The organism is Wolbachia endosymbiont (group B) of Ennomos erosarius (assembly GCF_964026905.1).
GTDB lineage: Bacteria > Pseudomonadota > Alphaproteobacteria > Rickettsiales > Anaplasmataceae > Wolbachia.
This window is the reverse complement of sequence record NZ_OZ034708.1, coordinates 403,700-461,370: the sequence shown is the minus strand read 5'-3', so window position 1 is coordinate 461,370 and position 57,671 is coordinate 403,700. Positions and strand designations below refer to the sequence as shown.

General features: G+C 35.6%; 42 protein-coding genes, 1 rRNA gene, 1 other RNA gene and 11 pseudogenes (2 of these 55 running past the window's edge). 28 read left to right on the top strand and 27 right to left on the bottom strand.

Going from position 1 to position 57,671, the window contains the following annotated elements; all coding sequences use genetic code 11:
* Window positions 1–517: the end of a ribonucleoside-diphosphate reductase subunit alpha gene (locus tag AAGD95_RS02330; RefSeq protein ID WP_341818730.1), read on the top strand. It extends 1,268 nt beyond the left edge of the window; 517 of the gene's 1,785 nt are visible here — the last part of the coding sequence; its start codon lies beyond the left edge, outside the window; the stop codon is at window positions 515–517.
* Window positions 518–1,074: 557 nt separating this feature from the next.
* Here the strand turns inward: AAGD95_RS02330 and AAGD95_RS02325 are convergent.
* The gene (locus AAGD95_RS02325) at window positions 1,075–1,959 is read right to left on the bottom strand and encodes an IS982 family transposase (protein ID WP_410542090.1); all 885 of its coding nucleotides are present in this window, start codon (window positions 1,957–1,959) and stop codon (window positions 1,075–1,077) included.
* Between the two features lie 17 nt (window positions 1,960–1,976).
* Between AAGD95_RS02325 and AAGD95_RS02320 the strand changes: the two are divergent.
* The 3 genes and pseudogenes from AAGD95_RS02320 to AAGD95_RS02310 form a co-directional block, all read left to right on the top strand.
* Window positions 1,977–2,177, top strand: a pseudogene (locus AAGD95_RS02320) (IS4 family transposase); the annotation flags it as partial.
* Window positions 2,178–2,289: 112 nt separating this feature from the next.
* Window positions 2,290–3,141, top strand: a complete 852-nt coding sequence (locus AAGD95_RS02315; RefSeq protein WP_410542088.1) for an IS982 family transposase — start codon at window positions 2,290–2,292, stop codon at window positions 3,139–3,141.
* Window positions 3,142–3,158: 17 nt separating this feature from the next.
* Window positions 3,159–3,866 (top strand): annotated as a pseudogene (locus tag AAGD95_RS02310) (IS4 family transposase); the annotation flags it as partial.
* Between the two features lie 9 nt (window positions 3,867–3,875).
* On the opposite strand, the gene AAGD95_RS02305 reads toward AAGD95_RS02310, so the two are convergent.
* Window positions 3,876–6,692 carry a WPE palindromic element domain-containing protein gene (locus AAGD95_RS02305; RefSeq protein WP_341818807.1) on the bottom strand — a complete coding sequence of 939 codons (2,817 nt, stop codon included), beginning with the start codon at window positions 6,690–6,692 and terminating at the stop codon, window positions 3,876–3,878.
* Between the two features lie 99 nt (window positions 6,693–6,791).
* On the opposite strand from AAGD95_RS02305, the gene AAGD95_RS02300 reads away from it, so the two are divergent.
* On the top strand, window positions 6,792–10,001 hold the full coding sequence (locus tag AAGD95_RS02300) for an AIR synthase-related protein (protein WP_341818728.1): 3,210 nt from the start codon (window positions 6,792–6,794) through the stop codon (window positions 9,999–10,001).
* Between the two features lie 787 nt (window positions 10,002–10,788).
* Here the strand turns inward: AAGD95_RS02300 and AAGD95_RS02295 are convergent.
* A pseudogene (locus AAGD95_RS02295) lies at window positions 10,789–11,639 on the bottom strand (IS982 family transposase).
* A 15-nt stretch (window positions 11,640–11,654) separates the two neighbouring features.
* On the opposite strand from AAGD95_RS02295, the gene AAGD95_RS02290 reads away from it, so the two are divergent.
* On the top strand, window positions 11,655–11,945 hold the full coding sequence (locus tag AAGD95_RS02290) for a hypothetical protein (protein WP_341818727.1): 291 nt from the start codon (window positions 11,655–11,657) through the stop codon (window positions 11,943–11,945).
* A 157-nt stretch (window positions 11,946–12,102) separates the two neighbouring features.
* Window positions 12,103–12,452, top strand: an RNA gene (rnpB, locus tag AAGD95_RS02285) — RNase P RNA component class A.
* Window positions 12,453–12,502: 50 nt separating this feature from the next.
* Here the strand turns inward: rnpB and AAGD95_RS02280 are convergent.
* Window positions 12,503–13,273 (bottom strand): response regulator transcription factor, encoded by a 771-nt coding sequence (locus AAGD95_RS02280; RefSeq protein WP_265034386.1) that lies wholly within the window; start codon window positions 13,271–13,273, stop codon window positions 12,503–12,505.
* A gap of 325 nt (window positions 13,274–13,598) precedes the next feature.
* Here AAGD95_RS02280 and AAGD95_RS02275 point away from each other — a divergent pair, with 325 nt between their 5' ends.
* The 4 genes from AAGD95_RS02275 to AAGD95_RS02260 are packed head-to-tail and all read left to right on the top strand — an operon-like array spanning window position 13,599 to window position 17,032.
* Window positions 13,599–14,582 carry an NAD(P)H-dependent glycerol-3-phosphate dehydrogenase gene (locus AAGD95_RS02275; protein ID WP_341818726.1) on the top strand — a complete coding sequence of 328 codons (984 nt, stop codon included), beginning with the start codon at window positions 13,599–13,601 and terminating at the stop codon, window positions 14,580–14,582.
* Window positions 14,583–14,601: 19 nt separating this feature from the next.
* Window positions 14,602–15,084, top strand: a complete 483-nt coding sequence (locus AAGD95_RS02270; RefSeq protein WP_265026323.1) for a phosphatidylglycerophosphatase A — start codon at window positions 14,602–14,604, stop codon at window positions 15,082–15,084.
* Window positions 15,074–15,853, top strand: coding sequence for a GNAT family N-acetyltransferase (locus tag AAGD95_RS02265; protein ID WP_265026324.1), 780 nt, complete (start codon window positions 15,074–15,076; stop codon window positions 15,851–15,853). The genes AAGD95_RS02270 and AAGD95_RS02265 overlap by 11 nt, the downstream gene beginning before the upstream one ends.
* A gap of 42 nt (window positions 15,854–15,895) precedes the next feature.
* Window positions 15,896–17,032 carry a hypothetical protein gene (locus AAGD95_RS02260; RefSeq protein WP_341818725.1) on the top strand — a complete coding sequence of 379 codons (1,137 nt, stop codon included), beginning with the start codon at window positions 15,896–15,898 and terminating at the stop codon, window positions 17,030–17,032.
* 43 nt (window positions 17,033–17,075) lie between these two features.
* Here AAGD95_RS02260 and AAGD95_RS02255 read toward each other — a convergent pair.
* Together AAGD95_RS02255 and AAGD95_RS02250 are read right to left on the bottom strand one after the other, a co-directional pair.
* Window positions 17,076–17,926: pseudogene (locus AAGD95_RS02255) on the bottom strand (IS982 family transposase).
* Between the two features lie 83 nt (window positions 17,927–18,009).
* Complete coding sequence (locus tag AAGD95_RS02250; protein ID WP_341818724.1) at window positions 18,010–18,612, bottom strand: IS110 family transposase; 603 nt, start codon at window positions 18,610–18,612, stop codon at window positions 18,010–18,012.
* A gap of 625 nt (window positions 18,613–19,237) precedes the next feature.
* Here AAGD95_RS02250 and gyrB point away from each other — a divergent pair.
* On the top strand, window positions 19,238–21,625 hold the full coding sequence (gyrB, locus tag AAGD95_RS02245; RefSeq protein ID WP_341818723.1) for a DNA topoisomerase (ATP-hydrolyzing) subunit B: 2,388 nt from the start codon (window positions 19,238–19,240) through the stop codon (window positions 21,623–21,625).
* A 396-nt stretch (window positions 21,626–22,021) separates the two neighbouring features.
* On the opposite strand, the pseudogene AAGD95_RS02235 reads toward gyrB, so the two are convergent.
* Window positions 22,022–22,237: pseudogene (locus tag AAGD95_RS02235) on the bottom strand (transposase); the annotation flags it as partial.
* Between the two features lie 102 nt (window positions 22,238–22,339).
* Here AAGD95_RS02235 and AAGD95_RS02230 point away from each other — a divergent pair.
* Window positions 22,340–23,191, top strand: a complete 852-nt coding sequence (locus AAGD95_RS02230; protein ID WP_410542089.1) for an IS982 family transposase — start codon at window positions 22,340–22,342, stop codon at window positions 23,189–23,191.
* Between the two features lie 5 nt (window positions 23,192–23,196).
* Here AAGD95_RS02230 and AAGD95_RS02225 read toward each other — a convergent pair.
* From AAGD95_RS02225 to AAGD95_RS02180, 10 genes and pseudogenes are all read right to left on the bottom strand, one after another.
* Window positions 23,197–23,655 (bottom strand): annotated as a pseudogene (locus AAGD95_RS02225) (transposase); the annotation flags it as partial.
* A 180-nt stretch (window positions 23,656–23,835) separates the two neighbouring features.
* The gene (locus AAGD95_RS02220) at window positions 23,836–26,610 is read right to left on the bottom strand and encodes a hypothetical protein (RefSeq protein WP_341818722.1); all 2,775 of its coding nucleotides are present in this window, start codon (window positions 26,608–26,610) and stop codon (window positions 23,836–23,838) included.
* 734 nt (window positions 26,611–27,344) lie between these two features.
* Window positions 27,345–28,196, bottom strand: coding sequence for an IS982 family transposase (locus tag AAGD95_RS02215; RefSeq protein ID WP_410542088.1), 852 nt, complete (start codon window positions 28,194–28,196; stop codon window positions 27,345–27,347).
* 403 nt (window positions 28,197–28,599) lie between these two features.
* Window positions 28,600–30,033, bottom strand: coding sequence for a hypothetical protein (locus AAGD95_RS02210; protein ID WP_410542087.1), 1,434 nt, complete (start codon window positions 30,031–30,033; stop codon window positions 28,600–28,602).
* Between the two features lie 180 nt (window positions 30,034–30,213).
* Window positions 30,214–31,098: an IS982 family transposase gene (locus AAGD95_RS02205; RefSeq protein ID WP_410542086.1), complete on the bottom strand. Its 885-nt coding sequence runs from the start codon at window positions 31,096–31,098 to the stop codon at window positions 30,214–30,216.
* A complete protein-coding gene (locus AAGD95_RS02200; protein WP_341818720.1) occupies window positions 31,091–32,062 on the bottom strand; it encodes a mannose-1-phosphate guanylyltransferase in 972 nt (323 codons plus the stop codon). Before AAGD95_RS02200 ends, AAGD95_RS02205 begins: the two co-directional genes overlap by 8 nt.
* A gap of 115 nt (window positions 32,063–32,177) precedes the next feature.
* On the bottom strand, window positions 32,178–33,446 hold the full coding sequence (locus tag AAGD95_RS02195; RefSeq protein ID WP_341818719.1) for a hypothetical protein: 1,269 nt from the start codon (window positions 33,444–33,446) through the stop codon (window positions 32,178–32,180).
* 76 nt (window positions 33,447–33,522) lie between these two features.
* A complete protein-coding gene (sdhD, locus tag AAGD95_RS02190) occupies window positions 33,523–33,879 on the bottom strand; it encodes a succinate dehydrogenase, hydrophobic membrane anchor protein (RefSeq protein WP_341818718.1) in 357 nt (118 codons plus the stop codon).
* Entirely contained in the window at window positions 33,876–34,253 is a 378-nt protein-coding gene (gene sdhC / locus AAGD95_RS02185) for a succinate dehydrogenase, cytochrome b556 subunit (RefSeq protein WP_010963112.1), read from the bottom strand. The genes sdhD and sdhC overlap by 4 nt, the downstream gene beginning before the upstream one ends.
* A 100-nt stretch (window positions 34,254–34,353) precedes the next feature.
* Window positions 34,354–35,857: ribosomal RNA gene (locus tag AAGD95_RS02180) — 16S ribosomal RNA — on the bottom strand.
* A gap of 153 nt (window positions 35,858–36,010) precedes the next feature.
* Here AAGD95_RS02180 and AAGD95_RS02175 point away from each other — a divergent pair.
* Window positions 36,011–36,625 (top strand): hypothetical protein, encoded by a 615-nt coding sequence (locus AAGD95_RS02175; protein ID WP_341818717.1) that lies wholly within the window; start codon window positions 36,011–36,013, stop codon window positions 36,623–36,625.
* Window positions 36,626–37,090: 465 nt separating this feature from the next.
* Window positions 37,091–37,297 (top strand): annotated as a pseudogene (locus AAGD95_RS02170) (IS982 family transposase); the annotation flags it as partial.
* A 20-nt stretch (window positions 37,298–37,317) separates the two neighbouring features.
* Here the strand turns inward: AAGD95_RS02170 and AAGD95_RS02165 are convergent.
* A pseudogene (locus AAGD95_RS02165) lies at window positions 37,318–37,533 on the bottom strand (transposase); the annotation flags it as partial.
* A 102-nt stretch (window positions 37,534–37,635) separates the two neighbouring features.
* Between AAGD95_RS02165 and AAGD95_RS02160 the strand changes: the two are divergent.
* The gene (locus AAGD95_RS02160; RefSeq protein ID WP_410542088.1) at window positions 37,636–38,487 is read left to right on the top strand and encodes an IS982 family transposase; all 852 of its coding nucleotides are present in this window, start codon (window positions 37,636–37,638) and stop codon (window positions 38,485–38,487) included.
* Between the two features lie 155 nt (window positions 38,488–38,642).
* Here the strand turns inward: AAGD95_RS02160 and AAGD95_RS02155 are convergent, their stop codons facing one another.
* From AAGD95_RS02155 to AAGD95_RS02145, 3 genes are all read right to left on the bottom strand, one after another.
* Window positions 38,643–39,257: an RlmE family RNA methyltransferase gene (locus tag AAGD95_RS02155; protein WP_341818716.1), complete on the bottom strand. Its 615-nt coding sequence runs from the start codon at window positions 39,255–39,257 to the stop codon at window positions 38,643–38,645.
* A gap of 76 nt (window positions 39,258–39,333) precedes the next feature.
* Window positions 39,334–39,909: a DUF2497 domain-containing protein gene (locus AAGD95_RS02150; RefSeq protein WP_341818715.1), complete on the bottom strand. Its 576-nt coding sequence runs from the start codon at window positions 39,907–39,909 to the stop codon at window positions 39,334–39,336.
* Between the two features lie 19 nt (window positions 39,910–39,928).
* Window positions 39,929–41,164: a TolC family protein gene (locus AAGD95_RS02145; RefSeq protein WP_341818714.1), complete on the bottom strand. Its 1,236-nt coding sequence runs from the start codon at window positions 41,162–41,164 to the stop codon at window positions 39,929–39,931.
* 132 nt (window positions 41,165–41,296) lie between these two features.
* On the opposite strand from AAGD95_RS02145, the gene rplM reads away from it, so the two are divergent.
* The 3 genes from rplM (at window position 41,297) to AAGD95_RS02130 (ending at window position 42,679) form a co-directional block, all read left to right on the top strand.
* Window positions 41,297–41,755: a 50S ribosomal protein L13 gene (gene rplM / locus AAGD95_RS02140; protein ID WP_341818713.1), complete on the top strand. Its 459-nt coding sequence runs from the start codon at window positions 41,297–41,299 to the stop codon at window positions 41,753–41,755.
* Between the two features lie 10 nt (window positions 41,756–41,765).
* Complete coding sequence (gene rpsI / locus AAGD95_RS02135) at window positions 41,766–42,221, top strand: 30S ribosomal protein S9 (RefSeq protein ID WP_341818712.1); 456 nt, start codon at window positions 41,766–41,768, stop codon at window positions 42,219–42,221.
* A gap of 146 nt (window positions 42,222–42,367) precedes the next feature.
* Window positions 42,368–42,679, top strand: coding sequence for an HU family DNA-binding protein (locus AAGD95_RS02130; RefSeq protein ID WP_264688310.1), 312 nt, complete (start codon window positions 42,368–42,370; stop codon window positions 42,677–42,679).
* On the opposite strand, the gene AAGD95_RS02125 is transcribed toward AAGD95_RS02130, so the two are convergent.
* A complete protein-coding gene (locus tag AAGD95_RS02125) occupies window positions 42,672–43,379 on the bottom strand; it encodes a pyridoxine 5'-phosphate synthase (protein WP_341818711.1) in 708 nt (235 codons plus the stop codon). The two genes, AAGD95_RS02130 and AAGD95_RS02125, sit on opposite strands and share 8 nt — an antisense overlap.
* 262 nt (window positions 43,380–43,641) lie before the next feature.
* On the opposite strand from AAGD95_RS02125, the gene odhB reads away from it, so the two are divergent.
* From odhB to AAGD95_RS06450, 5 genes and pseudogenes are all read left to right on the top strand, one after another.
* Complete coding sequence (gene odhB, locus AAGD95_RS02120; RefSeq protein WP_341818710.1) at window positions 43,642–44,814, top strand: 2-oxoglutarate dehydrogenase complex dihydrolipoyllysine-residue succinyltransferase; 1,173 nt, start codon at window positions 43,642–43,644, stop codon at window positions 44,812–44,814.
* Between the two features lie 137 nt (window positions 44,815–44,951).
* On the top strand, window positions 44,952–45,302 hold the full coding sequence (locus AAGD95_RS02115; RefSeq protein ID WP_341818709.1) for a hypothetical protein: 351 nt from the start codon (window positions 44,952–44,954) through the stop codon (window positions 45,300–45,302).
* A gap of 375 nt (window positions 45,303–45,677) precedes the next feature.
* Window positions 45,678–46,529 (top strand): IS982 family transposase, encoded by an 852-nt coding sequence (locus AAGD95_RS02110; protein WP_410542088.1) that lies wholly within the window; start codon window positions 45,678–45,680, stop codon window positions 46,527–46,529.
* A 297-nt stretch (window positions 46,530–46,826) separates the two neighbouring features.
* Window positions 46,827–49,487 (top strand): preprotein translocase subunit SecA, encoded by a 2,661-nt coding sequence (secA, locus tag AAGD95_RS02105; RefSeq protein ID WP_341818708.1) that lies wholly within the window; start codon window positions 46,827–46,829, stop codon window positions 49,485–49,487.
* 359 nt (window positions 49,488–49,846) lie between these two features.
* Window positions 49,847–50,260 (top strand): annotated as a pseudogene (locus tag AAGD95_RS06450) (transposase); the annotation flags it as partial.
* A gap of 14 nt (window positions 50,261–50,274) precedes the next feature.
* On the opposite strand, the gene AAGD95_RS02095 reads toward AAGD95_RS06450, so the two are convergent.
* The 3 genes from AAGD95_RS02095 to AAGD95_RS02085 form a co-directional block, all read right to left on the bottom strand.
* Window positions 50,275–51,126 (bottom strand): IS982 family transposase, encoded by an 852-nt coding sequence (locus AAGD95_RS02095; protein WP_410542088.1) that lies wholly within the window; start codon window positions 51,124–51,126, stop codon window positions 50,275–50,277.
* A 399-nt stretch (window positions 51,127–51,525) separates the two neighbouring features.
* Window positions 51,526–51,936: a DUF1284 domain-containing protein gene (locus tag AAGD95_RS02090; protein ID WP_341818707.1), complete on the bottom strand. Its 411-nt coding sequence runs from the start codon at window positions 51,934–51,936 to the stop codon at window positions 51,526–51,528.
* The gene (locus tag AAGD95_RS02085; RefSeq protein WP_341818706.1) at window positions 51,933–52,460 is read right to left on the bottom strand and encodes a biotin transporter BioY; all 528 of its coding nucleotides are present in this window, start codon (window positions 52,458–52,460) and stop codon (window positions 51,933–51,935) included. Before AAGD95_RS02085 ends, AAGD95_RS02090 begins: the two co-directional genes overlap by 4 nt.
* An 85-nt stretch (window positions 52,461–52,545) precedes the next feature.
* On the opposite strand from AAGD95_RS02085, the gene AAGD95_RS02080 reads away from it, so the two are divergent.
* Both AAGD95_RS02080 and dapF read left to right on the top strand, forming a co-directional pair.
* Window positions 52,546–53,133: a nitroreductase family protein gene (locus tag AAGD95_RS02080; RefSeq protein WP_341818888.1), complete on the top strand. Its 588-nt coding sequence runs from the start codon at window positions 52,546–52,548 to the stop codon at window positions 53,131–53,133.
* Entirely contained in the window at window positions 53,114–53,902 is a 789-nt protein-coding gene (gene dapF, locus AAGD95_RS02075) for a diaminopimelate epimerase (RefSeq protein ID WP_341818705.1), read from the top strand. The genes AAGD95_RS02080 and dapF overlap by 20 nt, the downstream gene beginning before the upstream one ends.
* A 225-nt stretch (window positions 53,903–54,127) precedes the next feature.
* Here the strand turns inward: dapF and AAGD95_RS02070 are convergent.
* A pseudogene (locus tag AAGD95_RS02070) lies at window positions 54,128–54,978 on the bottom strand (IS982 family transposase).
* Between the two features lie 15 nt (window positions 54,979–54,993).
* Between AAGD95_RS02070 and AAGD95_RS02065 the strand changes: the two are divergent.
* On the top strand, window positions 54,994–55,125 hold the full coding sequence (locus AAGD95_RS02065) for a hypothetical protein (RefSeq protein ID WP_341818450.1): 132 nt from the start codon (window positions 54,994–54,996) through the stop codon (window positions 55,123–55,125).
* Window positions 55,082–55,825, top strand: a pseudogene (locus AAGD95_RS02060) (IS982 family transposase); the annotation flags it as partial. The gene AAGD95_RS02065 and the pseudogene AAGD95_RS02060, both read left to right, overlap by 44 nt.
* Before the next feature lie 43 nt (window positions 55,826–55,868).
* Here AAGD95_RS02060 and AAGD95_RS02055 read toward each other — a convergent pair.
* Window positions 55,869–57,671, bottom strand: partial view of a heme lyase CcmF/NrfE family subunit gene (locus tag AAGD95_RS02055; RefSeq protein WP_341818703.1) — the 3' portion only. It continues 225 nt past the right edge of the window; the window shows 1,803 of its 2,028 coding nt (coding positions 226–2,028); its start codon lies beyond the right edge, outside the window; its stop codon occupies window positions 55,869–55,871.

Sequence of the window (57,671 nt, the reverse complement as noted above, 5' to 3'; positions counted from 1 at the left end):
GATCTCCATTATTGCAGGCAATACCTCTCCTGGAATAGAACCATATGCAGCAAACGTATTCATACAAAAGACACTTACAGGCTCATTTGTAGTGCGAAATAAATTCTTGCAAAAACTATTAGCAGAAAAAAATCAAGACAATGATAAAGTATGGTCTTCAATTTCAACAAATGAGGGTTCCGTTCAGCATTTAGATTTTCTTAGTGAGCATGAAAAATTGAAATTTAAAACAGCGTACGAGCTTGACCAAAGATGGATTATAGAACATGCAAGTGATAGAACTTCGTATATTTGCCAGTCTCAATCAGTAAATCTGTTCTTACCTGCCAACGTACATAAACGTTACTTGCACAAAATACACATGCTTGCTTGGAAAAAAGGATTGAAGAGCTTATATTACTGCAGATCACAATCAATGCAGAGAGCTGACAAGGTTTCGCATGACATATTCAAAAAAAGTGAAATATTGCAACAAAAAACAGATATTGACTACGATGAATGTTTGTCATGCCAATAGTGACCTTATTCAGAAAAAGTAGAGAGAAAGTTAAGACGTTTTTGGAGTAAAATAAAACGTTTTTTCAAAATATGGCAAATAGAAGAGAATAGAAACAAAAACTTGCTTGACACCCTCCGCCAGCCCCCTTATCATGAAACTGAAGGTATTCAGTTATCTTCATCTGTGAAGATTAAACAGCAAGAAAACAACGTAGTTGGCGTCTTATTTTTAATTTTTTGCACTATGTGCACCTTATGTCTTCACAATATTTCTAGGTTTTTACCTATATAAGCTGAAACGCGCTTATAAGTCGTTTAAGACAGTATAGTACGCCAATTTGCAGGATTAAAGAGTGACAACTAGCTAACACGGGATTTCTTTTGCCTTTTTTTCTGTTTAGTAAATTTCTTAAACATTTAAACTAAGGTGAGTTGCATTTAAAAGCAGCTAAATTGCAGTGTTTAAGACTTTAAAAAACGCCAATACTGAAAATAGACAATGACTAGGGCTTCTTTTGCCTTTTTTTTTATTTGGTAAATTTCTTAATGTTTATAGCTAAAAACGCGAATTCTGGATTAAGGAAGGAAGAAAGTATAGGAAATAGAAGGCTTTTTGGATTTGATGGAATAGGAAATGAGAGTAGAAAAGATATGAACCAAAAAATTAACAGGGGATCTATGGCGAGTGTGTTCAATTTCTAGTCTATTTTTTAGGTAACCAAAAACAGTCTCAATGATAGACCTTTTTCTCAATAAAATCTTCTCATTTAGCGAAATCAATGCATTTTTCATACCTTTTTTCACCTTGGTAACAAGTTTCAAACCTCGGTCAAACAGCTTCTGAAAAAGCTCTTTTGCAATATAACCTTTGTCACCAAACAAAAGGCCGGTTAATTTTTCCGTCAGATTTGGCACAGGTATCCTATCATCAACATTGCCTTTTGTTAGCGTAAGTGCATGAATTTCACCATTTTCATTGATTACCATATGTAATTTGAAACCAAAAAACCAGCCGTAAGTACTCTTGCTTAATTTTGCAATTCCAGCAAAAACTTTGTTTTTGGATATTCTTTTTGCATGACAAACTGCAATGGGAGTTGTGTCTATATATGAAATTCCAGTGTTTTCTGACTGTCCACAAAGCCAATGCAACAACATTGCTAAATGCCACAAAACCCTAGGCTTTAGAGCAACAAACCTGGTATATGAAGGCAACTTTGGAAACTCTGATTTGTAGAGCAACGTTAGGTAATGTAGATAGAAAGTTTTGAAATTTTTACACGGAGATTGTTGATATAGCAGGATTATTGTCATGATTTCGGAGTGCTCAATTTCCGTTGTTCTTGTGGGTTTTTTACCATTTGGCAGTAGTTTACCTGCAAAATTTTTCTCTATATCTCTGCAAAAATCATCGACCAAACAAAACAGTTTGTTATATCTTCCATGGTTAACCTCATCTATTAATCCAGAATTCGCGTTTAAAGAAAACAAATAATATTATAGATCCGACCCAAACCGAGGTTATAACTGTATGTGACAGAGAAGCAGATATACATGATTTTTTTGAACTTGCACATAATCTTAACTCAGCAATTTTAGTAAGAGCTCGTCACAACAGAAATGTAAATAAAAAATTTATGCATACCAGGAATAAGCAAAAATTATGGTCATTTATCCAAGGCCTTTCTTACGCGAATTCTGGATTAAAGGAGAATAGAAAAGGCAAGAAAACAGGGTAAACTCAGCAGTTATAAAAAAACAGATGAGGTTAACCATGGAAGATATAACAAACTGTTTTGTTTGGTCGATGATTTTTGCAGAGATATAGAGAAAAATTTTGCAGGTAAACTACTGCCAAATGGTAAAAAACCCACAAGAACAACGGAAATTGAGCACTCCGAAATCATGACAATAATCCTGCTATATCAACAATCTCCGTGTAAAAATTTCAAAACTTTCTATCTACATTACCTAACGTTGCTCTACAAATCAGAGTTTCCAAAGTTGCCTTCATATACCAGGTTTGTTGCTCTAAAGCCTAGGGTTTTGTGGCATTTAGCAATGTTGTTGCATTGGCTTTGTGGACAGTCAGAAAACACTGGAATTTCATATATAGACACAACTCCCATTGCAGTTTGTCATGCAAAAAGAATATCCAAAAACAAAGTTTTTGCTGGAATTGCAAAATTAAGCAAGAGTACTTACGGCTGGTTTTTTGGTTTCAAATTACATATGGTAATCAATGAAAATGGTGAAATTCATTCACTTACGCTAACAAAAGGCAATGTTGATGATAGGATACCTGTGCCAAATCTGACGGAAAAATTAACCGGCCTTTTGTTTGGTGACAAAGGTTATATTGCAAAAGAGCTTTTTCAGAAGCTGTTTGACCGAGGTTTGAAACTTGTTACCAAGGTGAAAAAAGGTATGAAAAATGCATTGATTTCGCTAAATGAGAAGATTTTACTGAGAAAAAGGTCTATCATTGAGACTGTTTTTGGTTACCTAAAAAATAGACTAGAAATTGAACACACTCGCCATAGATCCCCTGTTAATTTTTTGGTTCATATCTTTTCTACTCTCATTTCCTATTCCATCAAATCCAAAAAGCCTTCTATTTCCTATACTTTCTTCCTTCCTTAATCCAGAATTCGCGTTCTTGCACTGGAAAAGTAGAAGTTGAAATCCCTGCTAGAGATAATAAGCAAAAAAGGACAGCATTTCTAGAAATTAGATTCGGAAAATTTATGATGAGTCCACATGAAAGCCATATAAAATGTAAAGAAGGTCACATAAAATATAAACCGACAGCATTATTCAGTCTACAACTTCACGCAATTCATGTTGTTGAAAGAAATTCTCCTCCAGGAGCAAGTCCGCTAGAGTGGATGCTTTTAACAAATCTTTCGGTCAGTACTTTTGAAGAAGCTGTTGAAAAAGTTAGTTGGTATTGTTTGAGATGGAAAATAGAGATATTGCATAAGATTTTAAAATCTGGTCTCAAAGTTGAGGAATGTAGGCTTGGAACAGCAGAAAGATTAATGAGGTATTTAACAGTCATGAGCATTATTGCTTGGAGAATTTTCTTTATTACATCAATTGCAAGAACTAACCCAACATTACCATGTACTGGCTTATTAGCTGAGGAAGAATGGAAAGTTTTATATGTTAAAATACACAAAAAACCATGTCCAAGTATAGCCCCTACTATAAAAGAAGCCGTTTCGTGGATTGCTCAACTTGGAGGTTATTTAGCAAGAAAAAGCGACCAAAAACCAGGACCAATTACTCTTTGGAAAGGATGGAGACGTCTCTTTGATCTAGCAGAAGGATGGAGACTTGCTCATGAACCCCATATTTGTGGGTAATAGTAAGATTTACAACCACTCCCCTACCCTTTCTAGCTGTTTATAGCTGTTAAATCTCAGGAATTTATCAAAATATGGAGAGGCAATAAAGGGTGTGGAATTACTTAAATAATTAGATAAAAAACCAGGCAGATCATTTTTTAATTCTTGCATTTTGTATCTATAATTTTGTATAGAAATAACTTTTATTTTATCATAATCAAGTTTCCAATAAGCAAGTTCTGAGACTTCCCTTCCGGTCACATACTCTACCGCTAAAGCTTGCAAAATTAATTGCGGAAAAAACCCCGACATAACTTCTTCATTGGAAGGTGGTGAACCAAGTTTATAGTCTATAATTGCTACTTGCCCACTTGGTAGATACTCAACTCTATCACATCTTGCTGTCAGTAAGATTTCTTGAGGGATAAGATCTCTATTTGTCATCCAAGCAGTTTCATACTGATCACAAGAACCAGCGTCACGCGCTGGAATATGGAATATCGGACAGGAAAAGCTCTTTTCTAGCTCAATATGGTTGCTTCGAGTCTCATCAAATTCGACAAAAGATTGAATCACCCTCTGTAGTCTTACCCACCACATATTTAAAAAATTAAACTGACTAGTCGAGAATGCTTCTCGTGCAATGCTCATCAGCGATTTTTTGTTGCGTAAATATCTTGCAAGAATGTTGTGTACCATAGTACCAAATTCCAATATCGATGGCTTAAAATTCAAGTCTCTTAATTGTTTAAGGCCCAGTATATATTCAACGTAAAATGAATAAGGATTACGAATTAGCTTTTCTATTGCACTGCAAGACATCACCTGCATTTTTTCTTTTCTAACTTCGGTTTGAGGTTTTGGCATAGGTTGAGTACATGGAACAGTACATTCAGGCGTATTTAATACCCTCAGCCAATCACGATACGGCTGTTTCCCCTCCTTAAGCAGAATTTCCAAACGCTGCAATAGAATTGGTTTTCTATGGCTTAGCGATCTTGTAATATAAACCTTACTTGCACAAAACAAATTGTGTAAAGTATAAAAAAAATACCCCTGCTCTTCTTGCGCAGAAGGAAGGTTAAATTTTTCTCTCGTAAGTGCATTCAAAAGCGGACTTTGAAAGCTTGGCGCTTCATTAAACCCAGCGAGTATTACAACTTTGTTGTGATATAAGCTGAATTTATTTAAGTCATTTGCTACAGAGAAAAACTCCTTCTCTAAAAATAAAGTCAGAATTTGGCTATATAACTCTAAGGAGCACTTAATTTCTACACCCTCACATGCATTCAAGAAGCTATAGGTAAAATTACCTATTTCACCATTTAGCTCTGAAAAATTTATACCAGATAGCATATTAACACACTGCAAATGAGTTGCCACCACATCAGAAATAGGGCAATTTATAATGTTAAGCAAAGGATTAAATACAACCTCTAACTTACTGATAATAATTAATATATCTTCTTTATGTTTTAGCTTTTTATGGGCATTGATAGCATTTATAATATCGCTCAGGCCATTTGTACTAAAGTTGCGTAATACCTCTATTTCAAATTCAGATAAAATCCGAGTGTACTCTTCTTGAGTGTAACCAAAAGTCACTAGCCTATGTTTAAGGAGCGAAAGTAATGACACACTGCTCCAATTTGAGGTCAAAACTTCGATACTATAAAGTAGGAGCGTTATATAAGGATAATTTTCCGGTATGGCACTGTGTTGCCTTGATAAACATGCTATACGAGTTGCAAGTAATTTATCAAAGACGACCAAAGAAACGTTTTCATAACCTTCATTCTCTATAATTAATGATGTCACTTGTGCTTCTTCCTCTCTGGAATCACAAGTGATGACTTCAATATTGCCAACATGTCCACTACTAACTTTGCTTAGATCGGCAGTTGTATCAAAGACGTAATCTAGATATTCCTCAGGACTTCCTGTTATCCCAGCCCTTTCTGCTGTCATCCCAGTGCTTGACACTGGGATCCAGTTTTCATTATACAGCCACCTGGTGCGCTCATTTAAAGTTAAGTTTTCTGGATCCCAGTGTCGGAGCACTGGGATGACACCAGAACACGCTTCTGGCAGAAAACTCACATCCCTTCTATCCACATTTAAATAATCGAGCAGATCTTTCAAACAATATTGATAGTGTTTTTTATCAAGCGATTTCCAGTCTTTCTCTTTAATTTTCAAATTCAAGTTAGGCAAAATTATTTTTCCAAATGGCAGATCATATATAGCCTTGATCAACGACTTATCCTTTCCAATTCCAACAAAGATTATATGTTGGTCTTTTTGTAAAGAGATTATCATATTGTTTATGTAATCACTCTTATGTTTTAATATATCTACTACTTCTAAATCTTTTAAAGTTTTACTCCAAGTCTCAGTGAGTAAGCTTATGAAATTCTCTATTTTTTTTGAATGTTCATTAAATTGATCATAATCCGTTGTTTGGGTAGATTGAATTTTATCAAGCAGTGATGGCAGGCTATAAGCTAAATCAATTGGAAAATTATCATTATTTTTTCTATTCCACTCTAATATGAATTGAATGAGTAGCAGTGTCCTTTTTGTTGGCTTGATAACTTTAACCCTATCAAGATTTAATATTAAATCTTCCTCATCAATATTCTCTAGCGAAACTATCTCTGGCAAAATTATGCATTTTTTAGCATTATGATTCTTGAATGCACTCAGCAACGCTATCACATCCCTCTTGCAAGGAAGTATAATTTTTACTTCAGGAATTTTTTCTCTTTCATATTCAGAAAATATGTGCTGAACCAGCACATCAAAAAGAGATTCATCCACATTAACGGTAAAAACTCTTCCCACTAACAGTAACAATTAATACAATATTTTATTGTATAGAAATTATTCAAAATATAAACGTGCTTGTATGCTATTATATATTATAATTTTTTATAACATTACATGGCAAACATTAGAATAGAAGTTTTAAATAAATGCGAGCAAATTGGCCGCAGATGGTTAGTCAACGTTTACTCGATTTACATACGCAAAGGATTACCATCCAAATTATATGAAGAAATTTGCGGGCTATTTTATAATAAAGTCATACAAGATTGCCGTTATTATTCCTACAACGAAAACCTTGAAGAAGTTCAATATGATTTCATAGAACCACAAGCTGAGTGGGGCTTGGAAATAAGCTTTTTACCTGGCATGACCGATAATGTAGGCAACACAGTGAAACAAATTGTTAGAGAATATTTAATAAACAAGAACTACATTGATGAAAATGTTTGTATAAAAGCAAGAAGTTCAAAATTGATTCTAGGGCAAGGAAATTTGCCAACTGAAGATGATATAAAACAAGAATTCAACCCTATCACTGAGTATTGCATTCTTGTTTATAAAGAAAACAGCAATTGCCGTTGGAAGTATTATGGTAAATCGAATGCCTCACCTGGTGTCATCCAGTACTTGGATCCAGAAAATTTCAAGCAATTGTATAATGAAAACTGGATTCCAGTGTCAAGCACTGGAATGACAGAGGGGGAAACAGGAATGACAGAAGGGAGAGCTGGAGATACCCACACCGTTGTCATTCCAGCGCGTGACCAGGAAAAAAAAGAATGGATCCCAGTGCCCAGATACTGGGATCCAGGAAACTTCAAGCAATTGTATAATGAAAACTGGATTCCAGTGTCAAGCACTGGAATGACAAAAGAAGGGGCTGGGATGACAAAAGAGAGTACTGGGATGACATCAAGTAGTAATGGGGTTAAGTCTGTTGACCTCAATGTAAGTGACCAAGAGCTTGAAAAGATCAGCAAAGATGGAATCGATGGCAATGGTACTTTAGGGCTCTCTCTGGCAGCAATGAAAGCTATAAAGGATTACTTTAAAAAACTTAATAGAAATCCATATGATATTGAACTTGAGTCCCTAGCACAAACTTGGTCCGAACATTGTAAACACAATATTTTTTGCTCTCCTATTGATGAAATAAAAGACGGTCTATATGCTCATTATATTAAGCGTGCAACGCGTGAGATAAATTCTGACATATGCGTGTCAGTTTTCTCCGACAACGCAGGGGGAATAATTTTTGATGACGATTACTTGATTGTAGATAAAGTTGAAACTCACAATAGCCCTTCAGCTCTTGATCCATTTGGTGGAGCAATGACCGGAGTGCTTGGAGTTAATCGTGATATAGTGGGTTTCGGGAAAGGCGCGGAACCTATAATGAATACCTATTACTTTTGCTTTGCCAAAGAAGCAAAAGGCAAATTTTATAGGGATAAAGAGCGCACTGATGAGATCTTACCGCCGAAATATATAATGAAAGAAGTGATTCATGGCGTTAATGTTGCTGGTAATTGCTCTGGTATTCCAACACAACTTGGGTCGGTATATTTTGACGATAGATTTTGTGGGAAGCCGCTGGTCTTTGTTGGAAGTGTCGGAATTATTCCGCGCAGTATAAATAATGCACCTTCACACATAAAAGGACCTAAAAACGGCGATAAGATTGTAATTATTGGTGGAAGAGTTGGAAGAGATGGAATTCACGGTGCGACATTTTCTTCAGAGGCATTGTCGGGAAACAGCCCTTCAACAATCGTACAAATTGGTGACCCCATAACACAAAAAAAACTATCCAATGCCGTCATAAAAGCAAGAGATCTTGGTCTTTATAATGCAATAACGGATAACGGAGCAGGTGGTCTATCATCTTCTATTGGTGAAATGGGAAAAGACGGATTTGAAGTTGATTTGAGCAAGGTTCTCCTTAAAAAGGATGGTATGGCTCCGTGGGAAATATGGATATCAGAATCACAAGAGAGAATGACCTTAGCAGTGCCAGAAGAAAATCTTCCTTCATTTAGGCAAATCATGAAAAAACATGATGTGGAGGTTTGTGTGATTGGAGAGTTCAGTGATAGCAAGAGGGCTAAGGTTCAACTCTCTTCTGCTCCACCAATAATGGACATCGAAACTGAATTTCTGCATGATGGTAATCCCAAAGTGCATTCACAGACAAAGCCGTGGTCTAAGGGGCTTCTAGCGCCATGCACTGGAATGACAACAAATCCAGCATCTTTAGAAGTCGAGCTAAAAGAAATGCTGAGCAGACCAAACATATGCAGCAAAGAGTTTATAGTGGTGCAATATGACCATGAAGTTCAAGGATCGTCAGTGCTAAAACCATTGCAGGGCAAGGGAAGAGTGTGCAGTGAAGCTATTGTTTCAAGGCCAATCTTTTCTTCAAACAAAGGTGTTGTGAAATCACAGGGGTTTGGCTCGAGTTATGGAGAAATTGACACCTACCACATGGCAGCATGTGCAATTGACACCGCGATACGCAACTATGTAGCCGCAGGAGGAAATATAAATCATCTAGCGTTGCTCGACAATTTTTGCTGGTGTGATGCTTATAATCCAGAAAGGCTGTGGCAACTAAAGAGAGCTGCAGAGGCTTGTTACGACTTTGCAACTGCATTTAAAACACCATTCATATCCGGAAAAGATAGTATGTTTAACGACTTTAAGGGATATGACGAAAATGGCGAGAAAGTGATGATATCTGCACCACCTTCATTACTCATCTCAGCAATTGGAGTTATAGAGAATATTGAAAGTGCGGTATCGCTTGATGTGAAAATGCCGGGGGACTTGATATATGTGCTTGGTACAACCCACGATGAGCTTGGTAGATCTGAATATCAGTTATATAGTGGAATAGGTAATGACAACGTACCAAAAGTTGATGCACAAAGTGCTAGAAAGTTGTATGAATGTTACAACCAGACAATAAAAGATGTCATAATTGCCTCTGCAATTGCACCAAACTTGGGCGGATTAATTATTGCTCTGGCAAAATCGCTAATTGCAGGAGACCTTGGTGCTGAAATCGATCTTTCACTAGTGCCAATAGGAAAAATACAAAATACAGACATAATAAACAAGATAATAATGTTTTCTGAATCGCAAAGTAGAATTTTGGTTACTATTGCACCACAAAGCCAGAAGAGGTTTGAAGAATTGTTTAAAGGTGCGGTTTATTCATGTATTGGCAAAGTAACAGAGAAAAAAGTGCTAAACATAAAGGATGTTTTAAAAGTAGATCTGAAAGATTTGGGAAATAGTTATTATATAGCTAAAGTGACTTAGGTTTACAGACAATTTGATAAACGACAAACTCGTCATCCCGCTGCTTGTTAGCGGGATCTAGAGATACCGCGGTGGTATGATGTAGGGAAACCTTAGCTATAGCATGTCAGTTTAAAATATTTTTCTTATTATGCTAAATAACTCTTTTACTATATGTAATGTTTATTTAGAATGAATGTATGTTATTAATTTTGGGTAGGTAATTATGTCTATTTTATCGATACTCTTGCTTATCAGTCTTTCTTTACTCAACACTTCAAATAAATTGATGGTATGTGCTGCCTTATTTGTGGGAGCTGCTTTAGTTGTAAATTCAATGGTTGAATTTTATGGCAGAAGCAAAGCTACATACAACTTAATAGTGTGTACAGCGCTATGTTGTGTTTTTAAATGGCAAAGTTTTAATTTGATGATATTGATTTCATATACTGCAATTTTAGTCTCTCTTCTCTCAAGCATAATTATTTTTGAAAAATTGAAGTCCAAGTTGAATTTTCATATGGCAAATTTCATTACTTTAATTATAGCATTAGTTGTTGATAGTGCCGTTGTATGTGTTGGATTACTATACAAATTTTCTGCAGGTAAATGCTTATCAATATATATTAGAGATTTAATTTTTAAGTTTTCTTATGTGTCAGTATTGAGCATCTGCTTGTTTATAGGAATGTATTTATTTTGCTTGGCGAACAAGAAGTATTTTAAGATTTCCACATAACCTGTTTTCTGATATAGCTAAACTGACTTTGGGTCCTGGGTTGGTGGTCCTAATAACGCGAATTCTGGATTAAGGAAGGAAGAAAGTATAGGAAATAGAAGGCTTTTTGGATTTGATGGAATAGGAAATGAGAGTAGAAAAGATATGAACCAAAAAATTAACAGGGGATCTATGGCGAGTGTGTTCAATTTCTAGTCTATTTTTTAGGTAACCAAAAACAGTCTCAATGATAGACCTTTTTCTCAGTAAAATCTTCTCATTTAGCGAAATCAATGCATTTTTCATACCTTTTTTCACCTTGGTAACAAGTTTCAAACCTCGGTCAAACAGCTTCTGAAAAAGCTCTTTTGCAATATAACCTTTGTCACCAAACAAAAGGCCGGTTAATTTTTCCGTCAGATTTGGCACAGGTATCCTATCATCAACATTGCCTTTTGTTAGCGTAAGTGAATGAATTTCACCATTTTCATTGATTACCATATGTAATTTGAAACCAAAAAACCAGCCGTAAGTACTCTTGCTTAATTTTGCAATTCCAGCAAAAACTTTGTTTTGGATATTCTTTTTGCATGACAAACTGCAATGGGAGTTGTGTCTATATATGAAATTCCAGTGTTTTCTGACTGTCCACAAAGCCAATGCAACAACATTGCTAAATGCCACAAAACCCTAGGCTTTAGAGCAACAAACCTGGTATATGAAGGCAACTTTGGAAACTCTGATTTGTAGAGCAACGTTAGGTAATGTAGATAGAAAGTTTTGAAATTTTTACACGGAGATTGTTGATATAGCAGGATTATTGTCATGATTTCGGAGTGCTCAATTTCCGTTGTTCTTGTGGGTTTTTTACCATTTGGCAGTAGTTTACCTGCAAAATTTTTCTCTATATCTCTGCAAAAATCATCGACCAAACAAAACAGTTTGTTATATCTTCCATGGTTAACCTCATCTGTTTTTTTATAACTGCTGAGTTTACCCTGTTTTCTTGCCTTTTCTATTCTCCTTTAATCCAGAATTCGCGTGTTAAGGGTCGTAATGCTCCTCCTGTGTTAGAACTAACTGATTTGGGTTATAGAAGGCGATCATCTTCAAGTAGCGATGAAGAAATTTTTACCACTGGTGACAGAATGCGAACTATGGATCGATCTCAAACAGTGCTAGACAGTATATCAGTAGAAAATAGTAGTCGATCAAGAAGTAGCTCATCGTCTTCAGCAAGCTCTTGACTGACTGAAGCGGAGTCTAAGAGTGAAAGAAGCTTATCTTGGGATAGCGATGATGTGCCGGAATATCACCTTTAGCTATTTGTCTGAATGTTTTTAATATGTAAACTGTTAGGAAATTTTCTTTTGCTTTTGTGATTTTCATGTTAAAGTATAATTCCTGGGTGAAATAAGTAGCTGCTGTTATGTGATAAACATAGCAGAGGAAAGTCCGGGCTCCAAGGAAAAATAGTGACGGGTAATGCCCGCCGGAGGTAACTCCAGTTATAGGGCTACAGAAAATTACCGCCTAAAATATTCTTAGGTAAGGGTGAAAAGGTGTGGTAAGAGCACACCATGGCAATGGTAACATTGGTAGTCGAGTAACCAACACTAGGAGCAAGATTAAATAGAAGTAGATTTTATGTTTTCCTCATATCTACTCGGGTAAATCGCATGAGGTAAATGGTAACATTTACTCCAGATAAATAGCTACATAAACAGAACTCGGCTTATATTTCACCTAGGCGTCACATGATACGTGCGATATAAGCCATGCTATATTTAAATGTGTAGGCATTTCATGCGTTGTCCTTCACTTGTTCTGCTTGATAGCCATCACTACTTTCGCCTACATTAACATTAGAATATTCTTCATCATCAACATACTCTTTCAGAACATACCCTCGGCCCCAAACGGTTTCTATGTGGCTTTTTCCATCATTTGCACTTTCAAGTTTCTTACGTAATTTGCACATAAAAACATCAACTATCTTGTTATCTGAAGGTTCATCCAAGCCATTGTAAAGATGATTTAAGAACATTTCTTTTGTTAGTACTGTTCCTTTACGCAGTGCTAGCAATTCTATCATAGAATACTCTTTATTAGTAAGGTGAACCGTTTTACCTTTCACCTCAACAATCCTGTGATCAAAATTGATATTTATATTACCAATCTTTATCACCGATTCAGGATGGCCTTTAGTACGACGCACTATGGCCTTAATTCGAGCTAATAACTCGCTTTTATGAAATGGCTTGGTTAAGTAATCATCGGCACCATACCCGAGTCCTTTAGCTTTGTGATTGACAGCGGATATACATGAAAGTATTAAGACAGGAACTTTGATTTTTGCACTTCTTAGTCTTAACAATATATCATATCCGTCAATATCACCAGGCAAGTGTATATCTAAAATAACTAGGTCATAGTAATCTCCGTTTGAGGAAACCATGTTATTGTTATAATCTTGTGCAGAAGTAACAACGTCACAGAAGTGTCCATCAGAAGTTAAGGCGTTAACCACAGTCTTTGCACTTACTTGATCATCTTCAATTAATAATATACGCATATTTTACACCCCATAAATAATTTATAATTTTAGTAATATATATAACTAAGGAAAGTAATAAATCAAATTTTTATTAACAAATGATCAAAATTACACTTATTAATTAATAGTAAATATATTGTTCCAAAGTTATATAAATAGATCTAAAATATAATAGACATACCATGATAGTAATAGTATTTTTAGTAAATATTGAATTAAAGTTACTATTATTAAAAGAATACTTCGGTTAATAAATATTTAACTATTCTATATGCCTGTGTTATATTTTTAATTTACTTATCCTACTATTTTAAAGTATAAGTAATACTTTCAGGAATATTGTGTGGCAATATCAATTTTAGGTGCTGGTGCATGGGGTACAGCAATCGCAATTTCATTAGGTAGTAAGAAAGATGTGATTTTGTGGACTCGCAATGAAACTACATTTGAATCAATCAACGGGAAAAGAGAAAGTGACAAGCTACCCGGTTGTCGAATTTCTGATAATGTGTCAGTAAAACTGGCTATTGAAGACACAATCAATGCTTCAGTAACAATCCTCGCTGTTCCCACTCAGTCTCTGAGGGAGGTATGTCAGCAATTGCATAATTGTAATCTGAAAAAAGATGTAGCAATAATTTTAGCTTGTAAGGGAATAGAAAAGTCTACATTAAAATTACCTAGTGAAATAGTAAATGAAGTTTTACCTAACAATCCTATTGCTATTTTTTCAGGCCCTAGTTTTGCTATAGAAGTTGCAAAAAAATTGCCCTATTCAATGGTTCTTGCGTGCCGAAATAACATATTGGGTTCAAAGCTAATATCAGAACTACAGCAAGAAAATGTTAAATTACGCCTTAGTAGTGATGTTATAGGGATACAGGTTTGTGCAGCGTTAAAGAACGTTTTTGCTATAGCGTGTGGGATTGTTCTAGGTAGTAAACTTGGGTTTAATGCTCATGCAGCATTGATTACGAAAAGTATGAGCGAAATTAAGGCTTTATACTCAGCAAAAGCTGGTAACGGTAATGTGGATATAAATACACTACTTGGGCCGGCATGTCTGGGTGACCTAATTATGACATGCACATCCTTGAATTCAAGAAACCTATCTTTTGGGTTTAAAATAGGTAATAGTGACAATGGCTTTAATGTTCAGCAGATTTTGTCAGAAGGCAAGTCAGTGATTGAAGGTTTTAGCACTGCTGAGCCCATATTTAATTTAGCAGGAAAGCTAAAGATAAAAATGCCTATATGTGAAGCGGTCTATAGATTATTGTATGAAAGCGCCTCTATAGAGGATACTATTTCTGTTCTTGTAAATTAGTTTTGTACTTTGGTGTATTGTGAAATTTTTATATAAATTGATATCAACATGGTGGCTGTCTGGCACAGTAAAAAAAATGCCAGGTACCGTAGGCAGCTTAGCTTCTTATCCAATTGTTCCTGTAATACTGAGTGACAGAATTTTAGGTGCAGCAATTATTTTTTTTTTATTTTTGATTGGACTATGGTCTATAGGCAATTATATAAAACACTACGAGACTTCATGTGATCCAAAAGAGGTAGTAATTGACGAAGTAGTTGGTCAATTGCTGACAATACTTTTAGTTTCGATATTGTTAAGCCAAGAGATGAATTGCTCTTCATTGTTGTTGTGCTTTTTTTCTTTTAGGTTTTTTGATATAATAAAAACGTGGCCTATAAATTTGATCGATAAAAATACCAAAGGTCCTTTAGGTGTTATGCTAGATGACATTATAGCTGCAATTTTAGCCTGTGTTCTTATAGGAGCCTTTTATTGTTTATTGTTGATGTATGCAGGATAAAAAAATTTATTATTCAAGCTTAATTGTTCAAAATCTAAAGGATTATATACTGTACACAGCGAATTTATCTGAGTGGGAAGTACACGATGAATTTGATAACGTTACATTTACAATAAATGGTACCAGGGAGTCATTATTTAATTTTGTGTTCTGTGGAGATCAATGTACCGAGCTTTCTATACAAAAAACTCTAGATTATCTCAGAACAAGAGATATAGAAGCAACATGGGTAATAAATTCACATATGAAAGTAAGAGATATTTTAGAAAAGTGTGAAATAAAACACGTTAGCACACCAAAAAAAGCTTTACTTAATATGAAAAATTACTTTTTACCTGCTGATGTTATTCCAAACTTGAGGTTAAATGCTGTAAATGGTAGCGACCTCTTAGAACAGTTAGATTTACACACTTCTAAAATTTTTTATCATGGCGTTGGAATTGTCAGCACATTTTTTCGCGGATTATCAAATTATGATGATAAAAACTCAAGATTAAGATTTTTTCTTGTAACACTAAATAGTGAAATTATTGGGACATGCGGTCTTTATGTTCAAGACAGCGTAGCTGGTTTTTATAGTGATGGAGTTTTACCAATTTACAGGAATCGTGGAATAGGTACCCAAATGGTTTTAGAAAGAATAAAGATAGCTAAGCAGCTTGAATGCAAATATATAGTAGCACATTGTATGAAATCTTCTGTGAACCTTTATAAGAGATTGGGCTTTCAAATGTTAGGCAATCTTTACTTATATACCTCTTCAGCATAATTCTGAGCGGTTACAAATTTTTACATTTGTTTTAAAAGTGCTATGTTTTTTTTGTATGAAGTGGTTTTAATATTGATTCTAATATTATTCTTTCTCTCTTATTCTAAATTAAAAATTAGTAATAAGATTAAGAACTTACAGCATCAAAATGTTATCATAAATAATTTAATTGATACTGTGAATGATGGGTTTTATATTTGGGATGCAAAAAAGCGTATAGAAAAGTTCTCTCCCAACTTACTAATTTTGCTTAATACTGTTTTTTACTCGTTTAATGAGTTTGTGAATTTTTTTGAGCAATCAGAAAGCTTAATTAAAAATTTTGTTGAGGCAAAGGAAATAAATAAATCTTTTACTCTAGATTTAAAGTCAAAGGACAGTGAGGTTTATTGCATATGTTACGGCAGAAGCATAATAGATGATTCTACCAATGTGATAGGTGTGCTGTTATGGATAAGGAATGTCTCAGACTATAAGATAAAAGCTAACGGACTTGAGTTAGAAAATAGTAAGCTTACACAAGAAGTGGAGAGCTATAAAAATGTTTTCAACTCTTTACCATTTCCAATACTAAAATATAACAAGAATAGAAAGGTGGAATTTTATAATTTGTTTTATGATAAGTATGTAGATGGTTCTAAGAAATTTGCTATTACCAGTAGCACTCATAGCACAAAACCAGGAAGGCATGTCGTAACTTACAAGAACGAACCTAAGGTTTTCGATTTTGTTAAAATTCCAATACAAGGTTCTGGTAGCATAGTAATGTATGGGAAAGATGTTAGTGATGCAGAGAAATTATATACTGAATTAAACAGTTATTTAGCTACACAGAAAAATTTGCTTGAGAGGTTGTCGGTTGCTATAGTAATATATAGTAAGAATCAAAGGCTAAAATTTTATAATAATGCTTTCATAAAAACCTTTCAATTTGACCCAAAATTTTTGGCATCTTACCCAACTTATCATGAAGTTATGCTTTACCTCTTCGAATCTAAAAAGCTTTTAGAAAAAGAGGATTTTCAAACTATTAGTAACCAAAGACATGAGTTATTCAAAAAATTATTTGAATCGTATGATGATAAGATGCATTTCACGAATGGAAAAGCGTTCAGGGTATTAACAATACCCTACGCTTCGGAAGGTTTACTGTTCTCTTACGAAGAATGCAAAAGATAATACTTAAACTCCTTCTCTCTCTACTAGGAACGCGAATTCTGGATTAAGGAAGGAAGAAAGTATAGGAAATAGAAGGCTTTTTGGATTTGATGGAATAGGAAATGAGAGTAGAAAAGATATGAACCAAAAAATTAACAGGGGATCTATGGCGAGTGTGTTCAATTTCTAGTCTATTTTTTAGGTAACCAAAAACAGTCTCAATGATAGACCTTTTTCTCAGTAAAATCTTCTCATTTAGCGAAATCAATGCATTTTTCATACCTTTTTTCACCTTGGTAACAAGTTTCAAACCTCGGTCAAACAGCTTCTGAAAAAGCTCTTTTGCAATATAACCTTTGTCACCAAACAAAAGGCCGGTTAATTTTTCCGTCAGATTTGGCACAGGTATCCTATCATCAACATTGCCTTTTGTTAGCGTAAGTGAATGAATTTCACCATTTTCATTGATTACCATATGTAATTTGAAACCAAAAAACCAGCCGTAAGTACTCTTGCTTAATTTTGCAATTCCAGCAAAAACTTTGTTTTGGATATTCTTTTTGCATGACAAACTGCAATGGGAGTTGTGTCTATATATGAAATTCCAGTGTTTTCTGACTGTCCACAAAGCCAATGCAACAACATTGCTAAATGCCACAAAACCCTAGGCTTTAGAGCAACAAACCTGGTATATGAAGGCAACTTTGGAAACTCTGATTTGTAGAGCAACGTTAGGTAATGTAGATAGAAAGTTTTGAAATTTTTACACGGAGATTGTTGATATAGCAGGATTATTGTCATGATTTCGGAGTGCTCAATTTCCATTGTTCTTGTGGGTTTTTTACCATTTGGCAGTAGTTTACCTGCAAAATTTTTCTCTATATCTCTGCAAAAATCATCGACCAAACAAAACAGTTTGTTATATCTTCCATGGTTAACCTCATCTGTTTTTTATAACTGCTGAGTTTACCCTGTTTTCTTGCCTTTTCTATTCTCCTTTAATCCAGAATTCGCGTTTTTAGTTCTTCTTGCTTTTTTGAAACTATGTATTCTATTACCTCGTCATTTTTTGTGATAAATTCAGCATATTTTTCTAGTAATTTTGCATCTAATTTATCTGTTTTTGCAAAGTGGTTGCAGGCTTTTGCAAATGCATATACCCGATTTGGGTGAGCTCTGTGAACAGCTATGTTATGTTCCCGTAACAACTTTATGACAAGTTTTTCATAACCACCTGTTGATTCTACTACACATAACCTAACAAATACGTTAACTATTTTTGACTTTATAAACTCAGATATAGCTCTTTCTACATTTTCTATACGCTGATGTTTATTGTCGATTGAGATATCAAGTGTTTCTTTTGAAACATCAATACCAATGAAAACTGTTCTAGCCATTTTTGTACCTATAGATATAATCAAATAATAATGTAAATGCTGTACAGGATTGTGATTCGATCTTTTAGATCCCCCTACCGTTCGTACTCCATTTTTTAAAGCTAGGAGTGCACTGAGATGCCTACGATTTCTATCAATCAATCCAATTGACAGTATCACTCCTTGCTCATTATAGCCTTGCGGCTTTGATTTAATATACAATCCAGTTTTCTTTACAAATTCACCAAAAGTGCTTCATTTTATAACGCAAAACCCATACTCACCAAACCCAATGCATTACTTGCAATTAAGTTTCCTGGATCCCAGTGGGCTTTGTTGCATCGCTACTTATGAAAGGCTAACTATAGTTAGGATTATAAGCAACCTATTGAAAATCTTGTTTTTTTGCAATCAATCTGATCAAATTTAAGAATAGTAATTTATTATTTATATTAATAAACTTAATTCTATTGAAAATAGCTAAAGCATTGAAATTCTTGAATTTTAGCCGGATTAGTGAGTGGTAGTGAAATTTCTTTTACTCAAATTTAGGTATTCACTGACCGTTCTTGTTATAAATACCAGAATAATAAGCTACTGATATTCTCCATCTTTTTTATCTTTAATCCATCATAGCTAGCGATGCAACAAAGCCATCCCAGTGTCAAGCACTGGGATGACAAGAAAGGGAGCACTGGAATTTTTGTTTCAGTATTTGTACATTAGCCATGCGTCTGAACAGATACTCGTAAAGTTGTGCTTTTAATATGGATTATCAGTTTAAAAATGTTGCTAACTAGTATATCTGAATGTAACATCAATTAACGTGTATAAATGAAGCAATCTAATGGAAAATAGTTATAATGCCGATGCAATAAAAATCTTAAGGGGTCTTGATGCTGTAAGGAAACGTCCAGGTATGTACATTGGTGACACTGACGATGGATCTGGCTTGCACCACATGGTATATGAGGTTATTGACAACACAATAGATGAATCTTTAGCTGGATATTGTGATAAAATTGAAGTTAGTATAAATAAAGATGGTTCAGTATCAGTAACCGACAATGGCCGTGGCATTCCAACTGACATTCATGAAGAAGAAGGAATATCAGCAGCAGAGGTAATAATGACTCAACTCCATGCTGGTGGTAAATTTGACAATAATACCTATAAAGTTTCTGGGGGATTACATGGTGTTGGAATCTCAGTTGTGAATGCATTATCAAGCTGGTTGGAATTAATTATTTGGCGCAATAAGAAAGAACACTTTATGCGTTTTGAAGATGGTGAGTCTATTGAACCTTTAAAGGTAGTCAACGAAAATACAAACAAAAGAGGAACTAAAGTCACGTTCATGCCATCAACAGAGACTTTTAATGGCATTAATTTCAGTTACTCAACGCTTGAAAGTCGTATAAGAGAATTAGCATTTTTAAATTCAAATATCGACATTACTTTACGTGATTTGCGCAATGAACCATATACAGAATCTCATTTCAATCAGAGCAATCAATCTAAAGACAATTTTGGTACAGCAAATTTTGTGCAGTATTTAGATAAGAATAAGACACATGTAACTAAAATTGCCAGTATGAAAGGAGATGCAGAAGATCTTGGCATCAGCTTGGAAATATCGATGGAATGGAATGATTCCTACTATGAACATATGTTATGCTTCACGAATAATATAAGGCAACGAGATGGTGGTACGCATTTGGCAGGGTTTAAATCCGCCTTAACTAGGTGCATCAATACCTATGCAACTAATGAAGGGTTCTTAAAGAAAGCAAAAGTAAATTTAACTGGAGAGGACGTTAGAGAAGGTTTAACTTGTGTTTTATCTCTTAAGATGCCTGATCCTAAATTTTCTTCACAAACAAAAGACAAGCTAGTTAGTTCTGAAGCACGTGCAGTTGTAGAAAGTATAGTTTCTGATAAATTGAGCACAATCCTTGAAACTGATCCCAAATTGGCGGCAAGCATAGTAGAAAGAGCAATTAGGTCAGCAAAAGGAAGAGAAGCTGCTCGAAAGGCACGTGAACTAGTTAAGAATAAGAACAGTATTGATATTGCAACTCTGCCAGGAAAACTTGCTGATTGCCAGGAAAAAGCTCCCGAATTGTCAGAATTATTTATAGTAGAAGGTAATTCAGCAGGTGGTACTGCAAAGCAGGGGCGTAATCGTAAAACACAAGCAGTGCTTGCCTTAAGAGGAAAAATTCTAAACGTAGAACGTGTAAGTTTAGATCGTATTTTTTCATCTGCAGAAATAGGCTCTTTAATTACTGCAATTGGTGCTGGAATAGGAAGTGAGCATTTTAATGTTGAGAAAGTTAGATATCATAAGATTATCATTATGACAGATGCAGACGTTGATGGATCACATATCAGGACTTTGATTCTAACCTTTTTCTTTCGACATATGCGTGAAGTAATTGATAAGGGATATTTATATATAGCACAGCCACCCCTCTATAAAGTTACAAAGAATGCTAAAGACACTTATATTAAAGATGACGAAACTTTTGAAGAGTATATAATAAACTCAGCAGTTAAAAGATTAACACTAAGTGGTACAACTACAGAATTTAACGACTTGCGCCTTATTTTGAATAAATGCGTTAGCACTTCTAATATTAGCAAAAATTATGATAGAGAAATACCACAAAATCTCTTAGAGTCATTGCTAATTTTAAGCAAAAAGAATGCTCTATCATCGGCTGATGAGATATTAAAGTATTTAAAATTAATGTACAGCGAATACACTTGGGAAGTGGAAATAAAAGATGAAGAAAAAGAAATTCACATCTCTAAATTATTTCAAGGATTGGCAGACAAATATATATTTGCATTTAGTATGCTTGAAGGCAAAGATATGCAAAACATATTAAGTTTGCTTGATGGTATAAGTAACTTATTTAATGGCGATTCATTTTTAAAGTCACAAGAAACTGAAATAAGAATCACTTCTCCAAGTGCACTTGCAAAAATAATAATGGACTATGGTAAAAAGGGTTTAACTCTGCAGAGATTTAAAGGTCTTGGTGAAATGAATGCTGATCAGCTATGGGATACTACGTTAAATCCTGAGGCTAGAACTTTATTGAAGGTTGAAATAAAAGATTGTGAAGAAGCTGATTCCATATTTTCAATATTAATGGGTGATATAGTTGAACCACGCCGTGATTTTATTAATAGCAATGCACTCAACGTGCATGATGTTGATATTTGAACTTTTAGCAAAATGTACGAACGTTACGGGTTTAAGCAAGAACTGTGTCATTCAAGTAGCTGACACTGATTCCTTTATGACGGTGTCATTTCAGTGTCCCTTTTTGTCATCCGAGTAGCTCTTCGTTGTCATCCGAGTAGCCCCTTCTCCTGTCATCCCAGTGCTCCTTTTTTTGTCATCCCAGTGCTCCTTTCTTGTCATCCGAGTAGCCCCTTTTTTGTCATCCCAGTGTCTGGCAGGGTTTTTCTGCCGCATCAAGCAGTATGGCTCAGCGATTTCGAATATGAAATTTTAATGTTCCCAGAAGGCCGTTATGATGATCAGGTGGACAGTACGGTACAATATTTACAATGGATGAGAAAAACTAACACCAGTGCTTTCAACGCGAATTCTGGATTAAGGAAGGAAGAAAGTATAGGAAATAGAAGGCTTTTTGGATTTGATGGAATAGGAAATGAGAGTAGAAAAGATATGAACCAAAAAATTAACAGGGGATCTATGGCGAGTGTGTTCAATTTCTAGTCTATTTTTTAGGTAACCAAAAACAGTCTCAATGATAGACCTTTTTCTCAGTAAAATCTTCTCATTTAGCGAAATCAATGCATTTTTCATACGCGAATTCTGGATTAAAGGAGAATAGAAAAGGCAAGAAAACAGGGTAAACTCAGCAGTTATAAAAAAACAGATGAGGTTAACCATGGAAGATATAACAAACTGTTTTGTTTGGTCGATGATTTTTGCAGAGATATAGAGAAAAATTTTGCAGGTAAACTACTGCCAAATGGTAAAAAACCCACAAGAACAATGGAAATTGAGCACTCCGAAATCATGACAATAATCCTGCTATATCAACAATCTCCGTGTAAAAATTTCAAAACTTTCTATCTACATTACCTAACGTTGCTCTACAAATCAGAGTTTCCAAAGTTGCCTTCATATACCAGGTTTGTTGCTCTAAAGCCTAGGGTTTTGTGGCATTTAGCAATGTTGTTGCATTGGCTTTGTGGACAGTCAGAAAACACTGGAATTTCATATATAGACACAACTCCCATTGCAGTTTGTCATGCAAAAAGAATATCCAAAAACAAAGTTTTTGCTGGAATTGCAAAATTAAGCAAGAGTACTTACGGCTGGTTTTTTGGTTTCAAATTACATATGGTAATCAATGAAAATGGTGAAATTCATTCACTTACGCTAACAAAAGGCAATGTTGATGATAGGATACCTGTGCCAAATCTGACGGAAAAATTAACCGGCCTTTTGTTTGGTGACAAAGGTTATATTGCAAAAGAGCTTTTTCAGAAGCTGTTTGACCGAGGTTTGAAACTTGTTACCAAGGTGAAAAAAGGTATGAAAAATGCATTGATTTCGCTAAATGAGAAGATTTTACTGAGAAAAAGGTCTATCATTGAGACTGTTTTTGGTTACCTAAAAAATAGACTAGAAATTGAACACACTCGCCATAGATCCCCTGTTAATTTTTTGGTTCATATCTTTTCTACTCTCATTTCCTATTCCATCAAATCCAAAAAGCCTTCTATTTCCTATACTTTCTTCCTTCCTTAATCCAGAATTCGCGTGATTACCATATGTAATTTGAAACCAAAAAACCAGCCGTAAGTACTCTTGCTTAATTTTGCAATTCCAGCAAAAACTTTGTTTTTGGATATTCTTTTTGCATGACAAACTGCAATGGGAGTTGTGTCTATATATGAAATTCCAGTGTTTTCTGACTGTCCACAAAGCCAATGCAACAACATTGCTAAATGCCACAAAACCCTAGGCTTTAGAGCAACAAACCTGGTATATGAAGGCAACTTTGGAAACTCTGATTTGTAGAGCAACGTTAGGTAATGTAGATAGAAAGTTTTGAAATTTTTACACGGAGATTGTTGATATAGCAGGATTATTGTCATGATTTCGGAGTGCTCAATTTCCGTTGTTCTTGTGGGTTTTTTACCATTTGGCAGTAGTTTACCTGCAAAATTTTTCTCTATATCTCTGCAAAAATCATCGACCAAACAAAACAGTTTGTTATATCTTCCATGGTTAACCTCATCTGTTTTTTTATAACTGCTGAGTTTACCCTGTTTTCTTGCCTTTTCTATTCTCCTTTAATCCAGAATTCGCGTTTTCAGGGTCAGGGACTTTGGCCCCAACCCTAATAAAACACTTGGGTGGCTTAGGACGGTGGATTAGGTACAAACCGCTTATACAAAAATTTCTTCTTGCAAGAGTTTCTTGATCTTAGGAAAATCTATCTTAGAACTTAGAAGACAGTTATCACTAATTTTTTGATTACTAAAGAACTTGTGAAGTAAGCGTACTATTTCCTCAGGAGAACCTGATTGTACTTGCTCCTTCTCCTCAGGAGGAAGAACTGAGCACACTTGCTCTTTTGCTTCAGGAGAAGAAAGAAGTGAACACAGCCCCTCACTATCAACATAAAGTATGTGTAGTAACTTCTCGTACCCAGGAGGAAAAAAGTTGGCGTCTAGCTTCTTCCTCATCTCAGGAGAAAGAACTTTGCGTAGTTCCTGCCTCTGGCTAGAGGTAAGAGATGCTTGCCTCTTTGGTCCACCTGGCACACCTCTATGCGTAGAAGAAGCCGGGTTTTTGAGTAGATTTTGAGCAGAATTTAATAATTCACTAAGCATATTTCCAAGTTTAACACCTATTGACAGGTCCTGCTGAGATGAATCACTAAACTCTTCAGTAAGCGGCGGTGACTGTCCCCGCTCAAGCGACCCTAAACCACTATCTACAGAAATTTTAGAACTACGGTCCCCGGGCATGTTTAGTTTGCCTACGGTACCTTGTGACGGGAGTTCTGTAATACTATCATTTAATTCAGTAGGCTTGTTTTCGGTATGTACTTCAGTAACAGGAGTCACTTTTAAGGATCGACTTTTTACTATTTCAATTGGGAGTGAAGGAGATCGTGTAGACAAAGGTAGTTCTTCAGTTACAGGAGTTACAGGAGCACTTACACTTGAAGATATCGAACACACCGAACTACGTTCTCTGTTATTTCGCCTAAGAGAAGGTAGCACATTGCCTTTTAGTTTTGACCACATACTACCTGTAGACGAATTACTACACAAAGGACCACCCCCATGTTTCTTCGGAGATTCACTCTCTTGTGACTTTGCTTCAGAACACTCATCACTACTTTCTCGATCACTTTCATCAGTAACTTGCTGTTTTTCAGGTTTCATGCTACAAATGTTCTCCGTATCTTCTGGAGGATCTGCAAAAATCCCAAGATTTGAGGATATTGAATCATTCCTTGTCGTAAGAAAAGAAGTCGATGGTGGCAAAGACCAAGAACTACTCCCTGTTAGCATATTTTTACCAGCGCCTCTCGATGATGAAGGTTCACTCTGTGACCATAACGAGAATCCTGCACTTGAAGCCGGTGATGACCAATGGTTCATTGGCTGACTAGTCCATGTTGACATACCTTTATTAGCATCTTTCGATGATGAAGGTTCACTCTGTAACCGTAACGAGGATCCTGGGATACTACCACTAGCTGCTGCAGCACCTAGATTTCCCCCTTTAGATGGCCCTGAAACACCATAACTAACTGCAATAGAATTCAGCTGCGGCAATGGCGGAAATCCTTTACTCGTTCCAGCTGAATTTACATGATTGTGCAGTGGACGTCCTTCTTTTTCCGTTTCTGATCCTTGCTCTGACTCTCGCCTGGGAGAATCCTTTAATGCTTCATCTTGACTCCGCGTGGGAGACTCCCATTCTATATCTGACAGTTCAGTCGATGGCCCTGGACCACCACTTGAAGAACCAGAATCCTTAGGTTTCGGAGGTGACTCACCAATACCACTATCTATGCTTCTTCTTTGGTTGGGCGGTGTTCTTATTCCACTCGGTCCTGCATGCATAGGAGAATTGAATGGCGACTGCGCAGGCGACAATGCTTGAAAACGAAGCTCAGGGTCAATGGACAGTTCATGGTCTTTATTGATTACAGAACTTTCTATTATTTTAGTTATCACACAGTGAGAAATGTACGGATTGGAAAAGTTTATGCTATACATTCCACTACTTTCATTTATTGATAATTTTCCCTGAGTTCTACCATAAAGATCATAAAATACAGCACAATTAAATGTACAATTTAGTTCAAGAGCTTCTTCATTTGTCAATATCCGCTTTTCTTCGCCATCTAATACAAGAGGTATAAGAATTGAGGCTTCTTCTTTACCTAAAGGGGAAGCACATACAAAGCCATATATTGTCACTCCTGTCGATTGACCAATAGATTCTATTATCATATCTTTAAATAACTTCACTTTATGATTAGCACTACTGTCAACTCCAAGATACATACCTACAAGCCATGCCTTATACCGCGTTACACTATCAATAAAACGAGCGTCATCAAAAACATCTTTGATATATACACTATTGCCTTTAACCTCCAGGAGCTTCTTAGGAACATTTTCATATCTTTCTCTCATCCTTGATAAAAACTCACTCTCAAATTTCTTACGTGATTCTTTATTAGGAAATTTAGAATGACACAAATATTTTTCTTTGTTAAATGAGTTAGTAACTATGCTACAAGTTGGCATATCTTCTAGAATATCTTTTTTAAGTGAAGAAGCCAAATGAGACTTCAAATTAAAAATTACACCCTTATCTATAGGTGCTAGAAACTCAATCCTACCTTGCTCATCTTGAGACCACTTTCCTTTACTGATGTTAAACGGAAAAGATTTAATATTAAAAATTAAATTAGCTGTATTTGACACTACCTCATCCGTATCTCCTTCTTCAATACCGTAGAACTCACCTACTATCTTCCTTTGTATACTGTCCAGATATCTTCTACACTGATACCTACCCATACCTTTATCAAATGAGACTACGATACAGTTCTCCCCGTACCTGCTTTGCAGCGTAAAATTAGTTTTAACTGTATTACGAGCATAATTATGTACATTAAAAGCACTAACCAATGCTCTTACTGTTTCTCTATTAGGCATACCAACCTCCCCATTTTTAAATTACAACAACTACCCTTTAACTTAACGTTTCATAGAACTACCAGGTTCGTTTTTTTTCTGCTCAGACTGACGCCTCCTTTCTTCTACTCTTCTGGCTGCGTCACTATGGTCATCATACCTCATTCCTGTTGCTCCCCGCACTATACCACCACCTGGTGCTGTATTCTCACGTTTCCACTTTTCAGCATCAAAACCTTTTTTATCATTACCACTATACATATTGCCTCCTAAGTAAAAATATTATGTAATTAATATACTAAAAATAAAATTAAGTGCAAGCACTTTTTTATATTTTTTTTCAAAAAATTTTATTCACTCTTTTTCATAAAACACAAATTTCAAGATTCCAGCGTCACGCGCTACCCTTTCTTGTCATCCCAGTGCCCAGACACTGGGATGGCTTTGTTGCATAGCAACGAAAAAATCTGGTGGCTACTGACAAAATTCATTATAAATAACCATTTAACTGTTGAAGAAAAAACATGCCACAGAAAATGAAAGTCAGTAACCAAAACGAATATAACAAATTCCTTGAAAAAAGGGGAAATATTTTTCGTTACATCGATGAAGCTATCGAAAATTGGTATGAAAATAGTCCAAAAATGCAGGGCGGCAACTATATTTACAGTGATAAAGTCGTAATTTTGGTGCATATAATTGTCAATCTTTTTAACGCGAATTCTGGATTAAGGAAGGAAGAAAGTATAGGAAATAGAAGGCTTTTTGGATTTGATGGAATAGGAAATGAGAGTAGAAAAGATATGAACCAAAAAATTAACAGGGGATCTATGGCGAGTGTGTTCAATTTCTAGTCTATTTTTTAGGTAACCAAAAACAGTCTCAATGATAGACCTTTTTCTCAGTAAAATCTTCTCATTTAGCGAAATCAATGCATTTTTCATACCTTTTTTCACCTTGGTAACAAGTTTCAAACCTCGGTCAAACAGCTTCTGAAAAAGCTCTTTTGCAATATAACCTTTGTCACCAAACAAAAGGCCGGTTAATTTTTCCGTCAGATTTGGCACAGGTATCCTATCATCAACATTGCCTTTTGTTAGCGTAAGTGAATGAATTTCACCATTTTCATTGATTACCATATGTAATTTGAAACCAAAAAACCAGCCGTAAGTACTCTTGCTTAATTTTGCAATTCCAGCAAAAACTTTGTTTTTGGATATTCTTTTTGCATGACAAACTGCAATGGGAGTTGTGTCTATATATGAAATTCCAGTGTTTTCTGACTGTCCACAAAGCCAATGCAACAACATTGCTAAATGCCACAAAACCCTAGGCTTTAGAGCAACAAACCTGGTATATGAAGGCAACTTTGGAAACTCTGATTTGTAGAGCAACGTTAGGTAATGTAGATAGAAAGTTTTGAAATTTTTACACGGAGATTGTTGATATAGCAGGATTATTGTCATGATTTCGGAGTGCTCAATTTCCGTTGTTCTTGTGGGTTTTTTGCCATTTGGCAGTAGTTTACCTGCAAAATTTTTCTCTATATCTCTGCAAAAATCATCGACCAAACAAAACAGTTTGTTATATCTTCCATGGTTAACCTCATCTGTTTTTTTATAACTGCTGAGTTTACCCTGTTTTCTTGCCTTTTCTATTCTCCTTTAATCCAGAATTCGCGTTTATAACAAGAACGGTCAGTGAATACCTAAATTTGAGTAAAAGAAATTTCACTACCACTCACTAATCCGGCTAAAATTCAAGAATTTCAATGCTTTAGCTATTTTCAATAGAATTAAGTTTATTAATATAAATAATAAATTACTATTCTTAAATTTGATCAGATTGATTGCAAAAAAACAAGATTTTCAATAGGTTGCTTATAATCCTAACTATAGTTAGCCTTTCATAAGTAGCGATGCAACAAAGCCATTCCAGTGTCACGCACTACCCTTTTTTGTCATCTAAGTATTAGCTATCCCACTATGGTGTCTTTCCTACTGACTGACCTTCTGCACATTTCTCAACTTTTATATCATTAGTCAATACTTTTGGTGATTGAGCATTACTCACAGAACCTTCATTCTCAGCACCTTTCCAAGTACCCATGTTAGTAAAATCAAATCCACAATCAGCAACAGAACTTTTAACGGATTGCTCTGAAGCCTTTCTGTCAGACATAGATTTTGGGATAGGTTGGCTCGAAGCTTTTCTGTTAGGAACAGAACTCTTAACATCTGAAATTCCTCCCTCAGAAACAAATTCTTGAGCAGATTTATTTAAAGTCTCTCTGTAGGTACTATTGTTATTTTGCTTTGTCATTTCTCTCCAACCACTATTGCATCCTTGAACATTCTCATCTCGTACCTGCCCCGTCTCCGTTGCAGGCTTTGGAGCAGTTGTACGTCCATCTTCCTTCGGCTGTTCCACTTTTTTACCTTCTTCCACTTTTGGTTTTGTTTCTTTTATCTCGCGGATCTCCTCCTTTATAACCTCTTTAGGCATTAGTTCTTTCAGAGAATTCGATAAAAGATCACGCTCTGGTTTGCTCAGAGGAATTGGCCTTACAAATCCGGGTGAAACTTCAAAAAGGGAAACTGGCACTTTAGGTTTTTCTCTTTCATCTACCTTTATTTCTACGTCTTTATGAACTTCTTTATTTTCTTCCTTTAATGATGTTTTTTCTGCTTTTTTATCTTCTTTTTCTGTAGATGCCTCTACCGCAGCCGCCAACTCAACTCCAAACATCTCTGCGAACATTGTAACAATCCATCCGACAACGGCCATTTGTAACCTGAGTTTCAGATCTTGCAATGCAGTTAACCTTTCTAACACCCTTGCAAACTCTTCTTCTGATAACTCACCACTGCCTAATTTCTCCTGCAATTCTTTTATCTCTTTGTCCAATCTCTGATCGAAACTTAAATCGCGTGCAAAAATCTTCTTGATTAACTCCTTAAGCTTGTCACGCATAAATTTAATTATCGAAAGAAGCCAATTTTTTTCTTTCTTCTCCTTGAGCATTTGGTAGATTTTCGGATCATCTACATTTACTTCAAAAAGGTTGAAGAGAGGTTCAAAGAAACTCCAGGAATCTCCGAGTACTCTTTCTCTTTCACCATTGAAGTAATCTTCATCATCTTCTTCGATATGTAGCTCTGCTTGAGATGATATTTCATCGATACAACTAGAGGCCTGACGTTCACACTCGAGCCTTCTGAGCAAATCTTGTCTGGCAAGCTCCTCTATGGCTGCTTTTAGTTCGTTTAGCTTCTGCTCCGCAGAGAAATCTTGCTCCCTGATTTTTCCTTGGAAGATTGAGCTACCGTTTTTGTTATTATCTGAAAAATTTTTCATTGTTTTTGTCCCCTCAATAAAATTACTGCCTTTGTTCTTACCTAGAAAGCTTTCTACCATTTTTACTCCCTTCATAAAACTTAATAATTTAATTTTACAGCACTAAACATTTAAGAACTATTAATGTAAAGATGTAAATAATTTTATTGATATGTTTACACTATATATATTATATCATACGCCATTTAACCTTTCAATAATATTCTTGCTGCTTTTTCAAGCTCTAACGCGAATTCTGGATTAAGGAAGGAAGAAAGTATAGGAAATAGAAGGCTTTTTGGATTTGATGGAATAGGAAATGAGAGTAGAAAAGATATGAACCAAAAAATTAACAGGGGATCTATGGCGAGTGTGTTCAATTTCTAGTCTATTTTTTAGGTAACCAAAAACAGTCTCAATGATAGACCTTTTTCTCAGTAAAATCTTCTCATTTAGCGAAATCAATGCATTTTTCATACCTTTTTTCACCTTGGTAACAAGTTTCAAACCTCGGTCAAACAGCTTCTGAAAAAGCTCTTTTGCAATATAACCTTTGTCACCAAACAAAAGGCCGGTTAATTTTTCCGTCAGATTTGGCACAGGTATCCTATCATCAACATTGCCTTTTGTTAGCGTAAGTGAATGAATTTCACCATTTTCATTGATTACCATATGTAATTTGAAACCAAAAAACCAGCCGTAAGTACTCTTGCTTAATTTTGCAATTCCAGCAAAAACTTTGTTTTTGGATATTCTTTTTGCATGACAAACTGCAATGGGAGTTGTGTCTATATATGAAATTCCAGTGTTTTCTGACTGTCCACAAAGCCAATGCAACAACATTGCTAAATGCCACAAAACCCTAGGCTTTAGAGCAACAAACCTGGTATATGAAGGCAACTTTGGAAACTCTGATTTGTAGAGCAACGTTAGGTAATGTAGATAGAAAGTTTTGAAATTTTTACACGGAGATTGTTGATATAGCAGGATTATTGTCATGATTTCGGAGTGCTCAATTTCCGTTGTTCTTGTGGGTTTTTTACCATTTGGCAGTAGTTTACCTGCAAAATTTTTCTCTATATCTCTGCAAAAATCATCGACCAAACAAAACAGTTTGTTATATCTTCCATGGTTAACCTCATCTATTAATCCAGAATTCGCGTTTATGAATAAATGAAATTAGGCTTTTGTTTAGTTGCTTACAAGCTCCACTTAATAAATTCTTTGCATTACTTTCTGCCACCCAAGTAACTGACACTGGTTCTTTTTTTCTGGTTACTTGCTGAAATGATGCCGGTTCTTTACTAAACTTCTCACTCAATTCTAAAACTGAATTCCAAGTTCCAACATCCAACCAATCGAAATTAGCTTCTATCATTGCAACGTTTTTTGCTTTTTCCATTACCAAGTAATCAATAGATATGCCTTCAATTCCTGCAAAATCTCGTTGTTTTAAATATAGAAATCTCTCTTGCGGTGTGAAATGTTTCACACTTGCAAAACATGAATTGTAAAGATTCGGGGCAGATTTTTTGATCTCATCTATGTAGCGTTTTGCTTTAAATACAAATATTCCAGAGTTCCAATAATGATCGTTACTTAACTTACGCTCGGGTTTTTCTGTAAAATCTTTCACTATATGACATTTTTCTTTCTGATCATATACTGCATTTATATAGCCGTATTCAGAATTGAATTCATGAGGCTTAACCCCAAAAGTTACTATAGAGTTAGTTTCAGAGGCTGACTTAGACGCTTTCTCAATAGAAGCATAAAAATTATTTAAATCGCCTATGAAATGATCTGAAGGCAGAATTAACATTGTCTCGTTTTCATTGCAGAGAAGTGCAGCAATTAATATTGCCGCTGCTGTTCCAATTTTCACTGGTTCGAAAATCACTTTATATTCTTGCAGCGCATGCAACTCCTTCTTCACTAACGACTCGTACTGTATATTTGTGGTAATTATGGGTGGCATATAACTACTTTTTAGCCTCAACAAAGTGTTGTGAAACATAGTGTTCTGACTAAATATTTTCTGAAATTGCTTTGGCTTAGATAAAGGCCAAAGTCTACTGCCACTACCACCACACAATATTACAGGACGCATTTAGTTAAGATATTAATTATTTAATTAATATCTTATACCGAGGGCAAAATGCATGCAAGTTTTTGTTGTGGAATAGTTAAGATAGAGAGTAGATATTCAGCAGAGTAATGGCTAACTAGCGAGAAGATGATTGAATTCTTTCATCTTGCAATGAATTTCGTTTGCTTAGTACTTTATCAGCATGGTTGCTCAATTTCTCCTGAGCAATAGCCTTTTTTCTAGACTCAGCTATGCTTTCATTATTTAAGCTTTTTCCAACACCTGGTTCTCTAGATTTATCTATACTTTCACTACTTTTATTTGACGGCTTCTCCAAGCCTTTTTCAATACCTGGCCTTCTAGCGTCAAGCTCATCCCACGTACCCATAATTGTATCGAGATTAGGGCGCTTTTCTTTTTGTTCTGCTTCTCTTTCTCCACCTTTAATAACATTAAAGTCACTTTTTGCTTCTTCCCAACATCCTTTCAATTGGTGTTTCCACATAGTAAAGTAAGCATCACCATATTTTTTCTCATTTGCTACAAACAATAAAATTGGAGCCTTAAGTATTGTAGCTACCATATTTACTGAATTCTTCACTGCCATCGCAGGGGTGAACAAAAGATAGCCAAAAGACTTTGCAATTGGGTTTTGTTTGCTTATTAAATGCTCCCCTAACTTTATAGGAAGAGAAGTCAACAATTTAGTACAAACTTTAGCCAAGCTTGCAACGAAAATAATAGGAACAGATATAAGACTTTTATCTAGCTCCAAGTTATTATTCTGATCTCTAATTTCTGAAAAATGGGTGCTTAGCTTCTTGTAATCACTAGTGTATAGTAATTTTCCATTTCTTCCTTTTTCATCAACAACTTCCTGAACTTTACCTTCTTTATTTTTTACCTCTTTAGTTAGCACAGAAGAGTTAGTTAATTCAAACGGATATTGAGAATCCTTAGTTTTTTCAGCTTCAAAAATTGGAATATGTTTTTCAAGATCGATTTTTAAAAACCCAAATGGTTTATAATATTTACTATAATAACTACGATTGCTACTGCGAAACTCGCGTGCATCTTTATCTGGGGCAACTAAAAAGTTAATAGTGAAGTAGTGAAATTTTACACTTTTCTCTTTACTTCCAGTTCTTTCAACAGGAGCTAAATCAAAACTTGGTTGTCTTCCATCTTTGTCTTCCTCGCCATATAAAAGTTTATATATAGTCTCATCCTTGCTATTCTTAGCTTCTATAATTTTCCCAGATTTTACAATTTCATCGTAATTTTTTGGGTACTGACATTTCCTTCTATCATACGTAATTACCTTTCTAAGGTCTTTTACATAAGTTGTGCTAGGCTCAGATGAAGTAAATAGGCTCCTTACTCCTAGCGTAAGACTTGCAAGCATATTGTTAAACCAGAATCACTATAACTTAATAATAAAATGAGTATGTTAATAATATGTTAACACAGAACCGGTGATTTTACAAGAAAATATGCCTGTAGAAGATAAAGATTGTAAAAGCAAGGACTATATAAGTAATGCTTGATAAGTACTTTATGCATGTAATTGTAAAAATCCTTAGAGATACGCTGTGTATATAATCTTCACACACTACCTGCATTCCAAGAACTGCGTGACAAAAAATGCAAAACAACAATACAACAAAAAATAAAAGCTCTAAAGGGTGATTAATAAATTTTTCACTAAAAGACAAAGAGCTATCAGTATAAAATGCGCAAGAAAATGAATAGATAAACCAAGGAAACAGGAATAGTAAAATTACCGCAGAAACACGCTGGACCCACCAATGATGTACTGAATTTCCAGATTGACTCATATAAACATAAATAAAAAAGCCATAGTAGAAAGAAGTAGCGTTACTGTCAGCAGTATAGCACTCCTTGAAACGCCAGTAATTTCTAAATTAAGCCCAACATCCCACAATAAATGACGAATACCATTAAGAAAATGGTATACAAAACTTATAAAACATAAGACATAAGCTAATTTAGCAACAGGAGTGAATAATAATGCATTTAAGTACCTTACTATAAGTAACTCAGGAAAGTAAACATGTAATATGAAATACCAAGAAAGTATCATTAATAAAAGGAATAGCAAGATACCAGTCAATCTGTGCATAATAGAGAAAAAACTAGTAACTTGTACTTTATATATTTGTAAATGTGGAGAAAGAGGTCTATCACTCATAAAATTCCGTTATCGGGAAATTAAAATAAAGTAGAAGTAAAGACAGCAGTATAGCACATAACAACACCATCATTAAAAATGGTAAGTTATGTGCAAAGCCTAAGGAGGTAATCCAGCTGCAGATTCCCCTACTGCTACCTTGTTACGACTTCACCCCAGTCACCGATCCCACTTTAAATAACTCCCTCCTTGCGGTTAGGTCGTTAGCTTCGAGTGAAACCAATTCCCATGGCGTGACGGGCAGTGTGTACAAGACCCGAGAACGTATTCACCGTGGCGTGCTGATCCACGATTACTAGCGATTCCAACTTCATGCACTCGAGTTGCAGAGTACAATTCGAACTGAGATGGCTTTTAAGGGATTGGCTTAGCCTCGCGACTTTGCAGCCCATTGTAGCCACCATTGTAGCACGTGTGTAGCCCACTCCATAAGGGCCATGATGACTTGACATCATCCCCACCTTCCTCCAGTTTATCACTGGCAGTTTCCTTAAAGTCCCCAGCATTACCTGATGGTAACTAAGGATGAGGGTTGCGCTCGTTGCGGGACTTAACCCAACATCTCACGACACGAGCTGACGACAGCCATGCAACACCTGTGTGAAACCCGGCCGAACCGACCCTATCCCTTCGAATAGGTATAATTTCCATGTCAAGGAGTGGTAAGGTTTTTCGCGTTGCATCGAATTAAACCACATACTCCACCGCTTGTGCGGGTCCCCGTCAATTCCTTTGAGTTTTAATCTTGCGACCGTAGTCCCCAGGCGGAATGTTTAACGCGTTAGCTGTAATACAGAAAGTAAACTTCCCATATTTAACATTCATCGTTTACAGCGTGGACTACCAGGGTATCTAATCCTGTTTGCTCCCCACGCCTTCGCGCATCAGCGTCAGATTTGAACCAGATAGACGCCTTCGCCACTGGTGTTCCTCCTAATATTTACGAATTTCACCTCTACACTAGGAATTCCTCTATCCTCTTTCAATCTCTAGACTAGCAGTTTTAAAAGCAATTCCAAGGTTGAGCCTTGGGATTTCACTTTTAACTTACTAATCCGCCTACGCGCCCTTTACGCCCAATGATTCCGAATAACGCTAGCCCTCTCCGTATTACCGCGGCTGCTGGCACGGAGTTAGCCAGGACTTCTTCTGTGAGTACCGTCATTATCTTCCTCACTAAAAGAGCTTTACAACCCAAAGGCCTTCTTCACTCATGCAGCATGGCTGGATCAGGCTTTCGCCCATTGTCCAATATTCCCCACTGCTGCCTCCCGTAGGAGTCTGGACCGTATCTCAGTTCCAGTGTGGCTGATCATCCTCTCAGATCAGCTATAGATCATTGCCTTGGTAGGCTATTACTCCACCAACTAGCTAATCTAATATAGGCTCATCTAATAGCAATAAATTTTTCCCCCGTAGGGCGTATACGGTATTAGTTGCCGTTTCCAACAATTATTCCGTACTACTAGGTAGATTCCTATACATTACTCACCCGTCTGCCACTAAGTTATATCATAGCAAGCTACAATATAACTCCGTTCGACTTGCATGTGTTAGGCCTGCCGCCAGCGTTCATTCTGAGCCAGGATCAAACTCTCAAATTTAGACTTCAACCTATAAAAGGTTGAGGGTACATCGGATAAATCCGATAAAAAATAATTTAGCTTAATACTGCTGTCTTTATTTCTACTTTAGAAATATTTTAATCTCCAACTATTCAAACAACTTTGAGAATATTATTATGTGATATAATCACTATGTCAATATGTTTTTGCAAATCAAAAGCATTAATGTATAAATATATAACTATTTGGAATACTACCATGAAAAAACACATCTTTCTGCTTGCACTCGCACCAATGTTAATTGGCATCACATTATACTTATTGCGCAACATTGATAACACAAAACAATCTATAACTGCGGGTGACAAGTTTTACGAAGTATTATTCTTTAAAAAAGATAATAAGCCGCTGCTAGAAGAAATAGATTCAAATTGGGAGTATTTAGCAAATTTTGAACGCGCATTCAATCATATCTCAGATTCAATGCCAACAGACACAGCATCTATTTATAATGATTTGGCAGATAATAAAGATGCTCCTAATGTTTTGCGTGAGTTAGCACAATACTTAGAAGTAATGAGCTTACTTCACTCCAACGGTGAGAAAATAAATAAAGATAAAATTGATAATTTAGAATCAAGCACAGTGTATCCTTATTCAAGCCAAGAAGCTATCGCTGTAGTAAAGATACATAATAACGACATTAAAGGTGCAACTGAAATATTGCGTTCCCTATTAAATGACAGAAAATGCCCTATCCTAATCAAAGCTAATGCACAAGAGCTACTCAGGATATATGGGAGTTAACTCATTAGACTTTTTGCATAGCTTTTGGCAGCGTGTTGAGAAACGAAAAACTTGCTTGACAAGCTTCGCCAGCCCCCTTATCATGAAACTGAAGCTATTTATTTATCTTCTCTGTACAGATTAAATGACAAAAAAACTCAACGTATTTGGCGTCTCATGTTTAATTTTTTGCACTATGTGCACCTTATGTCTTTATCAAATTTCTGGGTTTTTACCTACACAAGCTGAAATACGCTTATAAAGCATTTAAAACATCAAAAAACGCCAACTTAAAAAATGGATAGTGAATAACTAGCTACCCTAGGGTTTCTTTTGCCTTTTTTTTCTGTTTAGTAAATTTCTTAACGTTTATAATTTAGATTAGTTGCGGTTTAAAAGCAGCTGAATCGCGGTTATTAAGCGTTTAGAATAAAAAAAACGCCATACTTGAAAACGCGAATTCTGGATTAATAGATGAGGTTAACCATGGAAGATATAACAAAACTGTTTTGTTTGGTCGATGATTTTTGCAGAGATATAGAGAAAAATTTTGCAGGTAAACTACTGCCAAATGGTAAAAAACCCACAAGAACAACGGAAATTGAGCACTCCGAAATCATGACAATAATCCTGCTATATCAACAATCTCCGTGTAAAAATTTCAAAACTTTCTATCTACATTACCTAACGTTGCTCTAAACGCGAATTCTGGATTAAGGAAGGAAGAAAGTATAGGAAATAGAAGGCTTTTTGGATTTGATGGAATAGGAAATGAGAGTAGAAAAGATATGAACCAAAAAATTAACAGGGGATCTATGGCGAGTGTGTTCAATTTCTAGTCTATTTTTTAGGTAACCAAAAACAGTCTCAATGATAGACCTTTTTCTCAGTAAAATCTTCTCATTTAGCGAAATCAATGCATTTTTCATACGCGAATTCTGGATTAAAGGAGAATAGAAAAGGCAAGAAAACAGGGTAAACTCAGCAGTTATAAAAAAACAGATGAGGTTAACCATGGAAGATATAACAAACTGTTTTGTTTGGTCGATGATTTTTGCAGAGATATAGAGAAAAATTTTGCAGGTAAACTACTGCCAAATGGTAAAAAACCCACAAGAACAACGGAAATTGAGCACTCCGAAATCATGACAATAATCCTGCTATATCAACAATCTCCGTGTAAAAATTTCAAAACTTTCTATCTACATTACCTAACGTTGCTCTACAAATCAGAGTTTCCAAAGTTGCCTTCATATACCAGGTTTGTTGCTCTAAAGCCTAGGGTTTTGTGGCATTTAGCAATGTTGTTGCATTGGCTTTGTGGACAGTCAGAAAACACTGGAATTTCATATATAGACACAACTCCCATTGCAGTTTGTCATGCAAAAAGAATATCCAAAAACAAAGTTTTTGCTGGAATTGCAAAATTAAGCAAGAGTACTTACGGCTGGTTTTTTGGTTTCAAATTACATATGGTAATCAATGAAAATGGTGAAATTCATTCACTTACGCTAACAAAAGGCAATGTTGATGATAGGATACCTGTGCCAAATCTGACGGAAAAATTAACCGGCCTTTTGTTTGGTGACAAAGGTTATATTGCAAAAGAGCTTTTTCAGAAGCTGTTTGACCGAGGTTTGAAACTTGTTACCAAGGTGAAAAAAGGTATGAAAAATGCATTGATTTCGCTAAATGAGAAGATTTTACTGAGAAAAAGGTCTATCATTGAGACTGTTTTTGGTTACCTAAAAAATAGACTAGAAATTGAACACACTCGCCATAGATCCCCTGTTAATTTTTTGGTTCATATCTTTTCTACTCTCATTTCCTATTCCATCAAATCCAAAAAGCCTTCTATTTCCTATACTTTCTTCCTTCCTTAATCCAGAATTCGCGTTATAAGAGACTCAAGAGTTACGGAAGACTAGCAAGAAAATTTCTAGGAAAGGTGAGAAAGAGGTCTACGAATATTTTCTATCACTGGACACTAGGGTTAGGTCAAAAGGCTGAATAATGGAAGCTGTATAAATCGAGAGATTTATGTACAGTTTTGCAAGGGACTGGTGGGGAAGTTCTGCCGGTCTACTCTCCTGCCAATAAAGGCTAAACTTACCAAATACATTTCTGTAGATTCAGATCTACTTGACTTTGGTTTAAAGTATTTTACTGTTTTAAACATTTTTTTTAGCTCGTTACAAAAATCTTTATCAGATTCCCCTTGGAAAATTTTTACTACAAACGTGCCACCATGGCTCAAGAAATGCTTTGCAAAATTGAGCGCTGCTTCGCATAAAAGCATAATTCTGATATGATCCAACGATTTTAAACCACAAGATTCGGGAGCTATGTCAGATAAAATTACATCAAATTTTTGATCCTTGAATTTTTCTCTTAAAATTTCAAGCTCATTGATAATATCGCATTGTATAAACTCTACTCCATTAATTGCATTCATTGGTTTTACGTCAAGAGCAACTACATTTGCACCTTTCTGAGATGCAACTTGTGACCATCCACCAGGAGAAGCACCAAGATCAATAATTTTTTGCCCTTCTTGGAATAATTTAAATTTATTATCCATTTCTACCAGCTTATATGCTGAGCGTGACCTATAACCATCCTTGCTAGTTTTTCGCACATACTGATCATTCAAATGACGATGTAGCCACCTTGTTGAAGATAATTTTCTACCCCTTGCCGTCTTTACTCTAATTTTTATTGCTAATACCCTACTTATTATTGATTATATCTTTGAGCTCTTTTTCAACTACTTCTTTTACCAGTGCATGTAGATATTTATTTAGCCATTCTGAGAGCTGAGGTTTTAAAAGAGATGTAACTAATTCTTCAACAGTAAGGTTGGCTCTTTTTTGTTGTTTATGCTGCAATTCGTTTTGCATTTTTCCAAGCAACGCTTTGATCTCTTCCATATTCTCTTTTAAAATTAGATGATCGTTATTTTGCGCTTGTAAGCCGCTATTACTCGCTTTGTTATTACTCATTTGGATATCATCGTACAAATAAATATCTTTTTTTTCTTCTGAATTGTAGCTATGGCCATTAAATTGGTTATTGTTGCAAGCCATTTCCTCACTTTGGTCATCATTATCAATGTCCTCTTTTTCACTATTTTCTTTTTTGCCATCTTCTTCCATGTCTTCTGGATACTCTTCCTCAAGGTATAGCACATCATCATTTTCATCCTTTATTTCTGCTTTATCGTTACTTGCGTTTTTACCCGATATAGCTTTTTTTATATCTTCTAGGATATCTTTTACAGATTGATTGCCTTGTTCATCATACATAGTGCTAATACCATTAAATTTAGAGATTTATACTATTTATCATAAAAAGCAAATGATAAACACTCGTTACATAATTGCTTTTTGCTTCAACTAAGTCTGAACGTGCTTTAAATAATGCATCTTCAGTGTCCAAAAGGTCAGATGTACTCTTTAAATTTAAGTTTACCTCTTGCTCAACTCCTTCCAATGCTAGAGCTGCTGCTCTTTCCGCTTCTTGACTTGCTTTGATAATGGCCTTTGCTGTCAGCACATTATTCCAAGCATTTACAACTGCTTGTTCTATATTTTTTACCGTTTCATAATAATCATAGGTAGATTTTTTTGCATCCATTTTAGCTTTACTGACACCAAAAGCATTAACTCCTCTTTTAAAGATTGGAACATCAAGAGTAAAAACTACATGAACATCTTCTAATAGATTGTTTAACTGTGTACCATTATTCCCAAAATTTTTGCTTGCGCTTAGATTTAAAGAAGGAAGCCACTTGGAGCTTTCAGCGATCACTTCCATTCCGGCTGCTCTTTTTTGATAAACTGCTGCTTTTAGAGATAAATTATTGGTTTTTGCTAATTGTAAACATTCATTTAGCTCTGGGACAGAAGGTAGTTTATCATTAGCTTCAGAAAGGTCATCAGCATCTTCGCCAATCAAATGATAATAAGCAATATTTGCCAACTTTAATTTACCTTCAGCATCAACTCTTTCGGATATAGAAGACGAAAATTTTGCTTTTGCTAACAAAACTTCAGCATTGGTTACCTCTCCAAGAGAAAAGCGTTTTTTCATAGCTGACAAATGTTCCAAAGAAACGCGTTCTTTATGTTCTCTGAGCTTTAATATTTCTGTCTTTTGTAAAACACTAACATATGCTTTCACAGCATTAAGTGCAAGCTCTTGTTTTGATTGCTGAAATCGTATTTTTTCTGCTTTGAGAAGATGACTTGATCGACTAAATGTGGCAAAGGTGCCGCCGCCATCTATTATCTTTTGGCTTAATATCAGGCGTTTTCCAGATAAATTAGGTTGATTATAAAGATTAAAATTACTATCAAAATTGTACTGCAAACTAATGTCAGGTAAAAATCCAGCTAACCCAGAGGATTTATAGTGTTTTTCTGCGCTTTTATATTGGTAAAATTGAGACTTTATTTTTGAGCTATTTTTGATGGCTTTGCTTATAACTTCTCCCACATCGGTTGCATAGCAACTTATAGTACTAAAAATGATCGCAAGTGTGATAATCAATCGAAACATTCTACTTCCTATGCATATTGGTTGCGCAGCTCAATTACTAACATAAATTACTTTAATAATCAATAACTAATATTGTTGACACTATTGAGAAATTAAGTATATAGTAGCTTACTATTGTTTAGTTAAATTACAATGAAAACTTTTTTCTTAAAAGAGAAACAAATCGACAAAAAATGGTTTGTCATAGATGCAGAAGGATTAGTGGTAGGAAGGCTTGCAGCATTTGTAGCGACACTATTACGTGGAAAGCATAAACCTGAGTATACACCTCATATGGATTGTGGCGATAATGTAATTATTATCAACGCAGAAAAGGTGCATTTTACCGGGAAGAAACTGAAAGATAAAATTTACTATAAGCATACAGGTTATTCTGGTGGTTTGAAAGAAACTACTCCAGATAACATTTTAAATGGCAAATTTCCTGAGCGTGTAATAGAAATGGCAGTGAAAAGGATGCTTGATGATGGCCCTATGGCACGTAGACGCTTTGAAAATTTGTATGTTTATTCTGGTTCAGAGCATAAGCATCAAGGGCAGCAACCTAAAAAGATAGATTTTGCCTCTTTGAATCGTAAAAATAAAAAGTAATGGAGTAAAAATGAAGAGTTCTACAATAAATAACAATGATTGGTCAGAAGAGACAATTAAATCAGCAGTTGATTCGCTTGGTCGTTTATATGCTACAGGCCGAAGAAAAGAATCTGTAGCAAGAGTATGGATAAAGCCAGGAAGTGGAAAATTTAGTGTTAATAAAAAAGGCGATCTAATTTCTTATTTTAAAAGAGAGTCGGTGTGCCAAATAGTGAAAATGCCATTTATAGCAACTTCTACGTTAGACAAATATGACGTATTTGCAACTGTAAAAGGTGGAGGGCTATCTGGTCAAGCAGATGCTCTAGCTCATGGAATAAGCAGAGCTTTAAGTAGCGTAAGCCAAGATTTGCATTCTATATTACGTAATGGTGAGTTCTTAACTAGAGATTCACGTGTTGTTGAACGTAAGAAATATGGTCAACATAAAGCTCGGAAAAAGTGTCAATTTTCTAAGAGATAGTTATTTCATAGTGGTGTTTTTTTGTAAGTATTATACAAATATTTGCAAAAGTGTATGATATCCTCTATTTTTGTGATGAATTTAGTTGACTATCGGTGTCAACATAATATGCTATTTGTGTGATTTTTTCAATATTAAGGTAATTTATGAGTAAAGAAGATATAATAAAACAATTAAAGGAAGATTGTTCTGGTCAGAATATAGATATAACAAAATCTGATTTGAGCAAGATTCATGATGCGTTTATTAAAATAATAAAGGATGAGCTGCATGGAAAAGGTGAAATACGTTTGCATGGAATAGGAACATTTTCTACTGCTATAAGTCAGGAGAAACAATGTCGTAACCCCCAAAATGGTGAGATCATGACTGTTCCTGAAAAGACAAGGGTAAAATTTAAAGCAAGCCAAACTCTTTTAAGTATTTTAAATGAGAAGGAAAAAGCAGCAGTTAGTTAGACATTATCATTTTCATTGTTTTTACTACGCTGTGTAAGCCATAAAATACAGCTTCGCTAATTAAATAGTGGCCTATGTTAAGAGCTGAGATGTGAGGTATTCTTGTCATCTTCTTAGCGTGTTTATAGGTTATGCCATGTCCTGCGTGGCATTCTATTCCTAATTTATTGACGTACTCTGCAGCATTAGTAATTAACTGTAACTTTTTCTCTGATGGATTATCACAATAATCCCCTGTGTGAATTTCTATTATGTCAGGTTTTATCTCTAGCTTCTCAAGATATTTTAGTTGATTAATATTTGGATCGATAAACAGTGAGACTTTTATGCTAGAGCTATGCATTTTCTCTATTATATTAGAAAGTTTACTGTGCATATTCACGATATCCAGGCCACCTTCGGTTGTTAATTCTTCTCTTTTTTCTGGTACTATACTAATCGAATAGGGTTTTACCTTTTTTGCTATTTCAAGCATTTCTTCCGTGGCTGCAATTTCAAGATTTAGCTCAGTGCTAATGCTTTTTTTTAGGTTAAATATATCTTCATCTCTAATATGCCTTCTATCTTCTCGTAAGTGTACAGTAATAAAGTCTGCTCCAGCGTCAATGGCTATTTCTGCTGCTTTCAATGGATCTGGGTAGGAAGTTCCGCGTGCGTTGCGGAGGGTTGCAACGTGATCGATATTAACACCTAGTTTCACAATCTACCTCAAAAATTATTTATGGATTATACATGTTATTAGGTCATTTGCATAGTCATTGTTTGATTAGCAATACCATAGCCGAGAGAAGGGGCTGGCGAAATTTGTCAAGATGGCCTAGCGTCACGCGCTGGAATGACATTTGGGAGTATGTTATCCGTTTGTCACTTCTAAATGATAAGAGCCTCAATGAATTTATTAGTTTATTACATGTCTCTTTTCATGTATAAATCTATAGAAAGTTTTATACGGAAGTTGTTTTATGAGCAAAATTATAGAAATCAGAGCGCCAAAAACTCTTGGTGGTGAGTCAGTTACGGAAGGTATAGTAAAAATAAAGAAAAATATTGGCGAGGCAGTAAAAGTAGATGATCTGATTTTTGAAATTGAAACTGACAAAACAGCACTCGAATTAACTGCAGAAACTTCGGGGCAAATAACTGAATTTCTTGTAAAGGAAGATGATGTGATAAGTCCTGATCAATTATTAGCGAAGCTTTCCGTGGGAGAAGTAAAAGAGGAAGCGAGAAAAGAAGATAAAAGCGAAAGTTCTGCTAAAAAAGATGCTCCATCAGCTCGTAAAATTATGGAAGAAAATGCAATTAATGCAGAAAGTGTCAAAGGAACTGGCATGGGAGGCAGAGTAACAAAAGCAGATGTGATAGGCCACATGAACAAAGCAGAACAGCCTGCAATAAAACAATATGAATTGCCAAAAAGTGTAGTGAGTGGAGAGCGAAGAGAAGAACGAGTAAAAATGAGCAAAATAAGGCAAGTAATTGCCGCTCGTTTGAAAGCATCGCAAAATACTGCCGCAATACTGACCACGTTCAATGAAATCGACATGAAAAATGTCATGGATCTAAGAGCAAAATATAAGGACGCCTTTGAAAAAAAATATGGAATAAAACTTGGTTTTATGTCGTTTTTTATAAAGGCAGCGGTGCAAGCACTGAAAGAAATTCCTGAAATTAATGCTGAAATCTCAGGCGATGAAATCATATATAAACATTACTATGACATAGGTGTTGCTGTTGGCACTGACAAAGGCCTTGTTGTACCTGTTATTCGGAGTGCTGATCAGATGTCATTTGCAGAAATCGAGTTGACTTTAGTTGCTCTTGGCAAAAAAGCTCGCGAGGGTAAATTACAAGTATCAGAAATGGAAGGTGCAACATTTACCATCTCAAACGGCGGAGTATACGGTTCGCTTCTTTCTACTCCCATAATAAACCCTCCTCAATCTGGAATACTTGGAATGCATTCAATACAAAATAGGCCAGTTGCCGTGGGCAACTCAATTGAAATCAGACCTATGATGTACATTGCCCTCTCTTACGACCACAGAATAGTGGATGGCAAAGGAGCAGTGACTTTCCTCGTTAAAATAAAAAATTATATAGAAGATCCAAATAGGTTGGTTTTGGAAGTATAATTTTAAACATGATCCCATAGCTCAGTTGGTAGAGCGGCTATCAGTAGGTCGTGTACACTGGGATCACTGAACAAGGAGAAGGTTTCAAAAGTTGACGAATTTTACTAAAGTGTATATAATAATATTAGGATATAGGTATGTTGGGTAGTAACTTAATAAATGCAATACATAATGAGAGAGGTGTTGCGAGTATATTAAAAGATAGGAGTAGACAAGAAATACAAGACATTCTTTTAAATTATACACATGAAGTAAATAGTAAGACGTGTGTGCCAGTAACTTATACGTTACTTACTTATGCTATATGTGAACACAATGATCAGGCTATTGAAGATATTCTACAAATAGCTGAAGAAAATGGTATTCTTGAACAAGTTCTTGGATTGAGAGCGACTGACCAACTAACTTCTTTGTTAAAGCACAATACTGGTTTACCTTTTTATTATGCTATAGGAAAAAAAATGATCAGGCTATTAAGAGTATCCTAGAAAAATCTCGGAGGAATGGTATTGAGGGATTAATCTTAAGTAATACGGCAGGAGATCTTGGTGAAGATATCGTAAGTAGTAGTACTGATAAATGGATTTATCTTTTCAGCAAGCATCCTAACATTGCTTGCTCAATTCTTAAATCTGGTCCATTTAAATATAGATTTACTGAAAAGGAGCTAGGTAAACTAACTGAGAAAATTGATAAAGGGCAATGTAAAGAAGTAATAAATACAATTAGGAAAAGACAATTACATTTATCGTGTGCTATAAACGCGAATTCTGGATTAAAGGAGAATAGAAAAGGCAAGAAAACAGGGTAAACTCAGCAGTTATAAAAAAACAGATGAGGTTAACCATGGAAGATATAACAAACTGTTTTGTTTGGTCGATGATTTTTGCAGAGATATAGAGAAAAATTTTGCAGGTAAACTACTGCCAAATGGTAAAAAACCCACAAGAACAACGGAAATTGAGCACTCCGAAATCATGACAATAATCCTGCTATATCAACAATCTCCGTGTAAAAATTTCAAAACTTTCTATCTACATTACCTAACGTTGCTCTACAAATCAGAGTTTCCAAAGTTGCCTTCATATACCAGGTTTGTTGCTCTAAAGCCTAGGGTTTTGTGGCATTTAGCAATGTTGTTGCATTGGCTTTGTGGACAGTCAGAAAACACTGGAATTTCATATATAGACACAACTCCCATTGCAGTTTGTCATGCAAAAAGAATATCCAAAAACAAAGTTTTTGCTGGAATTGCAAAATTAAGCAAGAGTACTTACGGCTGGTTTTTTGGTTTCAAATTACATATGGTAATCAATGAAAATGGTGAAATTCATTCACTTACGCTAACAAAAGGCAATGTTGATGATAGGATACCTGTGCCAAATCTGACGGAAAAATTAACCGGCCTTTTGTTTGGTGACAAAGGTTATATTGCAAAAGAGCTTTTTCAGAAGCTGTTTGACCGAGGTTTGAAACTTGTTACCAAGGTGAAAAAAGGTATGAAAAATGCATTGATTTCGCTAAATGAGAAGATTTTACTGAGAAAAAGGTCTATCATTGAGACTGTTTTTGGTTACCTAAAAAATAGACTAGAAATTGAACACACTCGCCATAGATCCCCTGTTAATTTTTTGGTTCATATCTTTTCTACTCTCATTTCCTATTCCATCAAATCCAAAAAGCCTTCTATTTCCTATACTTTCTTCCTTCCTTAATCCAGAATTCGCGTTATACCGGCTTTATTAGCTACTGCAGGAGCATTGATAGCACTGTGTTTAGGAATTATAGGAGGAGTGAAATTTCTTGATTCGTTTCATAAGTTGAATGAAATGAAAGCTTCTGAACCTAATACTGACATGAACGGAGTTAGTACGCAAAATCAAGAAAGACAGAGCAGCATATTTAACTAAGCACTAAGGAGTGCTCTGTGCACTCCTTTGCTATTATATATCATTGCCGCAGGCTGCATTTAGTAATATAATCTCATATTAAATAAGACTTTACTTAAGTTTATGCTAGATTCTCCGCTAATTTTGACAGCCATTCTTATATTTTTCATTTTTACGTTGTCATTCTTTTTTATAAGAAAGATATTTGGGTCAACCAATAAGAAGATAATAAAATCCTTTAGGAAAATTGTTCAGCAAATAAATGCATTAGAAACAGAAATGCAGAGCTTATCTGATGAGGAGCTTGCTGGTAAAACTGAAGAATTCAAACAAGAATTGAAAAATGGGAAAACGTTAAATGATCTTCTCGTACCTGCATTTGCAGTTGTGCGTGAAGCCTCTCGAAGGTTTCTTAACATGAGGCACTTTGATGTTCAACTGATTGGTGGAATGGTGCTCCACAATGGCATGATATCAGAAATGAAAACAGGAGAGGGAAAGACACTCGTTGCAACTTTAGCAGCATATCTAAATTCCTTAGAAGGGAAAGGCGTACATGTCGTAACTGTTAACGACTATCTTGCAAAACGAGACACAGAGTGGATGAGCAAATTATATAATTCTCTTGGGGTTTCTGTTGCGTTTATTACGAATAACTTGACAGACGAAGAGAGGAAAGAGGCTTACAGTGCAGATATCGTGTATTCCACAAATAACGAGCTTGCCTTTGATTACCTGCGAGACAATATGAAATTTTCTCAAGAAGACATGGTTCAGAGAGGCTTTCACTACGGAATAGTTGATGAAGTGGACTCAATACTCATTGATGAAGCTCGCACTCCGCTTATTATTTCTGGCCCGGTTGAGGAAAACAATCAGATATATAAGCATATCAATAAAATAGTAACCAAATTAGTTGACTCTGATTATGAAGTAGATGAAAAAGGTAGAACGGTATTCTTGACTGAAGATGGTATTTCACGAGTGGAGGAACTACTAAGGTCATACAATCTCATTCCTGAAAATTCCTCGCTCTATGATACTGACAGCATGATAATGACTCATTATATAGACCAAGCATTACGTGCACATAAGCTGTTCACTGCTGATAAAGATTATATAGTGAAAGATGGAAAGGTAGTGATTATTGATGAATTTACTGGGCGTATGACGGAGGGCAGGAGATATTCCGATGGTCTTCATCAGGCACTTGAAGCGAAGGAGAATCTTGAAATTCAGCATGAAAACCAAACTTTAGCATCGGTCACATTTCAGAATTACTTTCGTATGTACAATAAACTTTCTGGAATGACTGGAACAGCAGCAACAGAGGCAGAAGAGTTTCATGATATATACAGACTAAATGTAGTAAAAATTCCAACCAATGTACCTGTAAAAAGAGTTGATATTGATGATGAAATTTACGGTACAGAAAAGGAAAAGTTTAATGCTGTGTTGAAGTTTATAGAAGAATGCCACAAACGCCTTCAACCGGTCCTTGTTGGCACGGTAAGCATCGAAAACTCTGAGAAGCTTTCTGCGCTTTTGCAAAGCCATTCTCTTAAGCATTCAGTATTGAATGCTCGTTATCATGAACAAGAGGCGTACATAATAGCGCAAGCTGGAGTACCAGGCAGTGTCACCATAGCAACTAACATGGCAGGACGTGGAACTGATATTCAACTCGGTGGAAACGCTGAAATGATCGCAAAGGTAGAGCTAAAGAAGATAAAAAATGCTGATGAAAGAGAAAAAAAATACCAAGAAATAGTCGAAAGAGTAAAAAAAGATAAGGAAATTGCTATAAAAGCTGGTGGTTTATGTGTGGTTGGAACCGAAAGACATGAAAGCAGGAGAATAGATGATCAATTACGCGGCCGTTCTGGCCGTCAGGGTGATCCTGGTCTTTCTAAGTTCTTTTTATCGCTCGAAGATGACCTAATGAGAATATTTGGTTCTGATAGAATGAGAAGCTTTTTACAAAAAGTAGGGTTAAAGAATAACGAAGCTATTCATCATCCATGGATCAATAAGGCACTCAAGAAAGCGCAAAAGAAAGTTGAAGCTAGAAATTATGATGTGCGGAAGTCTTTGCTTAAGTTTGATGACGTAATCAATAACCAACGTAAAGTTATTTTTAAGCAGAGAAACAATATCTTAGGCAATGAAATCAATGATTTGTTTGAAGTGTATAGCGAAGTAAATGAGAGCGTAGTAGAAGGTATAATCCAAAGTAGCTATTATGAGGATTATATTGAAGATATAGCCAAAGAATTTCATACAAGGTATGGAATAACACTTGATAAAGAAGATTTAGCAAAGTTTTTAAACAAACAAGAAGCTTTGAATTATATAAATGATAAGATACAAGAATTTTTTACTGAGAAAGAAAAATATTTCAACAGTCAGCACACTACAGATTTGTGGAATACGATCGTGAAGCAAATGATGATAATGACACTTGATCATTTATGGAGGGAACACCTTTCAACTTTAGAAAGCTTAAGACAGAGCATAAGCTTACGTGCCATGGGGCAGAAAGATCCACTGAATGAATTTAAACGCGAAGCTTTCTTGATGTTTGAGTCAATGCTTGAAAAGTGGAAAGAGCTTACCATTCACCGCCTAGCACACTTTAAGTTGGCAGACAACCAAGAGATAGGCAATAGGTTACATTCTGCTAGAAATAGCAGACTTCCCAAAGTCTCAAGAAACGATAAGTGCCCTTGTAATTCTGGGAAGAAGTACAAACACTGCCACGGCGCGGTTACTGTGGTGAATTAGCTGTGGTCTTACGTACTTTATTACAGCTAATCTCTTTTAACTCGTTCGATAAATTCTGTAACTCCTCTTCTGTTAGTCGAGAAGGCTCTTTCTCTGATGACTTCATTAGTCTTTTAATTTTATCCAATGCAATAGCTATTCCAATTGCAGCTACAATTGGCAGTACTGGTGCTGTCACTCCTATCATCAGTAAAGAATTCATCGTAGTTGATAAAGACGATAAAGAATTTACTTTAACTATTGGAGCAACACTACCAACGCGAATTCTGGATTAAAGGAGAATAGAAAAGGCAAGAAAACAGGGTAAACTCAGCAGTTATAAAAAAACAGATGAGGTTAACCATGGAAGATATAACAAACTGTTTTGTTTGGTCGATGATTTTTGCAGAGATATAGAGAAAAATTTTGCAGGTAAACTACTGCCAAATGGTAAAAAACCCACAAGAACAACGGAAATTGAGCACTCCGAAATCATGACAATAATCCTGCTATATCAACAATCTCCGTGTAAAAATTTCAAAACTTTCTATCTACATTACCTAACGTTGCTCTACAAATCAGAGTTTCCAAAGTTGCCTTCATATACCAGGTTTGTTGCTCTAAAGCCTAGGGTTTTGTGGCATTTAGCAATGTTGTTGCATTGGCTTTGTGGACAGTCAGAAAACACTGGAATTTCATATATAGACACAACTCCCATTGCAGTTTGTCATGCAAAAAGAATATCCAAAAACAAAGTTTTTGCTGGAATTGCAAAATTAAGCAAGAGTACTTACACGCGAATTCTGGATTAAGGAAGGAAGAAAGTATAGGAAATAGAAGGCTTTTTGGATTTGATGGAATAGGAAATGAGAGTAGAAAAGATATGAACCAAAAAATTAACAGGGGATCTATGGCGAGTGTGTTCAATTTCTAGTCTATTTTTTAGGTAACCAAAAACAGTCTCAATGATAGACCTTTTTCTCAGTAAAATCTTCTCATTTAGCGAAATCAATGCATTTTTCATACCTTTTTTCACCTTGGTAACAAGTTTCAAACCTCGGTCAAACAGCTTCTGAAAAAGCTCTTTTGCAATATAACCTTTGTCACCAAACAAAAGGCCGGTTAATTTTTCCGTCAGATTTGGCACAGGTATCCTATCATCAACATTGCCTTTTGTTAGCGTAAGTGAATGAATTTCACCATTTTCATTGATTACCATATGTAATTTGAAACCAAAAAACCAGCCGTAAGTACTCTTGCTTAATTTTGCAATTCCAGCAAAAACTTTGTTTTTGGATATTCTTTTTGCATGACAAACTGCAATGGGAGTTGTGTCTATATATGAAATTCCAGTGTTTTCTGACTGTCCACAAAGCCAATGCAACAACATTGCTAAATGCCACAAAACCCTAGGCTTTAGAGCAACAAACCTGGTATATGAAGGCAACTTTGGAAACTCTGATTTGTAGAGCAACGTTAGGTAATGTAGATAGAAAGTTTTGAAATTTTTACACGGAGATTGTTGATATAGCAGGATTATTGTCATGATTTCGGAGTGCTCAATTTCCGTTGTTCTTGTGGGTTTTTTACCATTTGGCAGTAGCTTACCTGCAAAATTTTTCTCTATATCTCTGCAAAAATCATCGACCAAACAAAACAGTTTGTTATATCTTCCATGGTTAACCTCATCTGTTTTTTTATAACTGCTGAGTTTACCCTGTTTTCTTGCCTTTTCTATTCTCCTTTAATCCAGAATTCGCGTTATAAGCGCGTTCAGCTTATTTAGATAAAAATCTAGATGTAGATGAAGTTTTGTAAAGACATACAGTATCTATATACTGCAAAAAATTGAACATAAGACGCCGATACATTAAGTAATCCTTACCTTTTAATCTGCAGATTGGCGAAAGCAAATACAATAGCTTCAGTTTTATGATAAGGGGGCTGGCGAAGCTTGTCAAGGAAGTTTTTTCGTTTCTACTGAATGACAATTGTGGTTTGGGAGGTGATGCAAGAAGTCTATTTCCACAAAAATGCTTCAATTTATCTTAACATTTTGTCAACTACCTTTGTAGGAATGACAATTTAAAAGGGCATCTTTACATATTCCATATGGCTTCCAGTTGCACCCTTCACATGCGTAATCAAATTTCTTTAAAGACATTTTCTCTCTAATCTTTTTTACTGCCTCATTCCAAGTTAAAGCCTCGCCAATTTTTATTCCTAAAATTTCCATATGCCTTCTATCTAGCTGTAAAACTTTAGCTTGTGTGGTGCATTCACCTTGTTTAGTCTGATTTGGACAAGCACTACAGATACTATCAAGGTTACCAACTACTTCGATTTGAGTGTTAGGATCACTAATTACTTTGCTTGCTATCTTTTTATAATTTTCTACAAAACCCTGAGAATACCCATATCCCCGAAACGCGAGGGTGCACATAAAATGATGAGGGCGAAATTTTATCATTTTTTCAAATATTGCAAAGCTGCTACAAGTAGAAAAATTTTTATCAAACCAGGAAGGATAAATGGTAAAACACCCACCATTATTGCTTGTTCTAGACCCAAGTAAACAGCAAGCCAACTAACACCACAAATAAAGATTATAACTGTACCAGCCAGACAACTTAAAGAATTACATACAAATGATTTATACTTAGAGTTCAGTAATTCATTTACTTTGCTCATTACCATAACAGCAGCTAAACAGCCAATCAAATATCCACCTGTTGGTTCAAGGAGAGCGTGATAACCACCAGAAAAATTTGCAAGAACAGGCAATCCTGCTGCACCAAGTGATAGATATGTAAGCACAGAATAGAATGCTGTTCTGCGGTTAAATTTAAGCCCAATAAGCATTACTCCTAAAGTTTGCAATGTGATAGGCACAGGCTGCAATGGTATACTTATTTGAGCCATCAAGAATAAAAGTAAAACGCAAGACAATATTTCAGCCAGTGTTGATCTGCTGCTAGATTGTGTTATAAACATACCTTCCCAATAAAAATAACTTATTAAATATAATATATGTGTATGAGAGGTTTTGCAATTTAAATTTTGCTTATATTGTGCTACAATGAATTATTTATGCACTATTAAATTAAAAATGATAAGTAAACAAGATCTATTATCGTTGATGAAAGCAAGACACAGCGGACGTTCATACGATCCTACAAGAGCAATATCTCAGGAAGACATGGATATTTTAATGGAAGCTGTAAGGCTGACTCCCTCATGTTTTGGTGATGAACCTTGGAGATATGTGATATGCAACAAACAGAACAATCAAAATGCATGGGAAAAGCTGCTAAGTTGTCTTGATGAATCTAATCAAAAATGGGCAAAAGATGCACAAGTGTTAATCATATCTTTCAGTGCTAAAAATTTCCGCAAATCTGGTAAAGGAGAAAATCTTTGGGCTAATCACGACACTGGTGCAGCGAATTATGGACTTATGTTACAAGCTGCAGCTATGAACTTAATGGCCCATCAAATGGGTGGATTTGATAGAGATAAAATAGTGAAAGAGTTCAATATACCCAATGACTTTAACGTAATGTCAGTGATAGCGGTTGGTTACGAAGAAGAGGGTGCTGAAATCAAAGAGAAAAAAAGAAGGTCAGTAGAAGAAATATTTTTCTACGATGAGTGGCCAAAATTCTGAAAATTTTATCAAAATGCACGGTACTGGCAATAATTTTGTTATCATAGACTCACGTTCAGCAAATGATTTAAATTGGAACTATAAAAAAATTGCTAACCAAAACGGTTGCGATCAAGTCATAGTGATAACAAACTCCAGTTTAGCCGATTGCTTTATGCATATCTATAATGCTGATGGTAGCAAAGCTGAAATGTGCGGAAATGCAGCACGTTGCGTTGGATATTTGCTAATGTCAGAAAAAGGTGCTGAATACTCCATTATTGAGCTAACAAGCAAACGCATTTTAGAGTGTTTTAAAGTGGGTGATAAATCCATAAAGGTTAACATGGGTAAACCTTTGCTAAAATGGCATGAAATTCCCTTGTCTACTGAGTGTGACACTCTTCACTTACCTATAGAGCTTGAAATGCTAAAAGATCCTGTTGCAGTAAATATTGGCAATCCTCACATAGTTTTTTTTGTTGATAACATAAGTGAAATACCATTGCGAAATTTAGGACCAAAGCTAGAAAATCACGCATTATTTCCTCAGAAAATTAATGTTAGTATTGCACAAGTTGAAAAATCTGGAGAAATAGCTTTAAGAGTTTGGGAAAGAGGTACAGGCATTACTGCATCGTGCGGTAGTGCAGCCTGTGCAGCACTTGTTGCATCCACACTACGTGGATATCTGACCGCCCAACAGACTTCAGTAAATTTACCAGGAGGTAAGTTATTAATCGAATGGGCAAATAACGTATTCATGACCGGTGATATAGGATTTTTGTGATAATTGTTTTCACAATGCAAAAACCACTTGACAAGCCTTGCCAGCGCCCTTATCATGGTACTGAAGGTATTCAGTTATCTTCATCTGTGCAGATTAAACAGCAAGAAAACAACGTAGTTGGCGTCTTATTTTTAATTTTTTGCACTATGTGCACCTTATGTCTTCACAACATTTCTGGGTTTTTACCTATATAAGCTGAAACGCGCTTATAACGCGAATTCTGGATTAAGGAAGGAAGAAAGTATAGGAAATAGAAGGCTTTTTGGATTTGATGGAATAGGAAATGAGAGTAGAAAAGATATGAACCAAAAAATTAACAGGGGATCTATGGCGAGTGTGTTCAATTTCTAGTCTATTTTTTAGGTAACCAAAAACAGTCTCAATGATAGACCTTTTTCTCAGTAAAATCTTCTCATTTAGCGAAATCAATGCATTTTTCATACCTTTTTTCACCTTGGTAACAAGTTTCAAACCTCGGTCAAACAGCTTCTGAAAAAGCTCTTTTGCAATATAACCTTTGTCACCAAACAAAAGGCCGGTTAATTTTTCCGTCAGATTTGGCACAGGTATCCTATCATCAACATTGCCTTTTGTTAGCGTAAGTGAATGAATTTCACCATTTTCATTGATTACCATATGTAATTTGAAACCAAAAAACCAGCCGTAAGTACTCTTGCTTAATTTTGCAATTCCAGCAAAAACTTTGTTTTGGATATTCTTTTTGCATGACAAACTGCAATGGGAGTTGTGTCTATATATGAAATTCCAGTGTTTTCTGACTGTCCACAAAGCCAATGCAACAACATTGCTAAATGCCACAAAACCCTAGGCTTTAGAGCAACAAACCTGGTATATGAAGGCAACTTTGGAAACTCTGATTTGTAGAGCAACGTTAGGTAATGTAGATAGAAAGTTTTGAAATTTTTACACGGAGATTGTTGATATAGCAGGATTATTGTCATGATTTCGGAGTGCTCAATTTCCGTTGTTCTTGTGGGTTTTTTACCATTTGGCAGTAGTTTACCTGCAAAATTTTTCTCTATATCTCTGCAAAAATCATCGACCAAACAAAACAGTTTGTTATATCTTCCATGGTTAACCTCATCTGTTTTTTTATAACTGCTGAGTTTACCCTGTTTTCTTGCCTTTTCTATTCTCCTTTAATCCAGAATTCGCGTCGAAATCATGACAATAATCCTGCTATATCAACAATCTCCGTGTAAAAATTTCAAAACTTTCTATCTACATTACCTAACGTTGCTCTACAAATCAGAGTTTCCAAAGTTGCCTTCATATACCAGGTTTGTTGCTCTAAAGCCTAGGGTTTTGTGGCATTTAGCAATGTTGTTGCATTGGCTTTGTGGACAGTCAGAAAACACTGGAATTTCATATATAGACACAACTCCCATTGCAGTTTGTCATGCAAAAAGAATATCCAAAAACAAAGTTTTTGCTGGAATTGCAAAATTAAGCAAGAGTACTTACGGCTGGTTTTTTGGTTTCAAATTACATATGGTAATCAATGAAAATGGTGAAATTCATTCACTTACGCTAACAAAAGGCAATGTTGATGATAGGATACCTGTGCCAAATCTGACGGAAAAATTAACCGGCCTTTTGTTTGGTGACAAAGGTTATATTGCAAAAGAGCTTTTTCAGAAGCTGTTTGACCGAGGTTTGAAACTTGTTACCAAGGTGAAAAAAGGTATGAAAAATGCATTGATTTCGCTAAATGAGAAGATTTTACTGAGAAAAAGGTCTATCATTGAGACTGTTTTTGGTTACCTAAAAAATAGACTAGAAATTGAACACACTCGCCATAGATCCCCTGTTAATTTTTTGGTTCATATCTTTTCTACTCTCATTTCCTATTCCATCAAATCCAAAAAGCCTTCTATTTCCTATACTTTCTTCCTTCCTTAATCCAGAATTCGCGTTAGGAGCGTTGTTAATAAATCCACGACAGCTAGATAACCCTTGCTCGTCCACTAAAAGAAAAAGCGGCAAGGAGCGAACCAAAAGCGATAAGAAAGGATCCAAACCAGATTATAGACATTCCAGGTTTATAGTGCACTTTGGCTGCGATTTTGCTCTTACTCTTATCAATCTCTCCAATTACAACATAAATATCAGAAAATAAATTGTGGTAGATACTGCTTTCAACATTTTTCTGACCTTCCGCAAGGTAAAATCTATATTCAGGAGTTACTTCACCTAATATCTTATTATTCAGCAAATTCCTGATATCCATTGTACCTCTCACTGCATGGAAATTTTTTTCTTTTATTAGCTCAATATTTCGTAAAGTAACTTTGAATTTATTAACTGTTATGCTATCCCCTATTTTTAAGTAATTTTCTTTTTTCTCCTGCCAACCAACTGAATAAGCTATACCAAGCACTAGAATTGCCACTCCAGCATGAGCAAGCATCATTGCATAGTAGGATTTAGAAGCTCTTCTTGCTAATAAAATTGATTCACCAAATGCTACCTTAAATAAACAAATTCTTTTACTATATGCTTCTAAAATAAAGACTAATAATGCTATGGAGATGGTAATTGATAGCACAATTATTAGCTCCATGTGAAAGATAAACGGCAAAGTAGCTGCAGCACTACAAAATGAAAATCTATATTCACGGAATATTGGCAATAGACTCTTTCCCTGCCAACTACAGTATTGCCCTATCATGGTGAGCACTAGAATAGTGAGTGCAATAGGATTAAATAAGGAATTGTAATATGGTGCTCCAACTGAAATTAATTCACCAGTTAAATACTCAAGCACTGTAGGGTATAAAGTGCCAATGAACACGATGAAAAAGGCAGTGATGAATAATAAATTGTTCATCAGCATCATCGTAAAGCGTGAAAAGAATCTTCTACCCTCTGTCACTTGAGTAGCAAGTTTCTTTCTGGATTCTAGTGTCAAGCATTGGAATGACATCGCAGATGTGTGATTCTTTCTCGTAAACACTACAAATATTACTAAGCTACTGACTGTCATTACACCAAGTAGAGCTAATATATACAGTCCATACCTTGGGTCATCTGCAAACGTGTGCACTGAGGTAAGTATTCCTGAGCGAACTAGAAATGTTCCAGTCACACTCAAGATAAAAGTTGTAAGCGTAAGTAAAATAGCAAAATTCCTTAAAATATTGAAATTTCGCACCACGAGCAACAAATGTGTCAGCGCTACTGCAATCAGCAACGGCATCAAAGAAACGTTTTCCACTGGATCCCAAAACCAAAATCCACCCCACCCAAGTTCGCGATATGCCCACCAGCTACCTAAGCTTATACCCAAAGTAAGTAGCGACCAAGAAATAAGTACCCAGGGCCTAACAATTTTAGCCCAAACATTTCCTTCAGTATTTGCAATTAATCCAGCTATAGAGAGTGAGAAAGGAACACTAAATCCAAGGTACCCCAAATATAATATTGGTGGGTGAATAGCAAGACCTATATCTTGCAATATCGGATTAAAACCCAATCCATCTGTTTCAATGCTTGGCATTTTAGTGAAGGGGCTGGATTCAAGTAAAGTGAACAGTAAAAAACAAAAGCAAATCAGCCCATGAGTGATTAGAGAGATTTTTTTTAAAGCTAGTTCTGCAGCGCGTGACGCTGGAATCTGTGTATTTTTTTCTGGATCCCAGTGTCTGGGCACTGGGATGACAGAAGGTATATAAATATCCATTAGTAATAAATACATGGTGAGCACTAAGGTCCAAAGCAACATAGACCCTTCTTTATTTCCCCAAAC

What these genes read in the sequence shown, in the direction of transcription:
- AAGD95_RS02300 (WP_341818728.1), top strand. Translation starts at nt 6,792, where the DNA reads ATGGCAAACATTAGAATAGAAGTTTTAAATAAATGCGAGCAAATTGGC.
- AAGD95_RS02290 (WP_341818727.1), top strand. Translation starts at nt 11,655, where the DNA reads ATGGTTAACCTCATCTGTTTTTTTATAACTGCTGAGTTTACCCTGTTT.
- AAGD95_RS02280 (WP_265034386.1), bottom strand. Translation starts at nt 13,273, where the DNA reads ATGCGTATATTATTAATTGAAGATGATCAAGTAAGTGCAAAGACTGTG.
- AAGD95_RS02265 (WP_265026324.1), top strand. Translation starts at nt 15,074, where the DNA reads ATGCAGGATAAAAAAATTTATTATTCAAGCTTAATTGTTCAAAATCTA.
- AAGD95_RS02260 (WP_341818725.1), top strand. Translation starts at nt 15,896, where the DNA reads ATGTTTTTTTTGTATGAAGTGGTTTTAATATTGATTCTAATATTATTC.
- gyrB (WP_341818723.1), top strand. Translation starts at nt 19,238, where the DNA reads ATGGAAAATAGTTATAATGCCGATGCAATAAAAATCTTAAGGGGTCTT.
- AAGD95_RS02210 (WP_410542087.1), bottom strand. Translation starts at nt 30,033, where the DNA reads ATGGTAGAAAGCTTTCTAGGTAAGAACAAAGGCAGTAATTTTATTGAG.
- AAGD95_RS02200 (WP_341818720.1), bottom strand. Translation starts at nt 32,062, where the DNA reads ATGCGTCCTGTAATATTGTGTGGTGGTAGTGGCAGTAGACTTTGGCCT.
- AAGD95_RS02195 (WP_341818719.1), bottom strand. Translation starts at nt 33,446, where the DNA reads ATGCTTGCAAGTCTTACGCTAGGAGTAAGGAGCCTATTTACTTCATCT.
- sdhD (WP_341818718.1), bottom strand. Translation starts at nt 33,879, where the DNA reads ATGAGTCAATCTGGAAATTCAGTACATCATTGGTGGGTCCAGCGTGTT.
- sdhC (WP_010963112.1), bottom strand. Translation starts at nt 34,253, where the DNA reads ATGAGTGATAGACCTCTTTCTCCACATTTACAAATATATAAAGTACAA.
- AAGD95_RS02175 (WP_341818717.1), top strand. Translation starts at nt 36,011, where the DNA reads ATGTCAATATGTTTTTGCAAATCAAAAGCATTAATGTATAAATATATA.
- AAGD95_RS02150 (WP_341818715.1), bottom strand. Translation starts at nt 39,909, where the DNA reads ATGTATGATGAACAAGGCAATCAATCTGTAAAAGATATCCTAGAAGAT.
- AAGD95_RS02145 (WP_341818714.1), bottom strand. Translation starts at nt 41,164, where the DNA reads ATGTTTCGATTGATTATCACACTTGCGATCATTTTTAGTACTATAAGT.
- rplM (WP_341818713.1), top strand. Translation starts at nt 41,297, where the DNA reads ATGAAAACTTTTTTCTTAAAAGAGAAACAAATCGACAAAAAATGGTTT.
- rpsI (WP_341818712.1), top strand. Translation starts at nt 41,766, where the DNA reads ATGAAGAGTTCTACAATAAATAACAATGATTGGTCAGAAGAGACAATT.
- AAGD95_RS02130 (WP_264688310.1), top strand. Translation starts at nt 42,368, where the DNA reads ATGAGTAAAGAAGATATAATAAAACAATTAAAGGAAGATTGTTCTGGT.
- odhB (WP_341818710.1), top strand. Translation starts at nt 43,642, where the DNA reads ATGAGCAAAATTATAGAAATCAGAGCGCCAAAAACTCTTGGTGGTGAG.
- AAGD95_RS02115 (WP_341818709.1), top strand. Translation starts at nt 44,952, where the DNA reads ATGTTGGGTAGTAACTTAATAAATGCAATACATAATGAGAGAGGTGTT.
- secA (WP_341818708.1), top strand. Translation starts at nt 46,827, where the DNA reads ATGCTAGATTCTCCGCTAATTTTGACAGCCATTCTTATATTTTTCATT.
- AAGD95_RS02090 (WP_341818707.1), bottom strand. Translation starts at nt 51,936, where the DNA reads ATGATAAAATTTCGCCCTCATCATTTTATGTGCACCCTCGCGTTTCGG.
- AAGD95_RS02085 (WP_341818706.1), bottom strand. Translation starts at nt 52,460, where the DNA reads ATGTTTATAACACAATCTAGCAGCAGATCAACACTGGCTGAAATATTG.
- AAGD95_RS02080 (WP_341818888.1), top strand. Translation starts at nt 52,546, where the DNA reads ATGAATTATTTATGCACTATTAAATTAAAAATGATAAGTAAACAAGAT.
- dapF (WP_341818705.1), top strand. Translation starts at nt 53,114, where the DNA reads ATGAGTGGCCAAAATTCTGAAAATTTTATCAAAATGCACGGTACTGGC.
- AAGD95_RS02065 (WP_341818450.1), top strand. Translation starts at nt 54,994, where the DNA reads ATGGTTAACCTCATCTGTTTTTTTATAACTGCTGAGTTTACCCTGTTT.